Source organism: Pseudomonas grandcourensis, assembly GCF_039909015.1.
In the GTDB taxonomy this organism is placed as follows: Bacteria; Pseudomonadota; Gammaproteobacteria; order Pseudomonadales; family Pseudomonadaceae; genus Aquipseudomonas; species Aquipseudomonas grandcourensis.
Genome location: NZ_CP150919.1, coordinates 1,081,298 through 1,138,968 on the forward strand (window position 1 = coordinate 1,081,298; position 57,671 = coordinate 1,138,968).

A 57,671-nucleotide genomic window follows, 5' to 3' on the forward strand; every position below is an offset into this window, starting at 1 on the left:
CGAATTTCTCAAGTCCCTGGAACGCAGTGAACCAGAACTGCGTGAGTGGCTGGATGACACGCCGGTAGAATTTGTCGCCACCGCCAAACCGGGTGAGCCGGGACAGCGGCGGGTCAAGGAATACATCCTCACGCCTACGGAAGACGGGGATATTTTCCGCTTCAGCTACAACCAGTTTCACTACGGCGACGTGAACCCGTCCAAGGACGCGTTGCAGCAATCACTGGTGACCAACAGCACCTTGCCGCTGGCCAGGTTTGCCGTGCTCGGCGAAGCGTACTTCGTCGAGCACAACGTTCCGGTGCTGATTCCCGACGGATGCCTGCTGATTTGGGACAACTGGCGAATGATCCACGCCCGCAGTCGTTACACTGACCCGGCGCGCAACCTGACCCGCTATTGGCTGGCCTGATTTTTCCGGCGCCCTTCATTCTTTTGGCGTACCCCTTGGCGGGTACGCGTCTTACAGGTATCGCGTCATGCAGACAGCAATCGAGATCGCCCAGGTCGATCATCAACTGATCGTGCGGCTCAACCAGGCGTGGACCAAACGGGCCACCGTGTGTTCGCCGGAGAGAGGCGTCGTCAACGAGGCATTCGACCCGGCGCGCCCGGATTATCCGGAGTGCATGGTGCCGTTTTTCCACCACCCGAAATTCCAGGCCTTGAGCGACGAGCTCAAGAGCAGCGTGGTGACCTGGGGCTGGATCGGCTACAACCTGCGCACCGTCACCGCCGAGGAGCATGTGGTCAATCCGGCGCTGAGCGTCATCGCCAATCAGTACCTGGGCAAGGATGACTGGCATTTTCGCGAGGCCATGCAACAGACCCTGATCGACGAGCACTACCACACGCTGATGCACCTGCGCGCCATCGAGCGGACCAAGCTGGATCGGGCGCTGGATCAGGACCTGGACTTGCCACCCTCCGTCACCTACCTGCGCCTGAAAGCCCTGCGTGAAGCACTGCCTGAGCAATGGCAGCGGGATCTGGCGGCGATCACCTTTGCAGTGGTGGCCGAGATCAGCGTCAACGCCTATCTGGACCTGCTGGCGGACGACCAGACCATCCAGCCGCAGAACCGCCGAGTGGCCGAGCTGCACAACCGTGACGAATACGCCCACAGCAAGGTGCTGGCCGAAGTGTCCAAGGTCATGTACGCGAACATGCAGCCCATCCAGCGGGAATTTTTCGCACGCAACCTGTCGGTGGCGCTAAGTGCTTTTATCGCTCAGGACTACTCAATGTGGGAGGCGATTCTGACGCAGCTTGGGGTCGAGGAGGCGGCGCTGATTATTGCCGACACCCGCGAGAGCAACAAGAACGCGACCATCATGCGCGACTACAGCGGCCTGCATAAGCTGGCCCAGGACCTGGGCATCAGCGACCAGATCGATTTCGATTTCCGTCCGACCCTCAAAACCACGGCAGTCGCCTGAACCCGGAGGTGTCCATGTCTGCTCCTGTGTACGAAGTGTTCGCTATTCGTGTCGGCGCAAATGCCCAGCGCACCGCCAGGGAGAATTTTCTCTACGACGCCTGCTGCGGTGATCCGAATGCGCCGATGCCGCTGGACTACTACTTCTGGGTCATCCGCAACGAGCAACAGGTGATCGTGGTCGACACCTGTTTTCAGCCGGCCACGGCGGACCGGCGCAATCGTCAGATGTATCGCCTGCCGGAAGAATCCCTGCGGCAACTGGACATCGATCCGGCGCAGGTCGAGCACCTGATCCTTACCCACTTGCACTGGGATCATGCCGGCAACCTCGGGCTGTTCCCGAAGGCGACCGTGCATCTGCAGGAAGCGGAACTGCGTTTCTGCACCGGGCCGAAAATGGCCCATCGCACGGTGAATAAAACCTACGAGGTCGAGGACGTGATGTCGGCGCTGCCACCGCTGTTCGAAGGGCGGATGCGTTTGCACAATGGTGTTGTCGAGGTGCTTCCCGGCGTGACCCTTCACCCGGTGGGCGGGCATACGCCGGGCAGCCAGGTGGTGCGGGTAGCGACCGAGCGCGGCTGGATTGTGCTGGCCTCGGACGCCGCGCACCTGTGGGTCAACATTCGTGAGCGCAGCCCGTTTCCGATTCTCGATGACCTGGCGCAAACCCTCGAAGCGTTCACCGAGATCGACCGCCTGGCCGACAGCGAAGACCACGTCATCCCTGGCCACGACCCGCTGATCGCCGAGCGCTTCCCGCACTGGAATGACGACCCGCATATCATTTGCCTGCACCAGAACCCGCTCTGAAGATCACCTTCAACCCTGATGTTGGAGCAGGCGGCCCAAGGTCTGCACTGCTTCATCAATCCGCGGCGAATACGGCGCCCCACAGCCAATACGCACAAAGTGATCGAAGCGCCTGGCATTGGAAAAGATATCCCCAGGCGAAATCTGGATGCCGGCCTTCAGCGCGTCGTGAAAAAACGTCATCGATGAATGCCGGCGAGGCAGTTCCACCCATAACAGCGTGCCGCCCTGGGGGTTGGTCACGTGGGTGCCGAGGGGGAAGTGGCGAATAATCGCCTCGCTCATCTGTTGACGTTGTTGGGTCAGGGTTTTCCTCAACCGCCGCAGGTAACGCTCGTAGGACGGTGTACGCATGAATTCACTGGCTGCCAGTTGCGATAGCACCTCGCACCCCCGCGACTGCGCATGCTTGAGCATCTCCACGCGGTCGTGCCATTTGCCGGCGCTGATCCAGCCCAGGCGCATGCCCGGTGCCAGGGTTTTGTTCAGCGAGGCGCAATAGATCACGTTGTCAGTGCGGTCCCAATGCTTGAGCGTGGACAGCGGTTGCTCGCTGTCCACCAGGTCACCGTAGGTGTCGTCCTCGATCAGTACGGTGTCATGCTCGGCGCACAGTTTCACCAGCCGCGCCTTGTTGGCGTCGGGCATGATGCTGCCCAGCGGGTTTTGCAGGTTGGGAATGACGATCAGTGCCTTGACCCGTTCGGTGCCTTGCAGCAGTCGTTGCAGGGCCTGCAGATTGAGCCCGGTGTGGGCCGAGGCCGGCACCTCCAGCACGCGCAGGTTCAGGCTTTCGAGAATCTGCAGCAGACCGTAGAAGGTCGGCGACTCCACGGCCACGGTGTCGCCGGGGCGGGTGACTGCGCGCAAGGCCAGGTTGATCGCTTCGGTGGCGCCGTTGGTGATCACGATCCGCTCGGGGGCCAGGTGAGTCTTGCTGGCCAGAGCCCGTCGGGCCAGGAGGTTGCGCAAATCGCTGTTGCCACAGGTGCCGCCCGCGGTGCCAAACAGGCAGGCGTCGTAGCGCAGCGCCTTGATCATGTGGTCTTGCAAGGTCTTGAGCGGATAAAGCTGCGGCGCGCAGTAGGCGCTGGCGAAGTTGACCTTGATCGTCGCGCGCTGACTGGCCTTGAGCACCGCGCAGACCTGTTCATGAATGCCGACATACGCGCGGGTATCCAGCGCTGGCGCCAGGGCAATCGGGGCGGGCCTGGGCAGGGTGTCGGGCTGGCGAATGTAGTTGCCGGAACGCGGCCGGGCTTCCAGCACACCGCAGTCTTCCAGTTCCCGGCACACCTGCACGGCGGTCGACAGGCTGACGGCGTGTTTTTCCATCATCAACCGGATCGAGGGCAGGCGTTCACCGGTTTTCAGGGTGCCGCTGCGGATAGCGTCCAGGTAGTGGTTGGCCAGCTGGCGATACAAGGGGGGCGTGTTCATGATGACCTCGGCAGTTGCACCACTGAGGTCTGGGCTGGAAAGTGAGTTGACGCTCCCCGCAGGCGGACCCGTGGTGCTCATGGGTGAAGGGAAGTGGTGTTCTGCGTCGATACTGGAAGAGTAATCGCGGTTTTGCCCGAATCACGGGCAATAAAAAGCCCCGCACTGATGGCGGGGCTTTTTAGTCAGTCGCTGAAGACCTTGTGGCGAGGGGGCCTTACTGTGCGGCGATGGAATAACCATCGAACGCAGTCTGCTGCTGCAGGGCGGTGATGATGTTCTTGCGGTTGACCGCTTGCTCGGCGCCGCTGTTGTCCAGGAACGTCTCGCTTTCCAGTTCCGCCTCTTCGCCTTCGCCAACGAAGGTGAAACCGAGGAACTCCAGGGCTTCACGGTCGACGTTCAGACGTGAGCGCGGAGTGCGCAACGGCAAGGTGACGCTCATGCCGTCCTTGCTGATGGTGAACACTTCGACTTCTTTCTTGGCCTTGGCGGCTTTGCTCTTGCCGCCGCTCGGGTTGCTGATGGCCTGGTGGGTCTGGTTCAGCACTTTCAGGGCCAGGCCGTAGACGATTTCCTGGAACGCCGGGTCGTCCTTGAAGCTGGACAGGATGCGGCTGATCGGGAATTTGCTGCTCAGGTCTTCCAGGGCGGCGATGTCGGCGGCCTCGGCGTCCTTGAGCTGCTTGAGCTGGCCCATCAGTTCGTAGGCTTTGTCATCGTCGAAGCTGTCGTGGGCCTGACGGATGGCGGCACGCAGTTCGCGGATCTGGTCGCTTTCGCGGGTGGACTGGAAAGCGTCCAGCACCATCTCGCTGATGGTTTTTGCCTGGGACACGTGTTGTGAAAGATTGATGGAGTTTTCGTATTCCGCTTTGGACGACAAGGTGACTAGGGTTTCAGCGGTATTGGAATCGGACATTGAAATTTCACTACTTCTATAACTTGAATAGGGGTGAGAAAGCCCGGGGGCTTTTTCAGGTCGCCTAATCTATTGGACCGGGGCGCGGTTGTCACGGCCCAACGGACGGGTTGGCGAAATCTTCCTGAAAAGGGATACATGCAGGGCAGGGAAAACCTGAAAAATTCGATACATCGTCTGCTAAGTACACGGATTGAGGAACACCAACGACAGTGGCGCCGATTGCTACGTATTCACTGCTGTGTAATCGGGGGCTTAATGAATCTAAAAGACATGGCCTTGGGAAGGTCATGTCCTGCACAATTTACCGAGAAGCCTTATTGCTCGGTTTTGACTCATTTGCTGCAGAATTAATGGCCTTGACAAAATACATGGATCTTCCGGAAGAGTCCGCGGCTGTATATGTCAAGCTCACGGTCTCGGCGATTTTTTGGGGCTGAGGTTGTGCAGGCGTTTCACGATACACATCATACCGAACAGCATCATTAGATTGATCCCAGCCAAAAGTTATTTTTGTTATGGTAGACCCTGTCTTTCTGAAATTGGTGGCGGGGCTGGCGGTGTATGTCGAAAGTCGCATGGCGTTTTCGCGAAAAGCTCTCGCCATATCAGCTGTAAGAGCATCCCCTCGAGGCTGTCCATTTTCATCACGAACTAACGGTGTCGAATAGTAAGGCCCGTACCATGCTCCACACATTATTGAAGTGTTGTAACCAAATCCGTAACCACTTGCTGGGTCACTAGGCGAACAGTGAAAACCGCTGGCGTTGTGTCCAATTTCATGACGAAAGACAAAGCTACCTGCATTGACAGAAGTACGTCCCGGCATATTGCCGTATCCAACAGCAGGACTACCCTCACCATTAAAGAACCCAGCTACGACATCCGGAGCGTATTGGTCAATTCCTGAAGAAAAAATAGTAAGAAGCTGATGTAAAGTTTCTTTCGAAGCTAGATAGTTTGGTTCAACTATTTGAATGCCCGCAAGTTTCATGGATACATTAGTGACTAATGAGTTACGAAGAGCTAGATTTACAGTCTCCATCTCAGCTAAAGAAAATGCATGAGGGTCTACGACCACATTAGCGTAAGCGCGAGAAAAACCTGCAAGCACCTCAATCACTCGCGGTTCATTGTCCGCTGTCGTTTTCGAGGAGGAGGGTGCCATTAACAAGTTGTCGGTGCTAATGACGCTATCTTCTACTGACGAGTCAGGATACTTCTCACGAGTAAATATACTTTTGCCATCGGCATTGACCCGTAAAATGCCCTGTTTGCCTGGAACCTCGATTATCGCTGTCAGACTCCCGTCTTTGGCGCGAACAGTAATGAGTGATCCCATGGATTTATCCGGCATTCGAAGATTTCCGCTTTCAACGGTATAACCATCAATGACCTTCGAGCCTGAGCGCTCAAATACAGCGGGCGCTATCAAGTCCGCATACAATTCTGCGGTGGTCTTGGCAGCCACATTCTCAATCACCCAACTCTTTGGTTCGATGGAATCAGGCGGCGTTGGATGTGCACATGCACCGAGTAGCACCACCACCGAAGCAGCACACAACGCGGAGGAAGCACGCCGAATAAAACGCACATCTACAGTGTCATGCATGGCCCTTCTCCCTTGAAGAACGCGATCAATGTCGTTGACTGACCTTGTTCAGGGCCACTGCAGTCACGGAGCATTGAACGCGCATTTTCGGGAGAGCGATACTGTCAATGTTGACAGGTCGACGATCTATTTTTACTTGAACATCAGGTTCCTACTTAGGGATGCAACAACTTCTGCGCGCGTTTGTCGGCCAGATGCTGAACCACCAGCCGGCCGATCAGCACCAGCAAGGTCAGGCTGATCAGCAACACCGAAATCGCCGCGACGCTCGGGTCGACGTTATCGCGCAAGCCGCTCCAGATGCGTTTGGGCAAGGTATCGACGTTGACGCTGGTAATGAACAGCGTCACCGCCACCTCTTCCCAGGACAGGGCGAAACCCAGCAGGGCGGTGGAGGCCAGGCCCAGTTTCAGGTTCGGCAAAATCACCATGAACGTGGTCTGCATCAGGCTGGCGCCGAGGTTGCGCGAGGCCAGTTCGATGCGTCGGTCGATCTGGCTCAAGGCCACCAGCATGGTCACCACGCCGTACGGCACCACCATGATCACGTGGGCAATCACCACGCCGGTCAGGGTGTCGTAGCCCATGCCCGGTGCGAAGCGGCCGAGCTTGGTCTCCATGAAGTACAGCACCAGCGCGGAAATCACCGGCGGAATCGCCATCGGCAACAGCACCAGGCCCATCAGCGCCGTGGCCCATTTGGAGCGCATGTACCAGATGCCGAGGCTGAAGCTGGCCGCCAGCAACGTGGCGATAATGCTGGTGGCAAAAGCGATGGTCAGGCTCTGGCTGATGGCGTGGAACCAGTCCGGGTTGCTCACCAGCGCCTCGTAGTGGCGCAGCGACCAGTTGCCTTCGGGCATCGACAGGAAGCGTTTGCTGGTGAACGACACGGGAATGACCGTCAGCAGCGGGAACAGCATGAAGGCCATGGCGACCACGGCCAACAGCCGGGTACTCAGGCTTGTGCGATGGGTATTCATAGTGATCTCAGCCTGCCAGTCGATTCACGCGGGTCATTTTCAACAGCACCCAGATCAGCGCGCTGACCAGGGCCAGCAACACCACACTGAGTGCAGCCCCCAGGCCCCAGTTGCTGGTCTGGAACATTTGCAGGAACACGTATTCGGCGATCATCACCGTTTGCCCACCACCCAACAGCACCGGGGTGATGAAGAAGCCCAGGCAGAACACGAAGACCATGATGAACGCGCCCAGGATCCCCGGCAGGGTCTGCGGCAGCAGCACTTGCCAGAAGGTGCGCAAGGCACCGGCACCCAGGCCCCGCGAGGCCATGAGCACACGCTGGTCCAGTTGACGCATGGTCGACAGCAGCGGGAACACCGCATAAGGGATCATCACGTGGAGCATGCCGATGACCACGCCGATTTCATTGCGGCTCAGTTGCAACGGTTGATCGATCAACCCCATGCCCATCAGCCCGTTGTTGAGCACGCCGTTGCTGCGCAGCGCGATCAACCAGCCGAAGGCCCGCACCAGCACGGAAATCCAGAACGGGATGAAGATGCAGATCTCCACCACGCGCTGCCAGAACGGCGGGCTGAACACCCAGCAGTACGCCAGCAGATAACCGATCACCAACGCCAGGCAGCTGACGGTCAGGCACAGGCGCAAGGTGCGCCAGAGCATTTCGTGGATCGCAGGGTCGGTGGCGATGCGCTGGTACTGCTCGATGCCCGGTGTCGGCAGCGAGAAGCTCCAGCCGACCACGCCGAGAAACGGCAGCACGTAGAAGACCAGCAGCAACACCGGCAGCGGAAACAGCAGCAGGCTGCGCTCCAGGCCCGGCGAGCTGAACCGGGGCTTGGGGTGGGGCAGGGTTGAGGCCAGGGTGGTAGTCATGGTCACAGGCTCACTTGGACAACCGCGTCAGATACTCTTCCAGGGCTTTGGAGTAGTTGTCGGCGTACCACTGGGCGTTGAGGGCGATCTGTTTTTTCAGGTTTTCTTCGGAGGCGCAGTTGGCTTCCAGTTGCTTGGCCGACATCAACTTTTCCGTGGCGCTGTTGGAAGGCCCGTTGCCCAGCAGTTCGAACAGCTTGAGCTGGCCTTCGGGTTGCAACGCCTGCTGGATGAACTGCATGGTCGGTTGCGTGCCGCCGGGGTTGCCGTTCAATACCGCCCAACTGCTGGAGTTGATGAAACCGTTGTCGAAGCTCCAGCGCACGCGGTTGTCGGTGTCTTCGCTGAGCAGCTTGGCGCGGGTGTGCCAGATCGCACCCACCGACACTTCGCCTTCGACCATCAGTTGCTGGCTCTCGGCCCCCGAGCTCCAGAACGACAGGACGTGAGGCTTGATCTCGTCGATCTTCTTCATCGCCCGTGGCACGTCCAGCGGGTACAGCTGATCAGGCGGAACGCCGTCGGCCAGCAGTGCCGCTTCGAGCATGCCGTTCATCCACTTGTACAGCGTGCGTTTACCGGGGAATTTCTTCACGTCCCAGAAATCGGCCCAGGTCTTGGGCCCGTTTTCGCCAAACTTTTCGCTGTCCCAGGCCATGACGTAGCTGAACTGGTAGCTGGCGATACCGAATTCGGACGACAGCGCCGGGGCCACCTGATCGCGCTTGATGGTGTTGTAGTCCAGCGGTTGCAGGATCTTTTCCCGGCCCAGCACGAGGGCGCTGTAGCTCTCGACATCGACCACGTCCCAGCTTGGTTGACCGCTGGCCAGTTGCGAGCGGATTGCGCCTTCGGTCGGGCCGGCGCCGTCGATGCGCACCTGGATGCCGGTGTTCTTGGTGAAAGTGTCCGTCCACGCCGAACGGAACGCGTTCAGGGCATCGCCACCCCAGTTGACCACCACCAGCGGCTTGTCCGCCGACCAGCTGATGCCGCTGCGCAGTGCCAAAGGCACCGCCGCCAGCAGGCCCATGGCCTGGATAAAGGTGCGACGGTTGATCTGACCGTCACGGGTCTTTTCGATAAGCACTTCAATGCAGTCTTGTTGGTGATCCTGGCGCATGGGCAAGTCCTCAAGCGGCGGGTATGGCAGCGCACACCGGCCTTTTTGTTGTCGTTGGAAGAGAGCTTTGTGACGCAGTTTTCTGGGGTCAGGCCTGCAGCAGGAAGCTTTGCTGCACCGGCCAGCTCAGCCACACCGGCGCGCCGCTGGACATCAGTGCGCCCGGGTGATTGCCGGGCACAGACAAATTGATGGGCAATGTGTCACCGCCGACCTTGAGCGCCAGATGGGTACTGGAGCCTTGGTAGACCTTATCGGTGAGTTGCGCGGGCATCACGTTGTAGCCATCACGGGTCGGGCACTCGCTGTGCAGTTCCATGTGCTCCGGGCGCACGGCCAGCACGATCGGTTCCGCGCTCAGTGCGTTCGGCGCCTGGGCGTGCAATACGCTGGTGCCGCAGCGGCCGCTGGCGGTCTGGCCGTTGCGGGCCAGGTTGTCCAGCGGGAACAGGTTCATCTTGCCCAGGAACTCGGCGACGAAACGGCTCTCGGGGCGGTTGTAGATGTTTTCCGGGGTGTCGACCTGGGTCAGCTTGCCGTGGTTGAAGATCGCGATGCGCGAGGACAGGGCCAGGGCTTCGTTCTGGTCGTGGGTGACGAACACGAAGCTGGTGCCGACCTGACGGTGGATGCGTTGCAACTCGGTTTGCAGCTGTTCGCGCAGGTTCTTGTCCAGCGCCGACAGCGGCTCGTCGAGCAGCAGCAGTTCCGGCTCGAACACCAGCGCCCGGGCAATCGCCACGCGCTGCTGCTGGCCACCGGACATCTCGGCGGGCTTCTTGTGCATGTGCGCACCGAGGCCGACCACTTCTAGGATGTGCTTGACCCGGCGATTGCGCTCTTCGGCGGGGACTTTGCGGATGCGCAGCGGGTAGGCCACGTTGTCGGCCACACTCATGTGCGGGAACAGCGCATAACCCTGGAACACCATGCCGTAGTTCCGCTTCTCGGCGGAGCGCCTGATGATGTCGACGCCTTGCTCCATCAGCTTGCCCGAAGTCGGGCTGAGGAAGCCGGCCAGTATCATCAGCAAGGTGGTCTTGCCCGAGCCGGACGGACCCAACAGGGTCAGAAATTCGCCTTGGCGAACGTCGAGGTCGACGTTATCCAGCGCCGCGAAACGGCCGTAATACTGGCTGATACCTTGAGCGCTGAGCTGGATCGCTGAACGGCTGGACACAATGAGGTTCCTCTTTTTATTGCCCATATGACGTACGAGGACGGATGTGAATCCGAAATGGGCTTTGGGCTCATTATTGTTAAAAGTATCGCTACATCAATGGAAATATTTTGCCCATATTGGTTAGTTTTATTGAACAAATCCACGGCGTGTTCTGCCCTGACCCAATGTCGCGGAATAGGGCTCTACCCTGTAGGAGCGAGCCTGCTCGCGATTGGGCCATCACATTCAACAATGATGTTGCCTGACACACCGCCATCGCGAGCAGGCTCGCTCCTACAGAGGATTTGCTGTGGGTTTTAGAGGGTGTCCTGCCAGGTCTGGCGAGACGATTGCAGCTGCGTCTTGACCCAGTTGCTGAAGGCCTGGACCACCGCGCGGTCAGCCTTTTGCGGGTCGGTGGCCAGGTAATAACCGCGGTGCAGATCGATGCCGATGTCGAACGGCCGCACCAGCAACCCCTTGGACAAGGCATCGCCGCTGATCAGGTTGTCGCCGATGGCGATGCCCTGGCCGGCAATGCAGGCGGACTGTGCGCAGTGGGCATCGGAGAACAGGATGCCGCTCAGCGCATTGACCCCCGAAGCGCCGGCGGCGGTCAGCCAGATGCGCCAGTCCGAGTAGTCGGTCATGTGCAGCAAGGGGTAAGTGCTGAGCTCCTGCGGGTTTTTCAGTCCGCCCAGGGCGTTGATCAGGCGTGGGCTGCACACCGGGAAGAAGCGCAAAGCCACAATCTCTTCAACATTCATTTCCGGCCAGTCGCCAATCCCGTAGGCGATGAACAGGTCGACGTTGGGGTTGTTGGTGTCGTCCGGCGTGCGCGGGGAAATCAGCTGCAACTGCACTTGCGGGTACTGCCGCAAAAACGCACCGATGTGGTGGCACAGCCAATAGGTGGCGAACCCCGGCGCGCAGCTGACGCACAGCCGGCCGGAGATTTCCTGATCGTCGATCAACTGCCCGGCATCGAGCAGATTCAGCAGAATCCCGTGCACCTCCCGTGCATAACGCTCGCCCTGGTACGTCAGGCCAATGCCACGGCCGATCCGTTCGGTCAGGGCGAAGCCGACACATTCCTCCAGCTTGCTGATCTGGTGGCTGATGGCGCTGCGGGTCAGGTTCAGTTCACGGGCCGCGACCGACACGCTGCCTGTGCGGGCAACCGCATCCAGCGCACGAAGGGCTGTCATCGAAGGAAATCGCATAAATCATCCCGTTCAAAGGTGGAAGAAAGGCCTGCAGACACCGATCACCGGTGGCTTCCCATATGGTGAGGTAAATCGAACAGTCAGGCCAAAAAAAATCGATTGTTGTATCGGTTGATTCAACAATACTAGCGCTAATTGTCATCGGAGAGGGCCGGCCCACCACCAAAAGGCGCTGCCTGCGACATTGCCGATTGACTAGAACAACAACAGTTTTCAGGTTCCCGACCCGCCTGGCGCCCGGTGGACCTTTCAATCTCCTGAACTCAAAGGTGGCTTACATGGCTGAGTCCGATAACTTTTCCTCTACCCATTCCGTGCAGGGGACCTATGCCGACCTGATCCTCGCCAATGGGCGTATCTACACCCAGGACCCGGCCAACCCGTGGGCCGAGGCCGTGGCCATCCGCGACGGCAAGTTGATCGGTGTCGCCAGCCTCGGCCAGATCGAGATGTTCAAGGGCCCGAACACCCGCGTGCATGACCTGCAAGGCGCGTTCTGCATGCCCGGCCTGCACGACATGCACACCCACCCCGACCTCGCACTGGCGCCGCGCTACAGCGACGACCTCGACGTCGGCATCGAAGACCCGACCCCGGAACAACTGCGCGAAAGCATCCTCGCCTATGCCGACAGCCATCCCGGCGACGGCTGGATCTACGGTCAATACTGGGTGCGCTACACCTTCCGCGAGGCGGGTTTGACCCCGGGTCGAGCCTGGCTCGACAGCGTCATGCCGGACCGTCCCGTGGCGCTGCTCGACCGCATGTGGGGCACCATGATGGTCAATTCCAAGGCGCTGGAACTGGCCGGGATCGATGGCAACACCTCTGACCCGCGCAATGGCTATTTCGAGCGTGACGAACTGACCGGCGAACCCACCGGCCTGATGATCGACGGCGCCTACGCGATGATCCACGCCGCCATGCCGCCGACCCCGGTCAGCGTGCTGCGCCGCGCCTATCGCGATGGCGTGCATTTCCAGAGTTCGCGCGGCGTTACGGCGAGCAAATACGTGCACGTCTGCGAGCAGCGTTTGCAGGCCCTCAAGGAACTGGACGACAGCGGCGAACTGACGGTACGCATCGAAGCGGCGATCAGTTGGCAGGACGACATTTTCCCGGTGCGTCGTCGCTGGGAACTGCTGGCCGGCGAGCGTCACTACTACCGCAGCGCACGCCTGAGTGCCAACGCGGTGAAGTTCCACTTCGATGGCACCGTCGAGCCGAAGTCTTCGTACCTGCTGACCCCATGGCCGCAGGAAAAGAGCTGGCGCGGCAAGCTCAACCTGACCCCGGAGCACATCACCGACATGGTGGTGGACATGGACCGCAAGGGCATCCGCGTGATTGCCCACTGCACCGGCGACGGCGCGTCGGACGTGTTCCTCGATGCCGTGGCTGAGGCCCGTCGTCGCAACGGTTTCAGCGGCGTGCGTCACCAGTGCGCCCACAGCACCTTGCTGCACCCGGGCAACCTGCCGCGCTTCAAGGAACTGAATGTCATCGCCGAGTTTTCCCCGGCCGCCTGGTACCCGACGCCGTTCGCCAGCGGTGCGCGTTCCGGCTACGGCCAGGAGCGACTCAAGCGCATCTACGATTTCAAAGGCGTGCTCGCCGCCGGTGGCACTGCGGTGATGGGCACCGACTGGCCGGTGGCGTCCATCGACCCGTGGCTGGCGCTGGAAACCATGATCACCCGGCAGAACCCGTGGAACGACGACCCGGCCTGCTTCGGCGACCCGATCAGCCTCGAACAGGCGCTGACCGTGATCACCAGCAACGGCGCCGTGGCCATGGGCCTGGAACACAGCACCGGCAGTCTGCAAACGGGCAAGGCGGCGGACCTGATCGTCATCGACCGCGACCTGTTCGCGCAACCTGCACGCAACTACATCCACAAGACCCAGGTGCTGCTGACCTTCGTTGAAGGGCAACTGGTGTATGACCGCCATTCGACGCTGGAAGCCGTCGGCCTCAAGGCAGTGTGGCAGGGCGAACCACCGGTTCTGGAGGGCAAGGCAGAATGACTTCCCCACGCATCGCCGTGACCGTTGTCTCGGGGTTTCTCGGCGCCGGCAAAACCACGCTACTCAACCGCATGGTGCGCCGTGCCGAAGGCAGTCGGCTGGCGGTGATCGTCAACGATTTCGGTGAGCTGAACATCGATGCAGCCATCGTCTCGGAAGTCACCGACGCGGTGTACAGCCTGCAAAACGGCTGCATCTGCTGCACGGTGCAGGAAGACCTGCTGGCGCAACTGGGCAGCCTTGCTCAATTAGAACCACGGCTGGAGCGCATCGTCATCGAGTGCAGCGGCGTGTCCGACCCGCAGCGCATCGTGCAGACGTTGGCCTACCCGCAACTACGCAGCCAGATGCAACTGGACATGGTGATTACCGTGGTCGACGCCACCCGTCATCTGCAACTCGACGGCGAGTACGCGCGGCTGGCCCGGGCGCAGGTGGCGGCTGCCGACTTGCTGTTGTTGAACAAGACCGATCTGGTTGATGAACCGCAGTTGCAGGCGTTGCGCGAGGCGTTGGGCCTCAGGACGCGAGTGCATGAAAGCGTGCAGGCGCAGTTGCCGGATGCGCTGTGGCTCGACACCGATCTGGAGCTTGAGCCGCGCAAAGTGAAGCCGCTGACACGGGTGTCCGACGGCGATCACGGCGAGATGTTCAGCAGTTGGCTGTGGCAGAGCGACTCGGCGCTTGACGCTGAAGGTTTGCGCGGCTGGTTGCAGGCGCTGCCCAGCGATGTGTTCCGGGTCAAGGGGCTGGTGAAGCTGGCGCAGGGCAACAAGGCCCACTGGTTGCAACACGTCGGCACCCGCAGTCAGTTTCTGCCGGCCACGGATGAAGCCCAGGCCAAGACCACACGCCTGGTGTTTATCGCCCGCCGTGGTTTCGACGGCTGGGAAGCGTTGGGGCAGGGACTTGAGGCCTGCACCGTGATGGTGAGCGCATGACTGCGACCGAACAACGTTTGCGTGAAGAACTGGCCGCCTGTTATCGACTGGTGGCGCACTTTCGCATGACCGATTTGATCTTCACCCACATCTCGGTGCGCATTCCGGGGCCGGAGCATCACTTTCTGATCAACCCTTACGGGCTGATGTTCGATGAGATCACTGCGTCTAACCTGGTGAAGATCGACCTCGATGGTCACGCCGTGGAGCCGTCGCCGTACCCGGTGAATCCGGCCGGTTTCGTGATTCACAGCGCGATCCACGGCGCCCGTGAAGATGCGCAATGCGTGTTGCACACTCACACCAAGTCCGGGTGCGCGGTGGCGGCTTTGAAGTGCGGGCTATTGCCGGTGAACCAGATTTCCATGGAGTTCTACGGGCGGGTCGCTTACCACGACTACGAGGGCGTGGCGCTGGACTTGAGCGAGCAGCAACGGCTGGTGGCGGACCTGGGTGACAAATCGGTACTGATGCTGCGCAACCATGGTTTGCTGACCGTCGGCGAGACCGTGAGCCAGGCGTTCTTGCGCATGTACTACCTGGAAAAAGCCTGTGAGATTCAGTTGGCCGCGCAGGCCGCCGGTGAAGTTGTTCTGCCGTCGCACGAGGTTTGCGTGCACACCGAACGGCAGTTCAATGATCCGGGGCGGCCGTTGGAGGAGGGGGAGCTGAGTGATCCGGATGCCATGCAGCTGGCCTGGGCGGCGTTGTTGAGAATGCTGGATCGAGTGGCTCCCGGGTATCGGGACTGATCCAGGCTCTCGGTTGTTGGGGCTACCGTCATCGCGAGCAGGCGCCTCGGACTGTCAGGCCTGTCGCGGTGTATTCAGGTTCATCGACCGCACCGCCAACGCAGACGCTGTCTCTTCATCAATCGGCAACGAAAACCGGAATGTCGCCCCGCGCCCCGGCACATCGATCAACTGAATCTCGCGCCCATGCAATTGCAGGATGCGATGCACAATCCGTAGCCCCAACCCGCCATCACGCCGTGCGCCGCCGATATTGAACGGGCGCAGGAACAACCCTTCGCGCAGTTCCGGGGCGATGCCGGGGCCGGTATCGCTGACCGTGACTTCGATGAAGGAGCCTTGCGGGCGCAGGCCCAGTTCGACCTCACCCCCCGGTGGGCTATGGCGCAGGGCGTTGTCGAACAGGTTGGTCAGCACTCGCTCGATCAACCCGAGGTCCGCGCAGGCCGCCGAGGCATTGGGCGCGAAGGTGGCCTTGAGTTCGACCTTGCGCGCTTCGGCGGTGAGTTCGAATTTCTGGAAGATGTCCTGGGCCAGGTCGGTCAGGGAAAAGCGTTCCAGCACCGGCTGCACAAAACCATGTTCCAGCCGCACCAGTTCCAGCAGCGACTGCGCCAGACCACCCACCTTGCGGCTCTGGTCCAGCGCAATGCCCAGATAACGACGGCGGTCGGCAGGGGACAGCGTGGCGTCCTTGAGCGACAGGGTTTCCAGATAACCGTGCAACGAGGCCAGCGGGGTGCGCAAGTCGTGGGAGATGTTCGCCACCAGTTCGCGGCGCTCCTGATCCTGGCGGGTCAACGAACGCCATTGTTCGCCCAGGCGTGCCTGCATCTGCCGGAACGCGGCATCGAGCACAGCGATTTCATCGTGGCTGGCGGCTTTTTCCACCGCGACGGGCAGGGCCGGTGTGACCGGAGCGCCATCGATGTCGAACTGGCTGACGGTTTCAGTCAGGCGGCGCAACGGCCGGGTAATCAGGGCAAACGCCGTGAGACCGGCAATCAGGCACAGCAGCGCCACCAGGCCGATGGACAACAACGCTGTGTTGAGCGCCGCGCTGGTCGCACCGCGTTCGGCCAGGCGGTCGTGATCCTCGCCGAGCAACACCACGTAGAGATAACCGGCCGGCTTGCCATCGACCTTCAGAGGTGCCGCGCTGAACACCTTGCGCGCATCGACGCTGCGCGGGTCGTCGCCGAGAATCGGCAGGGCATCGCCCCGCAACAGGCGCTGGATCGGCGCCAGGTCGATCCGCTCACGACGGATCCGGCCCTCGGGCGCGGCGCTGCCGACAATCTTGCCGGTGGAATCGAGCAGGTACACCTCGACGCTCGGGTTGACCTGCATCAGTTTGCTGAACAGGTCACGTACGGCATTGGGCATCAGGCCCTGGGTGTCCATCAGCACCGTGTCACTGGCGATGTGCTGCGCCAGGTCCCGGGACAAACCTTGCACCACTTCCTGTTCATGCATCTGGTTGGAGCGCACCTGCAACCACGCCGACGTGCCGCAGCACACCAGCAGCAGCACGGCGAACACCAGGGACAGGCGTTGCGTCAGGGTCAGCCTCATGGCTGCGGCTCCTCGCCTGTGGCGAATTTGTAGCCGCGGCCCCAGACCGTGAGGATGCGCACCGGTTGCGCCGGGTCGGCCTCGATCTTGGCGCGCAGGCGGTTGATGTGGGTGTTGACCGTGTGCTCGTAGCCTTCGTGGCTGTAGCCCCACACGGCATTGAGCAGGTCCATGCGTGAAAACACCTTGCCGGGCTGGCGGGCGAAGAAATACAGCAAGTCGAATTCCCGGGGCGTGAGATCCAGGCGCCGTCCGTCGAGGGACACTTCGCGGGTGATCGGGTCGATGGCCAGACCGTCGGTGAGCAGGCTGCCGGCGTCCATCTTCAGGTTGCGCGCCATGGCATCGACCCGGCGCAGCAACGCCTTGACCCGGGCCACCAGTTCTAGCATGGAAAAGGGCTTGGCCAGATAGTCGTCGGCACCCAGCTCCAGGCCGAGAATCCGGTGCACTTCGCTGGAGCGTGCGCTGGTGATGATGATCGGCGTATAGCGGGCCATGGCCCGGGCGCGACGGCAGATTTCCAGGCCGTCGACACCGGGCAGCATCAGGTCGAGGACCAGTGCGTCCCAGTTGCCCTGTTGCAGCAGGCGCATGCCCTCATCGCCATCGGCGCTGTGTACCACCTCGAACTGCTCATCGCGAAGATGCAGGCAGATCAGGTCGGCGATATGCATATCGTCCTCGACCACCAGGACGCGTTTGGTCTGTTCCATACAGCTCAATCCTTCGGCGCAATGGGCGCATTGTGCGGGTTTTTCGGGGTCTGAGTTATCACGAATTGTTTAACTTCCCGTGAGGATTTGGCGATCACCCAAAGCCTAGGCTGTGTTCCATGAAACACCCCTGGATTTTTTGGAGACGAGCATGTTTTCACGACGGCAATTTCTTCTAGTGAGCGGCGGACTGGGGGTGGCAACCCTGGCGATCGGCCTGTTGCCGAAGTTTTCCACAGGCAGCGCATTAATCAGCGAGGCCAGCGCAGCGGAGGCATTTGAAGTGACCCACAGTGACAAAGAATGGCACGCCATCCTCAGTGACGAGCAGTACGACATCCTGCGCGAAGAGGGCACCGAACGGGCCTATAGCAGCCCGCTGAACAACGAGCACCGCGATGGCACCTTCGCCTGTGCCGGTTGCGACCTGCCGCTGTTTTCCTCGGCGACCAAGTTCGACAGCCGCACCGGTTGGCCGAGTTTCTGGGCGCCGCTGGACAAGGCCGTGGCCACCCGCCAGGACCGTGCGTTCGGCATGGTCCGCGAAGAGGTTCACTGCCGGCGTTGCGGCGGGCATCTGGGGCATGTTTTCGACGACGGCCCGAAACCCACCGGCCTGCGTTACTGCATGAACGGCCTGGCGATGAAATTCGTGCCCAAGACGGTGTGATTCCCTTCCACTCACTTTTTGCAGGTAATCGCCATGTGGCTGCTGGTCCTCGCTTATCTCGGTGGTGTGCTGACGATTGTCAGCCCGTGCATTCTGCCGGTGTTGCCGTTTGTCTTCGCCCGCACCGGGCAACCCTTCGTCAAAAGCGGATTGCCGCTGCTGGTGGGCATGGCGCTGACGTTCGCGCTGGTTGCCACGTTGGCGGCGGTGGGCGGTGGCTGGGTGGTGCAGCTCAACCAGTACGGGCGCTGGCTGGCGCTGGTGTTCGTGGCGTTGTTCGGTCTGACGTTGTTGCTGCCGCAATTGGCTGAACGCCTGACCCGGCCGCTGGTGGCGGCGGGCAGTCGTTTGACGGAGGCGGCGGGCGCCGACGCGCGGCCACGTCCTGGAGCTTCGTTCCTGATTGGCGTGGCCACCGGCCTGTTGTGGGCGCCCTGCGCCGGGCCGATCCTGGGCCTGCTGTTGACTGGTGCAGCATTGCAAGGCGCCAGCATTCAAACCACCTTTTTGCTGTTGGCCTATGCCGCCGGTGCTGCCACGTCCCTCGCGCTGGCCTTGTTGCTGGGCGGCAAAGTCTTCAGCGCGATGAAGCGCTCGATTGGTGCCGGCGAATGGGTACGTCGCGGTCTCGGCGCGGCGATGCTGGCCGGCGTGGCGGCGATTGCCCTGGGGCTGGATACCGGCGTTCTGGCTCGGTTTTCCACGGCGTCGACCGGCGGAATCGAGCAAGCGTTGGTGGAGAAACTAAGCGGCAAGTCGCCGCGTAACAGCGCGGCGCCGAATACGATCGCCGAGGGTGCGGTGCAAGTGGCTGACAAAACCCCCGGCACCTTGCCGGTCGAAGACAACCTGCCGCCCCTCGACGGCGCCGTGCAATGGCTCAACTCGCCACCCCTCGATGCGCAGGCCTTGAAAGGCAAGGTGGTGCTGGTGGATTTCTGGACCTACTCCTGCATCAACTGCCTGCGTTCGCTGCCCTATGTGAAGGCCTGGGCCGAAAAGTATCGTGATCAGGGCCTGGTGGTGATCGGCGTGCATGCGCCGGAGTTTGCCTTCGAGCGTAACGTCAACAACGTCACCAAGGCCATGAAAGACCTGGGCATCACCTACCCGGTGGCCATCGACAACGAGTTCAAGATCTGGCGCGCCTTCAACAACGAGTACTGGCCGGCGCATTACTTTGCCGATGCCCAGGGACGCATTCGTTATCACCACTTCGGCGAAGGCGCGTACGACGAGTCGGAGCGGGTCATCCAGCAATTGCTGCGCGAGGCGGGGGCGGCCAAGGTCGCCGATGGACTGATCAGTGCGCAGGCCGACGGCGTGCAAATGGCTCCGGACAGCGACGCCGTGCAGTCGCCGGAAACCTATGTCGGCTACCAGCGCGCGGAACACTTCGTGCCGGAAACCGCGCTGGTGCCGGACAAGGTCGCGGCCTACAACCCACCGGCGCAACTGGCCCTCAACGACTGGAGCCTGGGCGGCCAGTGGCATGTCGGCTCGGAGCGGGCCACCGCCAGCGCACCGGCCAGTCGCATCGTCTATCGCTTCCACGCCCGTGATCTGCATTTGGTGCTCGGCCCTGGCGCCGATGGCAAGCCGGTGCGCTTCAAGGTGCTGATCGACGGCAAGGCCCCCGGTGATGCCCACGGTATGGACGTGGCACCCGATGGCAGCGGCACCGTGACCGACCAGCGCTTATATCAACTGGTGCGCCAGAGCGACGGCGTGACCGACCGGACTTTCAGTATCGAGTTTCTTGATCCGGGTGCGTCGGCTTACGCCTTCACCTTCGGCTGATTACTTTCCAACGCTTCAGGAGTTCGCCCCATGAAAACCCTCTTTACCTGGCGTCGTACCCTGCTGGGGCTGGCGGCTGCCGGCATCATCAGCCAATGCTCGGCCTTCTCCTTCGGTGGTGCCGAAGAGGGGGTAGTCCTTCCACCGCCGGCCATCGACGAAACCACCCAGGCCCGCAGCGAAACCGCGGTGTTCGCTGGTGGCTGCTTCTGGGGTGTGCAAGGGGTGTTCCAGCATGTCAAAGGCGTGAAGAACGCCGTCTCCGGCTACGCGGGCGGGGCGGCCAATACCGCGCAATACGAGCGTGTCAGCAACGGCAATACCGGCCATGCGGAATCGGTCGAAGTCACGTTCGATCCCGCTCAGGTCAGCTACGGCACCTTGCTGCAGATCTACTTTTCAGTGGCCCACAACCCGACCGAACTCAACCGACAGGGGCCGGACAGCGGCACCCAGTATCGCTCGGCGATCTTTACCAAAAGTACCGAGCAGCAGCGGGTCGCACAGGCCTACATCACCCAGCTCGACGCTGCCCATGCCTTCGACAAGCCGATCGTGACCAAGCTGGAAACCTTCAACGGTTTCTACCCGGCGGAGGAGGAGCATCAGGACTTCCTGACCGAGCATCCGACCTATCCCTACATCGTGATCAACGATTTGCCAAAGGTCGCGCAGTTGAAACAGCTGTACCCGAATCGTTATCAGGAACAGCCGGTGCTGGTGAAGGCGGGGATGTAAATGCATGGCCTATTCGGCCGACGGGTGTTTGCCCCACCGCTGTACGGCGAATTCGACGAAACGCCGCAGCTTCGGCAAACGGTGGCGATCCTGGGCATAGACCAGGTGCATCGGCCGGCTGGGCGGGCAGTAATCGGGCATCAAGGCCAACAGCTTTCCGTCCTTGAGATCCTGCTCGACCAGGGCGTCGGGCATCATCACGATGCCCATGCCGGTGCGCGCAGCCTGATGCAAACCCGCCGAACTGTTGATCAGCATCGGTCCGCTGACCCCTACGCTGACTTCGCCATCGGGACCGGCCAGGCGCCATTCCTTTTGCACCGATTGCCAGTCATCCCCGGCCGGATAGGCAAAGGACAGGCAGTCATGGTGTCGCAGGTCTTCGGGTGTCTGCGGTGTGCCGCGCCGGGCCAGGTACTCCGGTGACGCGCACATGGTCAGGGTGTAGTCGATCAGCGGGCGGGCGATCAGGTTGGAGGGCTCAAGCGCCCCGAGGCGAAACGCTACATCGAGGCCGTTTTCCAGCAGATCCGGGCGCCGGTTGGTCAGGACCACGTCGAGTTTCACCCGCGGGTTTTGCCGGCTGAACTCACTCAGTGCCGGCGCCAGGCGTTCGGTACCGAAGGTCAGGGGCGCGGTGATGCGCAAGATGCCGCTCGGTTCGTCCAGCGCCTGCTCGGCCAGCCGCTCGGAGTCGGCCACCAACCCCAACACTTCCAGGCAGCGCTGGTAATACGCGGTGCCGAACTCGGTCAGCCGCTGGCGCCGCGTCGTGCGGTTGAGCAGGCGCACACCCAGCCGTTGTTCCAGGGCCTTGAGGTGGTTGCCGACCATGGTCGTGGACATTTCACACTGCAAGGCGGCGGCGGTCATGCTGCCGGTCTCCACCACTTTCACGTAGACGGTCATTGCCTGGAACAGGTCCATTATCAAGCTCTGCTTTTAAATGATTGAAGCTTTACGCTGTTTATCCAGCTCTGGTGGCTAACCATACTGCAAAAACACCGACCCTTGCTGGAGCTTGATGTCATGACCGCCGCCTGCCTGATGAGCACTTACCAACCCTTGGCCTTGAGTTTCAACAAGGGCCTGGGCACTCGCCTGTGGGATCAGGGCGGTCGCGAATACCTGGATGCGGTCGCCGGTGTGGCGGTGACCAATGTCGGCCACTCCCACCCGAAAATCGTTGCCGCCATTACCGAGCAAGCCGGGTTGCTGCTGCACACCTCGAACCTCTACAGCATCGACTGGCAACAACGGCTGGCGCAGAAACTGACGCGGCTGGCGGGCATGGACCGGGCGTTCTTCAACAACTCCGGGGCCGAAGCCAACGAAACCGCACTGAAAATCGCCCGGCTGCATGGCTGGCAAAAGGGCATCGAGCAGCCGCTGGTGGTGGTCATGGAGAACGCGTTCCATGGCCGCACCCTCGGCACGTTGTCGGCCAGCGATGGCCCGGCGGTGCGCCTGGGTTTCAACAAGCTGCCGGGGGATTTCGTCAAAGTGCCGTTCGGCGACCTCGACGCACTGGACAAGGTGCAACAGGCATTTGGCTCGCGGATCGTGGCGATCCTGATGGAGCCGATCCAGGGCGAAAGCGGCGTGCAACTGGCGCCACCGGGCTATCTCAAGGCCGTGCGCGAACTGTGCAACCGGCGCTCATGGCTGTTGATGCTCGATGAAATCCAGACCGGCATCGGCCGCACCGGCCAGTGGTTCGCGTTCCAGCACGAAGGCATCGTCCCGGACGTCATGACCCTGGCCAAGGGCCTGGGCAACGGCGTGCCGATTGGCGCGTGCCTGGCCCGCGGCAAGGCAGCCGAACTCTTCACGCCGGGCAGCCACGGCAGCACCTTCGGCGGTAATCCGTTGGCCTGCCGGGTCGGTTGCACCGTGCTGGATATCGTTGAAGAGCAAGGCCTGCTGGAAAACGCCCGGCTTCAAGGGGAGCGCCTGCTCGAAAGGTTGCGCACAGAACTGGCGGGCAACCCGAACGTCTCGCAAATCCGCGGCCAGGGCCTGATGATCGGCATCGAACTCAAGCAACCGATCCGCGACCTGAGCCTGATCGCCGCCCGGGATCATGGCTTGCTGATCAACGTCACGCGGGGCAAAACCATTCGCCTGCTACCGCCGCTGACCATTGATGAGCGGGAGGTGGAGATGATTGTCAGAGGGGTGAGTGGGGTGGTGAAAGCGGGCTGAAGTTCTGCTCAGTAATGGTATCTGCACATCACGACGCGTATTTCGCCGTCTTCAACGGCGTAGACCAGACGATGTTCAGCCGTAATCCGGCGTGACCAGAATCCGCTCAAGTTATGCTTGAGCGGTTCGGGTTTTCCAAGACCGTCGAAAGGCTCACGCTGGATAGCTTTGATCAACAGGTTGATACGTTTGAGCCCTGCCTTATCGTTCTGCTGGAACCAGAGATAATCGTCCCAGGCTTCAGGGGTGAACTCGATATTCATTCTTCAATCAGTTGCCTGGTTTTGGTTTTACCCGCTCGCAGGTTACCGATTGATTTGATCAGGCGTTCAGCGTTGGCTGGGGAGCGCAGCAGATAGGCTGTCTCTTCGAGAGCGTTGTATTCGGCCAATGACATCATCACTACCGGCTCGCCTTTCTGACGGGTTACCAGTAGCGGGGCGCGATCTTCATTCACCCGGTCCATGGTTTGCGCCAAGTGTGCCCGAGCGTTGGTGTAGTTGATGGTTTCCATGTGATTGTCCTCGCTTGATGCAGAGAACGTACAGAAATGAGTACATGTTAGCAAGGCGATACCTACGAGTGGTTGTTACGTGGAAAGTGCATCCACGCTTGTATCGAGTATCGCCGAATGTTCCTCAGGACGTTTCCGTGACTGATGTAATCCCATTCGGAGTTACACGCCATCCATCAGGATTGTCCGACCACAGCTGCGAAAATTTACGAGTGATGAACCAGCGCCGCGATTTCCTCCCGATCCAGCAGACGGATTTTCCCACCGCAAAACTCCTCGAACAGTCGCTGATGCGCCGCAAACCCACTGGACCCTTGCCGCTGACGATAACTGCCCGCCCACTCCAGCAAGGCGATCAGCAACCGGTCCTGTTCATCGCGCCCGGCCTCGCGTTGTCGAATGTTGGCCACGCAATCCTCGTCCCCGACGCTCAACCAGATCAGCGCAGTCGCCCGTGGCAGGATTTCGCAGGCGATCCAGCCATACACGCCTTCGATCACCCAGCGCTCCTGATCGGCCGCAATCCGCGCCATGGCCAATGCTTCGGTTCGGGGGCGGGCGATGCTGTGTTCGTCGGACAGCCAGTGAATCCGGTCGAGATCGGTCCAGGACACTCGCAATTTCTCGGCCAGCCGCTGCGCCAGCCAGCTTTTGCCCGAGCCGGAATTACCGATGATCATGGTTCGGGTGAGGTCCATGAGCGACTCCGATCAATTGTGGGAGCAAGCTCGCTCCCACAGTTTTTTGTGATCACTCGTCGCTTTCGGGCGCCACCATCCGCGTCTTCGGCGAGCCATTGGAGTTGTGCTGAAAAATGTCCTGCGGTTGACCTTTTTCATTAAAGAACACCTGCCCGATCCCCGCCGAATTCCAAAGCCGCTCACCCGCTTCAGCATGCTCCGGAACATGCGGCACGATGCGCATGCGTCGGCGCTTGGTCAGCCAGTTCAGCGGTGAGCGTGGCGAGTACAGCCAGCGGTTGAGGCGGTCGAACCACTCGAGCAGGGTGGCGGGGAACTCATTCTTGATGCCGCTGCTGGTGATCTGCCAGATGCGCGGCCCGGCCTTGCGATGGCGGATCAGCACTTCGTAGACGAAGGAATAGTGCACATCGCCCGACAGCACCACGTAGTTACCCGGCGTGCGCGAGTGGCGGAAAATGTTCAGGATCACCTGCGCCGCGCCGCGATGGGCCATCCAGTTTTCCGCGTCCACCAGCAGTGGATAACCGCACCAGCTGAATACCCGCTGCACGGTCTCAATCAGTTTGACGCCGAAGATCGGTGCTGGCGAAACGATGATCGCACTCGGGTGGTCCAGCAGTTCCTGTTGCAGTTCGCTCAGGGCTTCCCAGTCGAGCAAGCCGGAAGGCTGCTTGAGGTTCATCTCGCTGCGCCAGCGGCGGGTGCGGGTGTCGATCACCACCACGGCCGGGGTGGTGGGCAGCACGTAATGCCAGTGCTGAAATTTCAGCAAATCACTGATCAAGTCATCCTGAACCGTACTGTCGAGGTGACGGTCGCGTGCGCTGTCGCTCAACGCGCCGGCCTTATCCAGCACAGCGGCGAAAGCATCCGGATTGTTGCCCCAGCCCTGGCACAACATGTACGCCAGCAGCGCGTTACCGATGATGCGCCGGGAGAACGGATGGCCGTAGGCCGTTTCCTCCCATTGCGCGCTAAGGTTCCAGTCATCGGTGATGTCGTGGTCGTCGAAAATCATCAGCGTCGGCAGATGCGCCAGTGCCCGCGCGACGTTGCCAAGGCCTGCCTTGAAGGCATCGATGTGCGTCTGCTCAAGGGCGTAGCGCTTGAGCCGTTCCGGCGTCAGCGTCGGTGCCTGGGGCGCGATCAGGGTCCAGGGCACTGGCGACCAGACCAACAAGTACATGGCCATGACTTCGGCGAAGGTCACCAGGTGATTGTCGGCACTGCTGCTGGTGAAAATCGGCTTGCGCGCGCCACCGAAAAATCGTTCGCGCAGGGTTTCATTGCTTTGCAGTGCTGGCAGCAGATCCGCGCGGTGGTAGTAACTGGCAGGATGCTCGTAGAGCCTGGCGCTGTCGCTGACCACCGCGCCTTCGAGGTGTTCCCCGAACAGGCCCAGGCGCTCGATCAAGGCGTGAATCGCCCGCAACATCGGCCCCGCGACATCGTCGGCGTAGACCTGATCGCCCGTCATCATCAGCAGTGCCGGGCGGTCCTTTGCCACGTGTTCCTGCGCCAGCAACCGGTCGACGCACAGCAAGCCGTCTGTCGCCGGGTGATGAGGCTTGCGGCAAGAGCCGTGCAGCAACTGGTCGACCCGTGCGCGCAGGACGAAGTTCGGGCAACGGGCAGCGCCATACAGCAGGTGCGGCGCCCAGTCGGCGATGCCTGCCCCCTCGACCAGCACGTCGTACTCGATCAACTCATCGCAGGGCAGGGCGCCATCCAGTTGCACATCGATCAAGTGCACAAAGGCATGAGCCCCCACGGCGATCACCGTGCATTGCCCGGCATCGAGGCGAATGTCACCGACGTCCTGCAAGCGCAAGGTCAGCGCCAGTGCCCGCGAACCCACCAGCCACAGCACCAGCCGCGTGGGCTCAAGACGCCGCAACAGCGGGCCGGCCAGGACCGGCGGCAGGGCTGGGTGATCGTCGGGCAGTGGCAGCGTGTCGGACATCCGGGTTCAAGACTCTAGGGGCGTGGAAGCGGGCGATGATAGCGCAGGTGACGGCGGGACCGGCTAGACGATCCCGGTTCTGCCTGTCACCAAATGAAAAGCCATTGTCGTCTGATGAGAAGCGTCCCGACAGGCCTCGTCCTACAGTCCAATCAGCGCAATTCGATGCAACACGCCCATATTGCAGATTGGAGAATAAGAAAAATGGCCAAAGCCGTACGCTTCTACGAAACCGGTGGTCCTGAAGTTCTACGTTATGAAGACGTCGAAGTCGGCGAACCCGGTCCGGGTCAGGTTCGCCTTCGTCATGTGGCGGTTGGCCTGAACTATGCCGACACCTACTTCCGCAACGGCACCTACCCGATTCCGATGCCCAACGGCATGGGCGTCGAGGCCTCTGGCGTAGTCCAGGCCGTTGGTGAAGGGGTTACCAACGTCGAAGTCGGTGACCGCGTCACCTACACCGGTTTCCTCAACACCCTCGGCGCCTACAGCACCGAGCGCCTGATCCCGGCCGCGCCGCTGATCAAGTTGCCGGAAACCATCAGCTTCGAAACCGCTGCGGCGATGACCATGCGTGGCCTGACGTCTTCGTACCTGATGCGCCGCATCTACGACTTCAAGCCGGGCGACAGCATCCTGTTGCATGCCGCCGCTGGCGGTGTCGGCCTGATCGTTTCGCAGTGGGCCAAGTTGCTGGGCCTGAACGTGATCGGTACGGTTTCGACCGAGCAAAAGGCGGAAATCGCCCGCGCTCACGGTTGCGACCATACGATCAATTACAGCCATGAAGACGTCGCCGCTCGCGTTCGTGAACTGACCGATGGCGTGGGCGTCAACGTTGTGTTCGACAGCGTTGGCAAGAACACCTTCATGGGTTCGCTGGATTCGTTGAAACCCCGTGGCCTGATGGTCTGCGTGGGTACCGCATCCGGACCGATCCCGGCGTTCGACCCGGTGATGCTGGCGATGAAAGGATCGCTGTACCTGACCCGTCCGGCCCTGGCCAACTACATCAGCGACCCGGCCGAAAAAGCCGCGCTGGCCGGTGAGCTGTTCGACCACGTCGGCAGCGGCCGGATCAAGATCGAGATCAACCAGCACTACGCCTTGCAGGATGCCGTGCAGGCCCATCGCGATCTTGAATCGCGCAAGACCACTGGCTCGTCGATCTTCGTCGTTTAAGGAGCGGCCAGCCATGAAAGTCGAACAATTGACCTGCAGCATTGGCGCCGAACTGATTGGCGTCAACCTGGCCGACGCGATACATGACGACGGCCTGTTTGCCGAGATTCGTGCCCAGTTGCTCAAGCACCGCGTGGTGTTCCTGCGTGACCAGGACATCACCCGCGCCGAGCACGTGGCCTTCGCCCGGCGTTTCGGCGAGCTGGAAGATCATCCGGTAGCCGGCAGTGATCCGGATCATCCGGGGCTGGTGCGGATCTACAAGAATCCGGACCAGCCGATGGACCGCTACGAAAACGCCTGGCACACCGACGCCACCTGGCGCGAAGCACCGCCGATGGGTTGCGTGCTGCGTTGCGTGGAATGCCCGCCAGTGGGCGGCGACACCATGTGGACCAACATGGTCCAGGCCTATGCGAACTTGCCGGAAGACGTAAAGGTCAAGATCGCCGACCTGCGTGCCCGCCATAGCATCGAAGCGAGCTTCGGTGCCGCCATGCCGATTGAAAAACGCCTGGCGCTCAAGGCGATGTACCCGGACGCCGAACACCCGGTGGTGCGCACCCATCCGGAAACCGGCGAGAAGGTGCTGTTCGTCAATGCCTTCACCACCCACTTCAGCAACTACCACACCCCTGAGCGGGTGCGCTTCGGCCAGGACGCCAACCCTGGCGCCGGCGAGTTGCTGCGTTACCTGATCAGCCAGGCGTACATCCCTGAGTATCAGGTGCGCTGGCGCTGGAAGCCCAACAGCATCGCCATCTGGGACAACCGCAGTACCCAGCACTACGCGGTCATGGATTACCCGCCGTGCCATCGCAAGATGGAGCGCGCCGGGATCATCGGCGACAAGACGTACTGATCCACCCCTTCTGCATTCGCTCTCGTAAACACGTCTGCCCGGCACGACCCCGGGTGGGCGGGACAATCATAAGAACTGGCATAAGAACTGGAGTAACCATGCAATTCTTCGACGATTCCCTGCACCCGGAAAACATGGAAAAGGTAGTCATTACCGTGGCCCCGTACGGCCCAGAGTGGATGCCTGAAGACTTCCCGGAAGACATCCCGCTGACCATGGATGAGCAAGTCCAGAAAGCGGTCGAATGCTATGAAGCCGGCGCCACCGTGCTGCACCTGCATGTACGCGAACTGGACGGCAAGGGCTCCAAGCGCCTGTCGAAGTTCAACGAGCTGATCGCCGGTGTGCGTGAAGCCGTGCCGGACATGATCATCCAGGTGGGCGGCTCGATTTCCTTCGCCCCTGAAAGCGATGGCGAAGCGGCCAAGTGGCTGTCCGACGACACTCGCCACATGCTGGCCGAGCTGACGCCGAAACCGGATCAGGTCACCGTGGCAATCAACACCACGCAAATGAACATCATGGAGCTGTTGTACCCGGAGTACCTGAAAGGCACCTCCCTGGACAACCCGTTGATCCACGCCGCCTACAGCGAAATGACCGTACCGGCAGGTCCGGGCTGGGTTGCCGAGCACCTCAAGCGCCTGATGGACAACGGCATCCAGCCACACTTCCAGTTGACCGGCATGCACGCCATGGAAACCCTCGAGCGCCTGGTGCGCCGTGGCGTTTACAAAGGCCCGCTGAACCTGACCTGGATCGGCATCGGTGGCGGTTTCGATGGCCCGAACCCGTTCAACTTCTTCAACTTCATCCACCGCGCGCCGGACGGTTGCACCCTGACCTCCGAATCGCTGCTGAAAAACGTCATGCCGTTCAACACCATGTCGATGGCCATGGGCATGCACCCGCGTGTGGGCAACGAAGACACTATCATTGACCACAAGGGCGACCGTTTTGGCTCCGTTGCCCAGATCCAGCAAACCGTGCGCATTGCCCATGAACTGGGCCGTGAAATCGCCACCGGCAAAGAAGCCCGCGAGATCTACCGCATCGGCGTGCAGTACGAAACCATCGAAGAAACCCTGTTGGCCAACGGCATGGCCCCCAACCGCAAGGCTGGGCAGAAAGGTACTCCGCAACGCGGTTGACCGAGGGTCGGGACGAGAGGCCGTGACCTCTCGTCCGCCTGACCGTTACACGCTTGATAACAAAAATAAAACAAAGCTCTTGAGGAGGCTGCATGGCCTTTCACCCAATCGCCGCTGACGATGACGACTCCAGCGGAGTCGGCGTTGCGCGCCAATATGCCTGGATCGTCTTTGCCTTGACGTTCGGTCTGTTGATTTCCGATTACATGTCGCGTCAGGTACTGAACGCGGTATTCCCCCTGCTCAAGACTGAGTGGGCGTTGAGCGACGGACAGCTGGGTTTGCTCAGCGGCATCGTTGCCCTGATGGTCGGCCTGCTGACGTTTCCCCTGTCGTTGATGGCCGACCGTTTCGGCCGGGTCAAGAGCCTGGCGTTGATGGCGTTCCTGTGGAGCTTGGCGACCCTGGGTTGCGCGCTGGCTCAGGACTACCAGCAGATGTTCATTGCGCGATTCATGGTCGGCGTCGGCGAAGCCGCCTACGGCAGCGTGGGCATCGCGGTAGTGATTTCGGTGTTCCCCAAACACATGCGCGCCACCCTGGCCAGTGCCTTCATGGCCGGCGGGATGTTCGGTTCGGTGTTGGGCATGGCTTTGGGCGGTGCGATTGCCGCCAAGCTGGGCTGGCGCTGGTCGTTCGCGGGCATGTCGCTGTTTGGCCTGTTTCTGGCGGTGCTCTATCCGATCATCGTCAAGGAAGCGCGCATTGCGCCACAACGTGCCGCGCAGATTGCGAACAAGACCGCTGCCGCGGTCAAGCGTCCGCTGCGCACGCTGTGGTCCAGCCGTTCGGTGGTGGCGACCTACATCGGCAGCGGCTTGCAGTTGTTCGTCGGCGGTACGGTGATGGTGTGGATTCCCAGCTACCTCAACCGCTACTACGACATGCCTACCGACAAGGCCGGTGGCATGGCGGCGATCATCGTGTTGTGCAGCGGCGCGGGGATGATCCTGTGCGGCATGCTCAGTGATCGGCTGTGTCGCAACTCGCCGGAGCGCAAGGTCAGCCTGGCCATCGGCTTTTGCCTGGGCAGTTGCCTGTTGCTGTCGGCGGCCTTTGCCTTGCAGGCAGGGCCCGTGCAACTGGCGCTGATCTGTCTGGGCATGGCGATTGCCACCGGCACCACTGGCCCCGCCGGTGCGATGGTTGCCAACCTGACCCATTACTCCGTCCACGGTACGGCGTTCGCCACGCTGACCCTGGCCAATAACCTGCTGGGGCTGGCACCCGGGCCGTTTCTGACTGGCCGTGTGTCCGACCTCATCGGCCTGCATGCCGCTTTCCAATTAGTGCCACTGGTCAGCCTCGCGGCGGCAGCGGTGTTCTTTTATGCCAAGTGTCATTACCACAAAGATATTGCCCGCCTTCAGGGTCAGAGCGTGCCTGACCCTATCGGTGAAGCCGGGATAGAGGTGAAGTTGTGAGTCGTCGTTTACGTATTGATGTGTTTTTCGATTTTATCTGCCCCTGGTGTCTGATCGGCAAACGCCAACTGGAGCATGCGCAGGTGCAGTTTCGCAGTCGCCACCCGGATGTGCAGATCACCACGGTGTGGCACGGCGTGCAGTTGCTGCCCCAGATACCGGTGGAAGGTGAACCCTTCGCCGATTTCTACCGCAAGCGCCTGGGCAATGCCGACGCAATGACCATGCGCCAGAACCAGGTACAGCAGGCTGCCGGTGCGGTCGGACTGGCCATCGACCTCAGCCGTATCGAGACGATGCCCAACACCGCCGACGCCCATCGTATGTTCGAGCGTGCCAGCGCACTGGGCAATGCCAGTCAGCGTGAAATGTTGCTCGAACGCCTGTTCGCCGCTTATTTCCTCAGACGCGAAAACCTCGGTTGCCGTGAGACCTTGCTTGCCATTGCCCGCTCCTGCGGCGTCGCCCCGGACGCGCTGCTCGATTGCCTGAAGGGCGATGCCACGCCGTTTGAAGGATCCCCCGGTGCGACCAGTGGCGTGCCGAGCTTCAAGTTCGACAACCGCCTGACGGTGATCGGCGCACAGCCAGCCCAGGCGCTGCTTGGGGCCATGAACGAAGCCCTCAAGGAAAGTGAGTGCGAGCGGCAGCCAGCATGACCCGGCGCATTCCCGTGCCAGCCGGCAAGCATCCACAGGCCGGTGGCCGGGCGCTGTTCGAGTTCGAAGACAAAAGCCTGGCGCTGTTCAACGTCGACGGGCAGTTGTTTGCCATTGACGACAGCTGCCCGCACCAGGGCTCTTCGCTATGCGGAGGGCGTCTTGAAGGCCGGGTGATTCAATGCCTCGCCCATGGTTTGCGTTTCGATTTGCACAGCGGCTACCTGCTCAATTCAAGGCAGGTCAAAGTCACCAACTACCCGGTCGAGATCATCGACGGCCAGGCGTTTATCGTCATTGCAACCGAGGAGTCCGCGCCATGAGCGCCATTGCTCTCACCCGTATCCACAGTCGCACGCGCGAACTGGCACCGGGGTTTATCGTCAGTCTGATTGTCGCGGCCGCCGCGTCGTTTCTGTCCGAGCACTACGGTGCGCCGGTCATGCTGTTTGCCTTGCTGCTGGGCATGGCCCTGAATTTTCTCGCCGATGACGGGCCCTGCAAGGCCGGTATCGAGTTCACCGCCCGCACCGTGCTGCGCATTGGCGTGGCGCTGTTGGGCATGCGCATCACCCTGGAGCAAATGGCGGCGCTGGGCTGGAAGCCGATTGCACTGGTGGTGATCCTGGTGGTGGTGACCATCTCTGTCTCGGTGGTCGCCGCGAAGATCCTGGGTTTCTCGCGGCTGTTCGGCATGCTCACCGGCGGCGCCACGGCCATCTGCGGTGCCTCGGCGGCACTGGCACTGGCGGCGGCGCTGCCTAACCATCCGCAGAAAGAACGCGCCACCCTGTTCACGGTGATCGGCGTCTCGGCGCTGTCCACACTGGCGATGATCGTGTACCCGATGATCGCCAACTGGCTGCATTTATCGCCGCAGGTGGCAGGCGTGTTCCTTGGGGCCACGATCCACGACGTGGCCCAGGTGGTCGGCGCCGGTTACGGCATGTCGACCGAGACCGGCGACACGGCCACGGTGGTCAAGCTGATGCGCGTTGCCATGCTGCTGCCGGTGATCGTCACTGCGGCGATGATCACCCGCATGCAAGGCGCCGACCCGACCGGCAAACGCCCGCCGCTGTTGCCGTGGTTCGCCGTCGGCTTTCTGATTCTGGCGTGCATCAACAGCACCGGATGGATAGCACCTGCGGTGCAAGGATCGGTCAACGAACTGTCGCGCTGGTGCCTGGTGATTTCCATCAGTGCCCTGGGCATGAAGACCCGGCTCAGGGAGCTGGCGGCGGTCGGGATCAAGCCGATTTTGCTGATGGTCGGGGAGACGGTGTTCCTGGTGGTGCTGGTGCTGTTGTTGCTGCGCTGGGGGCTCTGAACGTCAGGTTGATACAGACCTGTGGGAGCGAGCTTGCTCGCGATAGCGGTTTCACATTCAACACTCATGGCGGCTGACACACCGTCATCGCGAGCAAGCTCGCTCCCACAAGGAACGTGTTCCAACCTCGCGCATTCACGGCGACTGTACCAGCAGTCGCCGTTTTTTTTGCCCTGCTGTCAGGACGGTTTCGCCCCAGCCTGTTTCTGCGCACGCCAGGTCGCCGGCGGCATGCCGAACTGGCTGATGAACCAGCGGGTAAACGAACTCGCCATCGAGTAGCCGAGCATGTCGGCAATGCGGCTGAGGGAGTAGTTCGGGTTGTCCAGGTAACGCAGCACCAGGTCGCGGCGCACGTCGTTGATCACGTCGTTGAAGGCGCAGCTGTCGTCCTTGAGGCGGCGTTGCAGGGTGCGCACGTTCATGCCCTGGCTCTGGGCTACCTGCTCGATGGTGGCGCGCCCCATGGGCAACAGCAGGTAGATGGCCTTGCGCACCTCGAACAGCATCGAGGTGCCTTCGTGGTTCTGCAGCGAGTCGAGGTAGCCCTGGGCGTAGCGGGCCATGGCCGGGTCGGCGTTGGGGTTGGTCATGTCCAGGCTGATGTCAGGGCAGACGATGCCGTTGAACTCGCTGCCGAACTCCAGGTTGCAGCCGAACAGACGCCGATGCAGGTGCAGGTTGTCCGGTGGCTGGTGCATGAAGTTGACGCTGTAGGGATGCCAGTGTGTGCCCAGCAGGGCCGAGCACAGACGGAACATCACACCGATGGCCAGCTCCGTGGCCTGGCGGCTGGGCATCGGCGTTTCGGTCACCACCTCTTCGCGAATGATCACCATCTTGCCGGCCTCCTCGATGAAGATGGCCAGCGAGTCATTCATCAGGTGCCGGTAATCCACCACCACCTGCAAGGCATCGCGCAGGGTGCGCTGGTGGCTGAGCAGCAGGCTGACCACGCCGAAGTCCGAGAGCTGGCGCGACTCGGCCATGCTCAGGCCGAAGGTCTGGCAGCCGCTGGCGGTGGCCGAGTCTTCCAGCAAGCGGACGGCGGCATCGATATGGATACGGTGTTCAGGGGCTTGCAGTTGGGCCCTGCTCAAGCCGACAGCGGCCAGCACGTCGCGCGGGTTGAACCCCAGGTACTGGGTGACCTCCAGGTAGTTGGTCAAGACAGCGGCGCGAACAAGCTTGGTCATGCGAAGGTCTTCCCTGGGCCGATGGCGGTTGGCTGAGCGTGGCGACTATATCCAGCGTATCAACAGTTGAACAGTTGTCATGTCGTTGATGGAGGTCATGCCGGCCGGTCACCCATCTTCTACGCTGCATCGACCCATCGGCGCTCATCCGTTGATTACAGTGACCTTGCGCCAACCTGCGGGATTTTTAGACCAGTGGTCGCACTGTCCTGCTGTCCGACAATTTGTCATCAAAAGAAAAGTGCATGACGTCCAATGTAAAGCGCTTCGGGTGGGCGCTCTTTAATGTCGACCCTACAAAAAGCCCCTGGCGAAAACAGCCAGTCGAGTTATCGAGAAAGCGAAGGTGTTGACCGTGGACAAACTGCAAACAGCCGCTACCGTTCTGATCGTCCCGGGTCTGCGCGAGCACGTGGCCGAACATTGGCAAACATTGCTTGCCGCCAGGCTGAGCAACGTGCGCAGTGTCGCGCCGCTGGAGACCGACAAACTCGATTGCATGGCCCGTGTGCGGGCGATTCAACACGAACTCGAACAGATCGACGGGCCCGTGATTCTGGTGGCCCACAGCGCCGGTGTGCTGATGGTTGCGCACTGGGCTGCGCACTACAGCCGTCCGATCAAGGGCGCTTTGCTGGCCGCGCCACCGGACCTCGATGCGGTCTGGCCGGCAAACTATCCATCTTCCGAAACCCTGCGTAACCAGGGCTGGAATCCACTGCCACAGGGCCCGCTGCCGTTTCGCAGCATCGTGGCCGGCAGCACCAACGATCACCTGGCCAGTCTTGCCGCGGTCACCCGCATGGCAGAAGGCTGGGGCGCCGAATTGCTCAATCTGGGCGATGTCGGCCATCTCAATCCGGCCGCAGGATTTGGCCACTGGCAGCAAGCTGAAGCACTCATCCTGGAGCTGGATCGCTAGTACAAGGAGCTGGACTGGCAGTACGCCAACCGGCATTTGCCCTCATTCCTTAAACGCAAACCCGAAGAGGTTTGTGCGAGGGCGGCTGCGCTTAAAACAAAGACAAAAAGGCGGAGACAACGCAATGCACAACAATAAGAGTCACGGCTTCACCGTTCCACGCTACACCTTGCTGGCCTCAGCCATTCTTGCGGCAACCGTACCGATGGCCCATGCGGCCGAGATCGAGACGGGGAATCCGGACTGGAACGTACGCGTGGATAACACCATCAAGTACAACTACGGCGTACGCACCGAAAGCGCCGACAAACGCATGTTGGCAACGCCGAACAACAACGACGGCGACTACAACTTCCGCAAGGCCGGTACCAACATCACCAATCGTATCGACCTGTTGACCGAAATGGACGTGGTCTACAAGAACGCCATGGGCTTTCGCGTCAGCGCCGCCAGCTGGTACGACAAGGCCTATGACAACACCGGCTCCAACTCCAACCCGTTCGTCAACGGCAACGATGCGCGTTCGGGCCTGGTCGCCAACGATCCGCGCCTGGCCGGGGTCACCCATGACAACGTCGGCAACGGCAGCCCGCACCTGAGCAATTATGCCCAGCGCTACTACAGCGGCCCTTCGGGCGAAATCCTCGATGCCTTCGTGTTCTACAGCACCGAAGTGGGCGAAGAGTCGATGTTCAGCGCCAAGGCCGGTCAGCACAACGTGTTCTGGGGCGAGACCATTCTCAACCCGGTGCACTCGGTCAGCTATGGCCAGTCCGGCCTCGACCTGGCCAAGCTTGCCGCGTCGCCGGGTACCGAGGCCAAGGAACTGTTCGTTCCGCGTAACCAGGTGTCGATGTCGTTCACCGTCAATCCCGAGCTGACCGTGGGTGCCCAGTATTTCCTGAACTGGGATGCCGCGCGTCTGCCGGAAGCGGGCACCTACTACGGTGGTTCCGACCTGGTCGGCTTCGGCGCGCAATCGTTCCTGTTGGGCAACACCAACGCCGTGGTACCGGGCAGCCCGCTCGGTTGTGGCCTCGCGCCGTGCAACGCCTTGACCAATGTGCGTCGTGGCAAGGACCTGACGCCGCATGACAGCGGCGACTGGGGCATCATGGCCAAATGGTCGCCGGCCTGGCTCGATGGCACCCTCGGCGTTTACTACCGCGAAACCTCGGAAATCCTGCCGCAAGCTTATCTGGACGCCAGGGGCATTACCTCGGCCAACCCGAACGGCACCCGTCCGGCAGGGCAAGTGCCTGCGGTGGTCAACACCCTCAATTCGCTGGACACCGCCACCTATCAACTGGCCTATGCCGACAACATCAAGATCCTTGGCCTGAGCCTGTCCAAGGACGTGGGTGGAATCAGCGTGGGTTCGGACCTGAACATTCGTCACAACATGCCGCTGGCCAGTATCCCGGCGATCGTCAGTACCCGCAGCCCGCTGGGCCTGGGTCAAGGGCTTGGTCTGCTGCCTGCACGTACGGACGCCACCGGTGTGGTCTATGACACCCCGAGCCGTGGCGACAGCATGAGCGCCACCGGTGACACGCTGCACTGGACGCTCAACGGTCTGATGACCCTGCCGAAAACGCCGGTGTTCGATCAGGCCACCGTGCTTGCCGAGCTGTACTACAGCAACCTGCTCAAGCTCGATGGCAAGAACGAAGCGCTCTACAAGGGCAAGGACAGCTATCACGGCATCGACGCGCCGACCCGTGACAACTGGGGTCTGGCCGTCAACTTCACGCCGACCTGGTACCAGGTGTTTCCCGGTGTCGACCTCAACGCACCAATGTCCGTCAACGTCGGTCTCGACGGTGTGTCGCCGGTCTCCGGTGGCGGTGCCAAGGACACCGGCAACTATGCCGTTGGCGTGGGTGCCATTGTTTACAACAAATACTTTGTCGACCTGAAGTACGTGGACTCCTTTGGTCAAACCGACAAGTGCAACACCAGCGGTGTGAGTACCGGCTCCAAGGCCGGTGACGGCTCCACCCCGAACGCCTTTAGCGGCAACGAAAACTACGCCTGTTTCGCCGGCGGCTACTCGTCCTTCTCCGGAGGTGGTGCCACGACTGAGGACCGTGGCGCCGTGTACCTGACGATGAAAACTACATTCTGATTCACCACTGATTTGCTCAATGCAAGCAGGAGAATAACAACATGAAATTTGTAAAAACCGTGTTGGCCGCGTCCTTGGCCATGGTCTTCGCCGCTCAGGCACAGGCTGCTGTTTCACCTCAGGAAGCTGCCAAGCTGGGCACCAGCCTGACCCAGGCAGGGGCTGAAAAAGCCGGGAACGCTGATGGTTCCATTCCTGCCTACAACGGTGGCTTGACCACGCCGCCGGCCAGCTTCAAGGCCGGCGACAGCATGCGCCCGGATCCGTTTGCCAGTGAAAAACCTGTGCTGGTGATCGACGGCAAGAACGTCGATCAGTACAAGGGCCTGCTCACGGCGACCACGGTAGAACTGGCCAAGCGTTTCCCTACTTTCCGTGTCGACGTGTTCCCGACGCACCGCACCGTTTCGCTGCCTCAAGCGATTCTGGACAACGGCGTGAAAAACGCCAGCGGCGCCAAGTCCCTGGAAGGTGGCCTGGCCATCGACAACGTGCTGCCGGGTATTCCGTTCCCGATTCCGCAGTCGGGCAACGAAGCGATGTGGAACTTCCTGTTGCGCTACCAAGGCGTCAGCATCAGCTCCAAGTACGACTCCTGGAACGTCGACTCGGCGGGCGTTCCTAGCCTGGCGACCACCGGGCAAGCGAACATCTCCTACCCGATCTATGAAAACCTCTCGCAGCCGATCAGCAGCGCCGACGTGTACTACCAGATGAAGCTGGCATACACCGGCCCAGCGCGCCGTGCCGGTGAGGCGATCATGCTCAAGGACGCCGCCAACCCGTTGCAGCAACCGCGTCGCGCCTGGCAGTACTTGCCGGGGCAGCGTCGAGTGAAACTGGCGCCGAGCCTGGCCTACGACACGCCAAACCCGGGTACCGCCGGCGCGGGCACCTACGATGACGTGTTCGTGTTCAACGGTGCGCTGGATCGCTACGACTGGAAACTGGTCGGCAAGCAAGAAATGATCGTGCCTTACAACACCTACAAGCTGACCTACGTGCAGGATCCTAAGTCGCTGACCACCGCCAATCACTTGGCACCGGACTTCGTGCGTTGGGAAAAACACCGTGTATGGGTCGTCGAAGGCAACCTCAAGGCCGGTGCTCGTCACATCTACGCCAAGCGCCGCTTCTACCTCGACGAAGACAGCTGGACCGCTTTGGCCTCAGATCAATATGACGCCCGTGGTCAGCTCTATCGCGGTTCCTTCGCCTTCCTGAGCCAGAGCTATGACAAGCAGGTTCCGGACTCCACGCCGTTCATGATCTACGACCTGGTCGGCGGTTCCTACAACATCAACGGTGTAGTCGGCCCTTACGGCGGCATCAAGTACATCGAGCCGCTCTCCAAGGCCCAGTGGTCTTCGGAATCCCTGGCCGGCGCCGGTATTCGCTAAGCCAACCGCGTTGTAGGAGCGAGCTCGCTCCTACAACGGCATGACCTGCAGGTCGCCAGGTTTGAACGTCAGGCACACGGATGTGTGTCCGGGCGCGGTTTTCCGAAGAGGACGCAGTATGTGTTCGTATAAAAATAATATGTTGCAGCTGGCGTTTGGCGTTGTGCTTGGCCTGTCGCAGGGCATCGCCCAGGCGGCCGATTATGTCGATGTGCTGGACCTGCCCGCCAAGGCAAGTGCCTTGGCCGTCAACAGCCCGTTGTCCGGCATGACCCGCGCCGGTGGGCGCGTGATTACCGTCGGCCAGCGTGGCCATATTCTGTTTTCCGATGATTCGGGAAACCACTGGCAACAGGCCGCCGTACCGGCCAGTGCCGACCTCACTGCGGTGAATTTTCCGACCACCACCCAAGGCTGGGCGGTGGGTAATGACGGCGTGGTGCTGCACAGCAGCGACGCCGGCGCGACTTGGCAAAAGCAACTCGACGGTCGTCAGATCGGCGCCATGCTGGTCAAGCATTACACGGCGCTGGCCAGCGCCGAGCCGGGCAATGAGCAATGGCCGCTGCTGGTCACCGAGGGCCAGAAGCTAGTCGATCAGGGCGCGGACAAGCCGCTGCTCGACGTCTGGTTCGCCAACGACAAAACGGGCTATGTGATCGGTGTATTCAACCTGATCCTGCGCACCGACGACGGTGGCCAGACCTGGACACCATTCCAGGACCGCACCGACAACCCGCAGGGTTTCCACCTCAACGCCATCGCCTCTACCGGCGACGGTCTGTACATCGCTGGCGAGCAAGGCCTGCTGCTCAAATGGGACGACAGCGCCCAACGCTTCAATGTCGTGCCGACGCCTTATCAAGGCAGCTTCTTCGGCGTGCTCGGCAAGCCTGGCGAAGTGCTGATCTACGGCCTGCGCGGCAACGTATTGCGCAGCGCCGACGGCGGCCAGAGCTGGACTGCGCTGGACAGCGGCCTGCACGTCAGCATCACCGCGGGCCTGATCGATGCCCGTGGCAATTATCGCTTGTTCACCCAGGGCGGGCAGATGCTGGTCAGCCAAGGGACGGGCGCGCAGTTGCATCTGAAGCAGCAACCGGCACCGACCCCGGTCGCTGGCGCCACCCAGTCCGCCGATGGCGCCTTGGTGCTGGCCGGCAGCCGTGGTGCCCGGACGCTGTCCGCCGATCCAGCCCTCGAACCCTAAGAGCGAGAACCCAGACATGGGCAATATCAAACAAGACGCCATGCCGGTGATCCGCGACCTGCGGGATTTCGATCAGCGCTCCGGCAACCTCCTCGAGCGGCTGGTGTTCAACTACCGCCCGCTGTTCATGCTGCTGATGGCGCTCGCCACCGTAGTGCTGGGCTTCATGGCGGTGACTCGCCTGGAGTTGCGCCCAAGCTTCGAAAAAATGATTCCCCAGAGCCAGCCCTACATCCAGAACTTCCTGGAAAACCGCGCTTCGCTGCGCGGCCTGGGCAACTCGGTGCGGGTGGTGGTCGAGAACACCCAGGGCGATATTTTCGACCCCGAATACCTCGACGTGCTGAAGCAGGTCAACGATCAGCTGTTCCTCACCGAAGGCGTCGACCGCGCCTGGATGAAGTCGCTGTGGAGCCCGGCCGTGCGCTGGACCGAAGTCACCGAGGACGGTTTCCAGGGTGGCCCGGTGATGCCCGACACCTATTCGGGGCAGCCTGAGCAGATCGAACAGTTGCGCCAGAACATCTCCCGCGCCGGTGTGGTGGGCAGCCTGGTGGCCAGCGATTTCAAGTCGACCATGCTGATCGTGCCGCTGATGGACAAAGCCGCCGCCGGTGGCCAGCGCATCAACTACCACGCTTTTTCGCAGATGCTCGAAGAGCAGTTGCGCGACAAGATCGAATACGCCGGCGACAGCGCTGCGCGTAAATCCGGGGTCGAAGGCATCGGCCACTACAAGGTGCGGGTGATCGGCTTCGCCAAACTCATGGGCGACCTGATCGACGGCCTGATCCAGGTGATGATGTTCTTCGGCCTGGCCGTCGTCACTTCGCTGATCATCATTTATGCCTACACCCGTTGCGTGCGCAGCACCCTGCTGGTGGTCGGCTGCTCGCTGATCGCGGTGGTCTGGCAACTGGGCATCGTCGCCTGGCTCGGCTACGCCATCGATCCGTATTCGGTGCTGGTGCCGTTTCTGATCTTCGCCATCGGCGTGTCCCATGCCGCGCAGAAGATGAACGGCATCATGCAGGACATCGCCCGTGGCACCCACAAACTGATCGCCGCGCGCTACACCTTCCGCCGTCTGTTCATCGCCGGTGTCACCGCGCTGCTGGCCGACGCCGTGGGCTTCGCCGTGTTGATGTTGATCGACATCCCGGTGATCCAGGACCTGGCGATCACCGCCAGCATCGGTGTCGCGGTGCTGATCTTCACCTCGCTGTTGCTGATGCCGGTGGCACTGTCCTATGTCGGTGTCGGCGCGAAAGCCGCCGAGCGTGCGCTGAAAATCGACAACCGCGCAGAGAAGCACAAAGGCTTCGGCAGACTGTGGGACGCGCTCGATCGCTTCACCACCGCCAAGTGGGCCACGGGTGCCGTACTGGTAGCGGTGTTGATGGGCATTGGCGGTTACGTGGTCAGCCTGAACCTGAAGATCGGCGACCTGGAAAGCGGGGCGCCGGAGCTGCGCGCCGACTCGCGCTACAACCGCGACAACGCCTACATCACCCAGCATTACGCGCTGTCCAGCGACCTGTTCGCGGTGATGATCAAGACCGCGCCGGAAGGCTGCCTGAACTACAAGACCCTGGTCCTCGCCGACCGTTTGGCCTGGGAGCTGCAACAGTATCCGGGCGTGCAGGCGACCGCGTCCTTGGTCAACGCGGTACGCCAGATCACCGCCGGAACCTATGAGGGCAACCCCAAGCTCAACAGCATCCAGCGCAACCAGGACGTGCTCAACTACGCCGCCCAGCAAGCCTCGGTCAACTCGCCGGAGCTGTTCAACACCGACTGCTCGCTGATGCCGGTGATCACCTTCCTCAAGGATCACAAGGCCGAAACCCTGGACGCCGTGGTGGCGATTGCCGACAAGTTCGCCAAGGAAAACAGCACCCCTGATCGCCAGTTCCTGCTCGCCGCCGGCAGCGCCGGGATCGAGGCGGCGACCAACATCGTGGTGCGCGAAGCCAACCGCACCATGCTGCTGTACGTGTATGCGGCGGTGACGCTGTTCTGCCTGATCACCTTCCGCAGCTGGCGCGCCACGCTGGTGGCGCTGCTGCCGCTGGTGCTGACCTCGATCCTCTGCGAAGCCTTGATGGTGGCCATGGGCATCGGCGTGAAAGTCGCGACCCTGCCGGTGATCGCCCTCGGCGTGGGCATCGGCGTGGACTACGCCTTGTACCTGCTCAGCGTGCAATTGCACTTCCAGCGCCAGGGCCTGCCTTTGTCCCAGGCCTACCGCAACGCCGTGTCCTTCACCGGCCGGGTGGTCGGGCTGGTGGGCATCACCCTCGCAGCGGGCGTGGTGTGCTGGGTCTGGTCGCCGATCAAGTTCCAGGCCGACATGGGCATCCTGCTGACCTTCATGTTCCTGTGGAACATGCTCGGCGCGCTGATCCTGATTCCGGCCCTGTCCTACTTCCTGCTGCGCGAACGGGCCCCTCAGCCCGGTTCTGTCGCGGCAACCGAAACCGCTGAATCCACTGAACGTCCTGGCATGCCGCATGCCGTGACCACTTCCGAGTAAGCCAAGATGTCTGATTACAAAGCTCCCCTGCGCGACATGCGCTTCGTACTCAACGAGGTTTTCCAGGTGTCCCGGCTCTGGGCACAATTGCCCGGCCTGGCCGACGTGATCGATGAAGAGACCGCCGCCGCCATCCTCGAAGAGGCCGGCAAGATCAGCGGCGAAGTGATCGCGCCACTGAACCGCGCCAGCGACGAACAGGGTTGCACCTGGAACGACGGCGCGGTCAGCGCCCCGGACGGTTTTGCCCAGGCCTATCAAGCCTTCGCCGAAGGCGGCTGGGTGGGTGTCGGCGGTGATCCGCAATACGGCGGCATGGGCATGCCCAAGGCCATTTCCGCGCAGGTCGAAGAGATGGTCAACTCGGCCAGCCTGTCGTTCGGCCTGTACCCGATGCTGACCGCCGGTGCCTGCCTGTCGATCAAGGCCCACGCCAGCGAAGAACTGAAAGCCACCTATTTGCCGAGCATGTACGCCGGCACCTGGACCGGTTCGATGTGCCTGACCGAAGCCCATTCCGGTACCGACCTGGGCCTGATCCGCACCAAGGCCGAACCCCAGGCCGATGGCAGCTACAAGGTCAGCGGCAGCAAGATTTTCATCACCGGCGGCGAGCACGACCTGACCGAGAACATCATCCATCTGGTGCTGGCGCGCCTGCCCGATGCACCGGCCGGGCCGAAAGGCATCTCGCTGTTCCTGGTGCCGAAAGTGCTGGTCAACGCCGACGGTTCGCTGGGCGAAAACAACGCGCTGTCCTGCGGCTCCATCGAACACAAGATGGGCATCAAGGCCTCCGCCACCTGCGTGATGAACTTCGACGGCGCCACCGGCTGGATCGTCGACGCACCGAACAAAGGCCTGGCGGCGATGTTCACCATGATGAACTACGAGCGTCTGGGCGTGGGCATCCAGGGCCTGGCACAGGGTGAGCGTTCGTACCAGAACGCCGTCGCCTATGCCCGTGACCGCCTGCAAAGCCGCGCACCGACCGGCGCGCAGCACAAGGACAAAGCGGCCGACCCGATCATCGTGCACCCGGACGTGCGCCGCATGCTGTTGACCATGAAAGCCTTGAACGAAGGCGGCCGTGCGTTCTCCAGCTACGTGGCCCTGCAACTGGACATCGCCAAGTACAGCGAAGACGCCCCGACACGCCAGCGCGCGCAGGACCTGGTATCGCTGCTGACCCCGGTGGCGAAAGCCTTCCTCACCGACATGGGTCTGGAAACCACTATCCACGGTCAGCAGGTCTTCGGCGGCCACGGCTACATCCGTGAGTGGGGCCAGGAGCAACTGGTGCGCGACGTGCGCATCACCCAGATCTACGAAGGCACCAACGGCATCCAGTCCCTGGACCTGGCCGGGCGCAAGATCGTCGGCAGCGGCGGGGCGCTCTACCGTTTGTTCTCCTCGGAAATCCGCGAATTCACCGCCAGCGCTGGCGCGGACCTCGGTGAGTTCACCCAGCCGTTGAACGCCGCCGTCGACACCCTCGACGACCTGACCGCGTGGCTGCTGGACCGGGCACAAAACAACCCGAACGAAATCGGCGCGGCCTCGGTCGAGTACCTGCACGTGTTCGGCTACACCGCGTACGCCTACATGTGGGCACGCATGGCCAAGGCCGTGATGAGCGGCGATGCCGAGGACGATTTCTACACCAGCAAACTGGCCACCGCGCGTTTCTACTTCGCCCGGTTGCTGCCGCGTATCCACTCGTTGAGCGCATCGGCCAAGGCCGGCAGCGACTGCCTCTACGAGCTGCAAGCCGATCAGTTCTGATCGAAAGGACAAGGAACCTTAAACATGATGGCGACAAAAATAATCCCGCCCGCCGACGGCGCCTATGCCTATCCCTTGCTGATCAAGCAATTGTTGCTGTCCGGCGTGCGCTACCAGCCGGGCCGGGAAATCGTCTACGCCGACAAGCTGCGCTACAGCTATCAGACCCTCAACAAGCGTATTCGCCGCCTGGCCAATGCGCTGACGGCGGCCGGGGTCAAGGCCGGTGACACCGTGGCCCTGCTCGACTGGGACAGCCACCGCTATCTGGAATGCTTCTTTGCCGTGCCGATGATCGGCGCGGTGCTGCACACGGTGAACATTCGCCTGTCACCGGAGCAGGTGCTGTTCACCATGAACCACGCCGAGGATGACCTGGTGCTGGTGCATGACGATTTCCTGCCCCTGGTCGAGCAGATCCACGGACGGCTGGAAACCGTAAAAGGCTACCTGCAGCTCACCGATGACGAGGCGACCACGACCTCGTTGCCGGTGCTGGGCGAGTACGAGCACCTGCTGTCCCTGGCCCCGGACCAGTACGACTTCCCTGATTTCGACGAGAACTCGGTCGCCACGCTGTTCTACACCACCGGCACCACCGGCGATCCGAAGGGCGTGTACTTCAGCCACCGGCAACTGGTGCTGCACACCCTGAATGCCGTCGGCACCCTGGGCGCCTATCAGGGCCAGCCGCTGCTGCGTTCCGACGACGTGTACATGCCGATCACGCCGATGTTCCATGTGCATGCCTGGGGCGTGCCGTATGTCGCGACCCTGATGGGCATCAAGCAGGTCTACCCCGGCCGCTACGAGCCCAACAGCCTGGTCAAGCTGTACCGCGAAGAGAAGGTGACCTTCTCCCACTGTGTGCCGACCATTTTGCAGATGATCCTCAACTGCGAAGAAGGCAAGGCGACCCGATTCGACGGCTGGAAAATGCTCTTGGGCGGCAGCGCGCTGACCCTGGGCGTGGCCAGCGAAGCCAATGCCAAAGGCATGGTGGTGCACGCCGGCTACGGCATGTCCGAAACCTGCCCGTTGCTGTGCCTGACCTACCTGCGCGATGAAGACCGCCAACTGTCCGCCGAAGCGCAACTGCCGATCCGCATCAAGACCGGCACGCCGGTGCCGATGGTCGACCTGAAGATCATCGACGCCGAAGGTAATGACGTGGCCCATGACGGCGAGTCCCTGGGCGAGATCGTGGTGCGCGCGCCGTGGCTGACCCAGGGCTATCTGAAAGCCCCGAACAAAGGCGCGGAGCTGTGGCACAACGGCTGGCTGCACACCGGCGACATGGCCTCGATCGACCCATTGGGCGGCGTGGAAATCAAGGACCGCATCAAGGACGTGATCAAGACCGGCGGCGAGTGGATCAGCTCACTGGAACTGGAAAGCCTGATCAGCGAACACCCGGGTGTGATGTCCGTCGCCGTCGTGGGCATTGCCGATGAACAGTGGGGCGAACGCCCGATGGCCATGGTCGTCTGCGAGCCGGGGCAATACCTCGACCGCAAGATTCTGGAGGTGCATTTGCAAACCTTCGTCGACGGCGGGCGCATCAACAAATGGGCGATCCCCAAGCAGTTCAAGTTCGTGACCGAAATCCCCAAGACCAGCGTTGGCAAGATCAACAAGAAGCTGATTCGGGAAACTGAAGCGAACTGAGGGATAAACCTGCCACTGATGTTGTAGGAGCGAGCCTGCTCGCGATGGACTCGAGAGCGCCGTGGGCTATCAGGTTTACAGCGTTATCGTTAACGACCATCGCGAGCAAGCTCGCTCCTACAGAAATCCACCGGTGTCAGGCGGTTTCTGGATAGTTTGCGGGGCGTCATCTTTGTCATAGTCCTCGCCAAAGAAAACGCCCCGTTGGTCGCGGTTTTCAGCGCTTGTGCCAAGCTGAACGGGGTATTGAACCGCCGTGCATTCAATTGCCGGTCAGGCAAACCCCACGGAAGCCCACGACATGACCTTCAACCGTGCATCAAACGTCCGCCAAGAGTTCTACAAAGCCGTCTGGTTCTACTTCAAAGTGGTGTGGCCGATCTTCTCGATCCTGCTGTTGGTGATCATCGGAATCGGCCTCATCATCGCCCAGCTGGAAGGATGGAGCCCGGATGACGGTGTCTACTTCGCCTTCGTGACCGGCCTGACCATCGGTTATGGAGAGTTGGTGCCAAAACTGGGTGTGTCGCGAGTGCTGGCGATCCTGCTGGGTTTCAACGGCGTGCTGATGACCGCGACGTTCGCGGCGATCAGTGTCCGGGCCATTGAAGTGACCGTGACGGCGTCGCGGCAAAAGGACGTCGAGTAGGGCGGTGATGGCTACGGCCGGTTTAAATGGCCGCAGCCTCCGGGGCTCAGTGCGAGTGCCGGTGATGGATGTCGGGAAAGTGCGGGTGACTGTGGACGATCGGTGAGTGTTGGTGCACATGGCTATGGGGTTGCACACCATCCCACTCAAAGTCATGTTCATGCTGATGATGCTCATCGTGGACATGCTTGTGGTCGTGGATTTGCGGTTCGTGCTGATGCTCGTGTGAGTGACTCTCGGTCAGATGAATCCAGACCCCAAGCCCCATCAGGCCGGCAGCGATCCAGAACACCCACGTCACGGCTTCACCGAAAAACAGGATCGCTATCGCGGCTCCCAGGAACGGCGCCGTGGAAAAGTACGCACCGGTCCGCGCCGTACCAAGCCCGCGCAACGCCAGGACGAACAGCACCAGACTGACGCCATACCCCAAAAAGCCCACCAGCAGGGTTGGCCCAAGAAGCGACCATGCTGGCAGGTGCATACCCAGCGCGATCCCCAGCGCGCAATTGACGGCCCCGGCCACCAGCCCTTTGGTGCCGGCAATAAACAACGCATCCGACGCAGACACCTTGCGGGTGAGGTTGTTATCAATGGCCCAACAAAAACACGCCACCGCCACCGTGACAGGCCCCAACCAGCCATGAACCTCTGCCGAAGTGCGAGGCCATGCCAACAACACGCCCCCGGCAACAATGGCCACCATCCCCGCAACAATGCGCCGGTCAGCGTTCTCCCGGAACACCACCCACGCCATCAGTGCGGTCAACACGGCTTCCAGGTTCAGCAACAGTGATGCGGTGGTGCCAGAGGTGAGGGTGAGTCCAAACATCAATGAAACCGGACCCAGTACGCCACCGAACACAATAGCCCCGATGAACCACGGCCATTCAGGGGCGGTCAGGCCGGTCGGCTGCCAGCCACGATCACGGATCAGGCGGGTTAGCGTCAGCCCGACGCCGCTGCCCAGGTAAAGCAGGCCGGCGAGGAGGATGGGGGATACGTTCAAGCCTAGCCACTTGGCCAAGGGCGTGCTGGCGCCGAACAAGGCAGCAGCGCCTAGTGCGTAGAGAATGCTTTTGGTCATTGTGGTTCCGGGGCTCAGGGGAGGCAGTCGTGAACAGGATACGCTTAGTGCCGCAAATGAGCGCCTGTGGCTTGTCCACACAACACAACCCCCTGTGGGAGCGGGCTTGCTCGCGAAGAGGCCAGCACATTCAACATCAATGTCGCCTGAACTGACGCCTTCGCGAGCAAGCCCGCTCCCACAGTTATTCAGCCCGAACTTCCAGGCCTAAGCCTCCCAACCCGCCCCAGTCACCGCCGCCTGCACCAGTGGGTGCAAATCCGCCCCCTGATGCTCCGTCTGCCAGGCCAGCAACTCCTTGCGCATGCTCGGCGCCCAGTACATCTGCATATGATTGCGCACGCTGAGCACCGCCTGTTGCTGGTCCGGCTGGCTGGCGAAGTACTGGGCGATCTGGTTGGCCATCTTGATCAGGTTGTCAGTACTCATTTGCGCACCTCGGCTTTCTCGGGGTGCCGACGTTCTTTCAGCAGGCGATGTTGTTCGTCGCTGAATTCCTGAAAGCGCTTTTGCCACTCCGAAGGGTGATAAACGCGGCTGACTTCCACGGCTGTGACCTTGTATTCCGGACAGTTGGTGGCCCAGTCTGAGTTGTCGGTGGTAATGACGTTAGCGCCCGATTCCGGGAAGTGGAAGGTGGTGTACACCACGCCCGGGGCGACCCGTTCGGTGATTCGCGCACGCAGTACGGTCTGCCCGGCGCGGCTGCCGATGCCGACCCAGTCACCTTCGTTGATTCCACGGCTCTCGGCGTCGGTCGGGTGGATTTCCAGGCGGTCTTCGTGGTGCCAGGCGACGTTTTCGGTACGTCGTGTCTGGGCGCCGACGTTGTACTGGCTGAGGATGCGCCCGGTGGTCAGCAGCAGCGGGTAGCGACTGTTGACCTTCTCCTCGGTAGGCACGTAGCCGGTAAGCATGAAGCGCCCCTTGCCGCGCACAAACTCTTCGATGTGCATGGTCGGCGTGCCGTCCGGTGCCTCGGCGTTGCACGGCCATTGCAGGCTGCCGTGACGATCCAGTTCGGCGTAGCTGACGTTGGTGAAGGTCGGCGTCAGGCTGGCGATCTCATCCATGATTTGCGATGGATGTTGGTAGTTCATTGGGTAGCCCAAGGCATTGGCCAGCGCCACGGTGCCTTCCCAGTCGGCCTTGCCGCCCAGCGGGTCCATGACCTTGCGCACCCGGGAGATGCGTCGCTCGGCGTTGGTGAAGGTGCCGTCTTTTTCCAGGAACGAGCAGCCCGGCAGGAACACGTGGGCGAACTTGGCGGTTTCGTTGAGGAAAATGTCCTGCACCACTATGCATTCCATGGCCGACAGAGCCGCGGTGACATGCTGGGTATTGGGGTCGCTCTGGGCGATGTCTTCGCCCTGGCAATACAGGCCCTTGAAGCTGCCGCCCAAGGCTGCCTCGAACATGTTGGGGATACGCAGACCCGGGTCGGGTTGCAGGGTGACGTTCCAGGCCTGTTCAAACTGCGCCCGTACCACCTCGTTGGAGATGTGCCGGTAACCGGGCAACTCGTGGGGGAAGGAGCCCATGTCACAGGAGCCCTGCACGTTGTTCTGCCCCCGCAACGGGTTCACGCCCACGCCTTCGCGGCCAATGTTGCCGGTGGCCATGGCGAGGTTGGCAATGCCCATCACCGAGGTGCTGCCCTGGCTGTGCTCGGTGACACCCAGGCCGTAATAGATCGCTGCATTGCCACCGGTGGCATACAGGCGCGCTGCGGCACGGATGTCGGCAGCGGGAACACCGCAAACAGGGCCGAGGGCTTCCGGTGAGTTCTCCGCACGGCTGACGAACTCGCTCCAGACCGCGAAATCACTGCCCTCGCAACGGGCGTCGATAAAGGCCTGGTTGAGCAGTCCTTCAGTGACAATCACATGAGCCAAGGCGTTGAGCATGGCGACGTTGGTACCGGGGCGCAGGGCCAAGTGATACTCGGCGCGGGCATGCACCGTGTCCACCAGATCGATGCGACGCGGGTCGATGACGATCAGCCGCGCGCCTTCACGCAGGCGGCGTTTGAGTTGGGAGGCGAACACCGGGTGGGCGTCGCTGGGGTTGGCACCCATCACCAGGATCACGTCGGCCTGCATCACCGAGTCGAAACTCTGGGTGCCGGCGGACTCGCCCAGGGTTTGCTTCAAGCCATAGCCTGTGGGCGAGTGGCAGACCCGCGCACAGGTGTCGACGTTGTTGTTGCCGAAGGCGGCGCGCACCAGTTTCTGCACCAGATAGGTTTCTTCGTTGGTGCAGCGGCTGGAGGTGATGCCACCAATGGAATCGCGGCCATATTTTTGCTGCAGCCGACGGAATTCGCTGGCGGCATAGGTCACCGCCTCATCCCAGCTGACTTCCTGCCAAGGGTCGCTGATGTTTTTGCGGATCATTGGCTTGGTGATGCGATCCGGGTGGGTCGCATAGCCCCAGGCGAAGCGCCCCTTGACGCAGGAGTGGCCGTGGTTGGCTTGGCCGTTCTTGTCCGGAACCATGCGCACCAACTGGTCGCCTTTCATCTCGGCACGGAACGAGCAACCCACACCGCAATAGGCACAGGTAGTGATCACGCTGCGTTCCGGTTGACCCAGTTCGACCACGCTTTTTTCCATCAGCGTCGCAGTAGGGCAGGCTTGCACACAGGCGCCGCAGGACACGCATTCCGAATCGAGGAAGTTATCGCCACCGGCAGCGGCCACACGGGATTCAAAACCACGCCCGGTAATGGTCAGGGCGAAGGTGCCCTGGGTTTCTTCGCAGGCGCGCACGCAGCGGTTGCAGACGATGCACTTGCTCGGGTCGTAGTCGAAGTAAGGATTGGAGGTGTCTTTCACGTCCTCCAAATGGTTCTCGCCTTCATAGCCATAACGCACTTCCCGCAGGCCAACCTGGCCGGCGACGGTTTGCAGCTCGCAGTTGCCGTTGGCCGAGCAGGTCAGGCAGTCCAGCGGGTGATCGGAAATGTACAACTCCATCACGTTGCGGCGCAGGGTCGCGAGCTTGGGCGTCTGGGTGTGCACACTCATGCCTTCGCTGACCGGCGTGGTGCAGGACGCCGGATAACCGCGCATGCCGTCGATCTCCACCAGGCACATGCGGCAGGAGCCGAAGGCTTCCAGGCTGTCGGTGGCACAGAGTTTGGGAATGGTGGTGCCCAACAGCGCGGCGGCGCGCATCACCGAGGTGCCTTCGGGCACGCTGATGCTGCGGCCGTCGATGTTCAGGGTGACTTGCACCTGGCTGTCGCGGGCCGGTGTACCCAGGTCGATATCGGTTTTCGGGTCGAAGAGAGTAATCATTGTTCGGCCTCCGAGGCTTGCAGACCGAAGTCAGCGGGGAAGTGCTTGAGGGCGCTGGCCACGGGATAAGACGTCATGCCGCCCAACGCGCACAGCGAACCGTATTGCAGGGTGTCGCACAGGTCCTTGAGGATGATCACCTGCTCATCGCGACTGTTCTGGTCAGGTGCGGCCAGCAGACGGTCGATCACCTCTACGCCCCGGGTCGAGCCGATACGGCAAGGCGTGCATTTTCCACAGGATTCCTCGGCGCAGAACTGCATGGCGAAACTCGCCATGTGGGCCATGTCCAGGGTGTCGTCAGCCACTACCACACCACCGTGACCGAGCATCGCACCAATGGCCATAAAGGCTTCGTAATCCAGCGGTGTGTCGAATTGCGAAGGCGGCACCCAGGCGCCGAGCGGACCACCCACCTGCGCAGCCTTCAGCGGTCGGCCACTGGCGGTACCGCCGCCGTAGTCTTCCACCAGTTCCCGCAGGGTCAGGCCAAAGGCCCGTTCCACCAGCCCGCCGTGACGAATATTGCCCGCCAGCTGGAAGGGCATGGTGCCCAAAGAACGGCCCATGCCGTAGTCGCGATAGAACTGCGCGCCCTTGGCCAGAATCAGCGGCACCGAGGCCAACGTCAGCACGTTGTGCACCAGCGTCGGCAAGCCGAACAGCCCCTGCAACGCGGGAATCGGCGGCTTGGCGCGGACGATCCCGCGCTTGCCTTCGAGGGAGTCCAGCAGCGCGGTTTCTTCACCGCAGATATAAGCACCGGCCCCGACCCGCACTTCCATATCGAAGGCCAGGCCACTGCCGCCGACATCGGCGCCCAGGTAACCGGCTTCTCGGGCGATGTTCAACGCGGCCCGCAACGTGGCCACGGCATCCGGATATTCCGAGCGCACATAGATGTAGCCGAAAGTGGCGCCGACGGTAATGCCGGCAATCGCCATGCCTTCGATCAGCAGGAAGGGGTCGCCTTCCATCAACATGCGGTCGGCAAAGGTGCCGGAGTCGCCTTCGTCGGCGTTGCATACAATGTACTTTTGCGCCGCCTGAGTGCCACGCACCGTGCGCCACTTGATCCCGGCCGGGAAGGCCGCGCCGCCACGGCCACGCAGGCCCGAATCGAACACCGCCGTCGCGGTCTGCTCGCCGCCAATAGCGATGGCCTGGGTCAATCCCTCGAAACCACCGTGGGCCCGGTAGTCCTCCAGGGACAGCGGCCGGGTAATACCGGCGCGGGCGAACAGCAGGCGTTGTTGAGACTTGAGATAAGGCAGTTCTTCCACCAGTCCCAAGGCCAGCGGATGAGCGGATGGGTTGTTCAGCGCTTCAAGCACCGAGGGTACATCGTCAGCCGTCAGCGGACCGAAGCCGATACGGCCCTGCGGCGTGTCCACTTCCAGCAGCGGCTCGAGCCAATACAGACCGCGAGAACTGGTGCGCTGCAACTCCAGCGGAAGATTGCGCTCCCGGGCCTGAGTGATCAGCGCCACCGAAACCTCATCGGCACCCACGGCACGGGCAAGGGAATCACAAGGCAGATAAAGAGTCGGCATCACGCGTCCTCCCGGCAAGCGTCAAGCAGGGCATCCAGACGCTCGGCACTGAGCCGCGCATGCACCCGGCCATCCAGCTCCAGGGCGGGCGAACAGGCGCAGGCCCCAAGGCAATACACCGGGCGCAAACTGATGCTGCCGTCGGCACTGCTACCGTGATCGTCCAGTTGCAGACGCTCGCGCAACTGCGCGGCAAGCTGCTCGGCGCCACGGCTCTGGCACGACTCGGCCCGGCACAGCCGCAGGATATGCCGCGCGGGCGGCGCGGTACGAAAGTCATGGTAAAAACTGATCACCCCACGAACCTCGGCCTGGCTCAGGTTGAGGGCATGGGCAATCTCGGGGACGGCGACATCGGGGATGTAACCGATGCGCTCCTGAATATCATGAAGAATGGGCAACAGCGCACCCGGGGTGCCCTTATGGCGCTCCAGCAGACTGTTGACCACAGGCAGGTGCAACATCTCATCAGGCATTCAGCAATCCTCACGGTCACGGACAAACCAGAAGGTCGTCGGTCGTCCGAAAGTGTCGGCTGCGGCATTCACACCACGTCACGGTATCGTGGCATCTGCAGGCCGTCGGCCAGGGCACCCTGAGCGGGCATCTTGTTGCGCCCGGCACGGTCTTCGCCGCACCTCAATAGGGGCATAAAAGCCAGATTGCCACGCGGCCTTTGATTCGGCTGCACCAGAGCGACGTGTTTGGTTCTGTCTACGACCTTGTATTGAGTCTAGAAGAATGCGGCATCAGGCGCCGTGCCAGAGGGGAGGTTGCCGGAGTTATGCACAGCGGATTGCCTGTGGAGAAGGTGACGATCAAGCCCGCTGGAAGGACTCGGAGGCTGGAAAAGCTGAGGCAGCCACCGTTCCTGCTGGCGACGTTGACATTGCCATTAGGCTACGACAGCATTAATCCCAATCGCGCCCGATCCTCTGGTGCTGGCTCAGTCCGGCATTACGTTCGGGCCTTCTTGTTTATGGAACATGGAAGTTGCCTAAACCAGCCCCTCCGAAGCTTTCCTTACGAAACCATCGGGGCTAATCCCAAATACCACTAAACACACAAAACCCCTGTGGGAGCGAGCCTGCTCGCGAAAGCGCCAGCCCAACCACCACAAAAATCAGAACTGAAAGCCAACCCCCTGTAGGAGCGAGCCTGCTCGCGAAAAACGCATGGCAATCAACATCTGCTGTTGAATGACCACCGTCATAATGCGCGCAGCCTTGGGGATATTCCCCGCTCCCACGCTATGCATGGAAGCGGGGAAAACCCTTAGCTAAGCTCACCGCAGAAAATATCGGGATTGCCATCGGCCGGGCTTGTCCGCAGCACCAGCGCATAACCGCCGGACCGCAGCGAGTCATAAGCCACGGGCACGCTCTTCCAGAGTTGGATGCCCGCCTGCTCGTTGAAGTTGTCAGTCACGATGCGATTGAGGGAATAGGCCGGCTTAAGCTCGTGCCTGGCGCAGCTTCCCGAGTAGATATAGGTATACAAGTGCGCCGGAATTGCAGTGCCATTGGGTACACCACCCACGAACAATGCGATCGCCGTCTCACTACTGCTCAAGGGGGTCAGAATGGCCTGAGCGATATGCCCGGCATTGTGAGTAGTTGCATTCAAGGGAACGGCAACGATTTGCTTCGGGGCTGCACCAACCACGCAGATCCATCCTGCCGCTACCAGCAACGCCAGCGAAGTTACGACTTTCATCGTAAAACCTCCCGCCTTGTAAGGGCTCGTTGAAGAGATCCCCCACTGAATTTTAGTCAGCTGTACAAATCCTGAGGTTATTCGGATGGCCGGTCCAATAGCCGTTGGGTTGTAGCAAACCCACTGTAGGAGCGAGCTCGCTCGCGAAAAACGCAAGACATCCACATATCCCGCTGAATACCCCGGCCCCCGCAACCCAGCCCGTTCCCACAAGCGTCATGCCTGACTTCTGAAATCTGAAGCTATTTCAGCGTTTCAATCACTACCCCTCAGCCTTTACCCCCCCCCCCGCTTGCTTGGAGGCCGGCGTGCAAGTCCGATCCCGCGTCAGCACCTTCACCGCATCATCCACCAATGCCTTGCTCAGCGAGGTCAGATAATGCGCGGCCCAAGCGTGACGGTCAGTGTCTCTGGCATAAGCAGCATCTTCAGTGAGCGTCTTGGCCAGGAACAGAAAATCGGAGGCCATTGACAACGCATCACCAAGAGGAACCCCGCGAGTGACATGAAACAGCGCTTGATCCGCGCAGTAGATGGCCGGCGTCAGGCCAATGGTTTTGAGTTCGGGTTGTTCGGTCATTTGCCACCTCCGAGGATGGAGAGGCAATGGGGGAGGGGGTTACGCGATTGGGGGATGCGTAGAGGGGAAAGCCAAATTTCAAACGGATTGATACTGCGCATTATCCAACTCCTTGATATGAGGAGCTGCCACGTTCGTTACCACACGAATGGGTGACAGCTGTGCGCAGGGTGGTAAACCGGGTATCAAGGAAACCGGCACGCCCGAGGGCGTCCCACGCACAGCCGCCATAACTCACGCCGCAGGCATAAAAAAAGCGCCTGATGACGTGATTGGGGGCGCTGTTGCGCCTTGAATAACTCGGGTTACCACACCCGGTCGCTGAATTGGCAGCGACGCGAGAAGGTTATCGCGTAGACCCCGTACCTGCAACCCTCGTTAGCGTTGGCCCTGACTCACCAGAGTTGAAATGTGACCTATCCCATTTTTAGCCGAATTCACAAAGATACAAGGTTGTGGAGTCGGTTGGAGGCATGAGAAAGTTAAGCCGTCTGGAAGCGAATCTTTAGAGATGTATCTACAATCAACACAGAGTGTTAAATGCTCGAGTAGTATGAGTAGTCAGATCGGTATCCAAGAAGGCTAATAGAAACAAGGAAGTACTGAAGATGAACCGCATCAGGAAAGTGTTTATAAACGCTAAGGGATGGATTCAGTCGCAGTCTAAATTTTTTCTAAGGTTCAAGGGAAAATCTTCAGCAGTTATCAGGGCGTTTCATAAAAAATGTGAACGTGCCCGTGATTTGGGGAAAATCCCTTGGTCTGTGCAGAGAGTAGTTCTCCGCGAAGAAGCTAGTTGGAGTAGATTGAATCGCCACCGGAAAGCGTTTGCGCTCTCCCGCTTTCAACGAGAATTACTTTTTGCTGGCGAACACCCTGTTCGCTTTTCAGTAACATTGTTGCTGCTTGTCGTCTTAATTTGGGCGCTAATTAAGATTCAGTCGCTCAGTTGGTTTTTAGTCAGCTGGGGAACATGGCAAGTGGCTGAACAACTGGCCTATTTTTCGACGTTGTGGACTGTACAAGCAACTTTGGCTGCGTTGGTGTATCCGATAGTTATTGCTTTCGTGACAGTTTTTCTTCAGCGACGACCAGCCGCCGAAGCTTTTGTTCATCTATACATTCTTGATTCTGGAGCACTGGCAGCAGGGCTATCTTCTTTATCACTCGTTTTGGTTATGACTATTCAATACTTATCGATACCGGTATACGGTGCGGTATCGTTGCCATTGTGGGTGTCGCTGGATACAGTTTGGTTTTTGTTAAATGCAATTTTGACAACGTATTTTTTGTTCAGGACTATCGAGTTTTTACGTCCTGAAGTACAGATGCATGTTATTCAGCGTTACGCTGTAAGTGTGGCTTTGCCTCGCGATGTAATGAGGTTAAATTCCTTTCAGGTGCTCGCTAAATCTCAGAGATTTGGATGGATTCCATCTCCTGATTTGGATAATGATCTGCAGCCAGTTGGTCCCGATATTCTTTTTAGTCGTTATGGGTTTCGTGAAGGAAAAGCTCAAGGTACGCTGACGTTAAAATCTCCTTCCCGGCTTGTAAATGTTCGTCTACTTCCGTTGCACTTGGTTACTGCAAGTTGGATGCGTGCGGCCCGAAAGTACCCTATGCCACAAGGCGAGCAATTTGCTAGGAAAAGTAGTTATCCACTCCTAACTGTTCCTATAATGCCAGGAAGTGTGTATGAGAAATCTATTCCTTTGGCGACTGTCGATTCGGGCCCGCCCTTGGCTTGGTGGCAGTTGAGACTATTGCGTCTTGCATACGTGTTCAGGTCTGTAAGAAGTGAGCGTCTCGGAATTCAGGTTAAATCGATACTTAAAGAGTTGGAGGCCGATACAAGGGGGGCAGCTGCACACTCTGATGTGGAGGCTTTTGAGCGTGCCTACGAATCACTCGTGAGCTTACATGAACTTCTTCTTGGGGCCTCTTTAGCAAATAGTAACGAAGATACTCAGGGTAGTTGGGCTTTGTTACCTGACATACATACGTTTCCTGAGAGGGCGCTTTATCATGGGTGGGCTGATATCTATCGATCTATTTTTTTTGCAGCCATTGGATCGATGGTGACAGATACGAGACCGGTTCGTCGCCTTTGTCACCTCGTGCAACATCTAGATGGAGAGGTTTTGAACTCATCTCCTGAGGAGGTTCGCGAGAGCATTCTGCTGCTTCCACCATTAATGATGTATCAACTTGGCGGTTGGTGGGTCCAACGGGTAGAAGAACAAGGGGTTATGGAGCATGGCTCGAATCAAATGGTAGTACTTCGTGCGCCTCTGCATAGAGTATACGAAGAAGTCGTTTCGACTTTCGCCGGCGGTTGGGAGAATGCAAAAGCCACTTTAGCAAAAGTGCCAGAAGTGTCGAAAGATTTTGAATGGGCATCGATGGAGGTGTCAGCTCGCTTGAATTCCATTCATATACAGGAGACGGCATGGATGCTCTTAGACGCTGTTGACCGAGGTGACCGCACGGCATCAGAGTGGCTAGCTGATGTACTTGGTAAATGGTGGGGGACCTTCTCTTTCGAGCAGGAACCAATTGGGCTTTTAGGCAAAACAACGTATTTAACGCTTGAGCACTTAAAACTAGAATGGCCCACTCTGTGCCAAACCTTAGGGATTACCGACCAAGATCTACACTGGAGCGGTGGTGAGGTAGAAGTGCTGCAGCGTGGGGTGCTCATGGCTGCAATCAAAAACTTTTGGACAGATATTCAACTCCTTGTACTTGAGCTTCTACTTGATTGGGCGCAGAAAGATGAAAATATGAAGCCCGAAGAGTCACTAGCAATAGAAGTTGCAGTGGGGATGTTGGGTGGGAAGCAGTGGCGAAGCGGAGGGACACTTTCAGATCCGCTTACTGATTTTACAGCAATAACGTATCTTGAGGCGAAGGTAAGGCAGTATGCGGCAGATGGTAAGGGGCGAAGTGGTTACTTAGGGCGCCTTGGTTGGTTTGTGGAGCGTGTTAAGCGTATGCAAAGACCGGACATGGTTAGCTCGCGCGTATATTCATTTTCAGGTGCTGATGATGTTAGATCACTAGAGGAACAACAACTAGTTTTACTGGCGGTACTTTCATCAAAAGAGTGGGAGGCAAA

At 60.7% G+C, this 57,671-nt stretch carries 49 protein-coding genes (2 of these 49 running past the window's edge); 26 read left to right on the forward strand and 23 right to left on the reverse strand.

Features of this window, described 5'->3' with window-relative positions; all coding sequences use genetic code 11:
- The 3 genes from AABM52_RS04720 to AABM52_RS04730 all read left to right on the forward strand — a co-directional run.
- Positions 1-412, forward strand: the 3' portion of a protein-coding gene (locus AABM52_RS04720) for a TauD/TfdA family dioxygenase (RefSeq protein ID WP_347910732.1). Its footprint begins 347 nt before the window's first position; only the last 412 of its 759 coding nucleotides appear in the window; the start codon falls outside the window, past its left edge; it ends in the stop codon at positions 410-412.
- Positions 413-479: 67 nt separating this feature from the next.
- Positions 480-1,439: a diiron oxygenase gene (locus AABM52_RS04725; protein ID WP_347910733.1), complete on the forward strand. Its 960-nt coding sequence runs from the start codon at positions 480-482 to the stop codon at positions 1,437-1,439.
- Between the two features lie 14 nt (positions 1,440-1,453).
- Positions 1,454-2,254: an N-acyl homoserine lactonase family protein gene (locus AABM52_RS04730; RefSeq protein WP_347910734.1), complete on the forward strand. Its 801-nt coding sequence runs from the start codon at positions 1,454-1,456 to the stop codon at positions 2,252-2,254.
- A 9-nt stretch (positions 2,255-2,263) separates the two neighbouring features.
- On the opposite strand, the gene AABM52_RS04735 is transcribed toward AABM52_RS04730, so the two are convergent.
- The 8 genes from AABM52_RS04735 to AABM52_RS04770 form a co-directional block, all read right to left on the reverse strand.
- Positions 2,264-3,694 (reverse strand): PLP-dependent aminotransferase family protein, encoded by a 1,431-nt coding sequence (locus AABM52_RS04735; RefSeq protein WP_347910735.1) that lies wholly within the window; start codon positions 3,692-3,694, stop codon positions 2,264-2,266.
- A gap of 217 nt (positions 3,695-3,911) precedes the next feature.
- Complete coding sequence (locus AABM52_RS04740) at positions 3,912-4,616, reverse strand: hypothetical protein (protein WP_347910736.1); 705 nt, start codon at positions 4,614-4,616, stop codon at positions 3,912-3,914.
- 304 nt (positions 4,617-4,920) lie between these two features.
- Positions 4,921-6,228, reverse strand: coding sequence for a hypothetical protein (locus AABM52_RS04745; protein WP_347910737.1), 1,308 nt, complete (start codon positions 6,226-6,228; stop codon positions 4,921-4,923).
- Positions 6,229-6,383: 155 nt separating this feature from the next.
- Entirely contained in the window at positions 6,384-7,211 is an 828-nt protein-coding gene (locus tag AABM52_RS04750; protein WP_347910738.1) for an ABC transporter permease, read from the reverse strand.
- Positions 7,212-7,218: 7 nt separating this feature from the next.
- Complete coding sequence (locus tag AABM52_RS04755) at positions 7,219-8,091, reverse strand: ABC transporter permease (RefSeq protein ID WP_347910739.1); 873 nt, start codon at positions 8,089-8,091, stop codon at positions 7,219-7,221.
- A gap of 10 nt (positions 8,092-8,101) precedes the next feature.
- On the reverse strand, positions 8,102-9,214 hold the full coding sequence (locus AABM52_RS04760; protein WP_347910740.1) for an ABC transporter substrate-binding protein: 1,113 nt from the start codon (positions 9,212-9,214) through the stop codon (positions 8,102-8,104).
- Between the two features lie 88 nt (positions 9,215-9,302).
- Positions 9,303-10,394 carry an ABC transporter ATP-binding protein gene (locus AABM52_RS04765; protein ID WP_347910741.1) on the reverse strand — a complete coding sequence of 364 codons (1,092 nt, stop codon included), beginning with the start codon at positions 10,392-10,394 and terminating at the stop codon, positions 9,303-9,305.
- Between the two features lie 299 nt (positions 10,395-10,693).
- Positions 10,694-11,599, reverse strand: coding sequence for a LysR substrate-binding domain-containing protein (locus AABM52_RS04770; protein WP_046040217.1), 906 nt, complete (start codon positions 11,597-11,599; stop codon positions 10,694-10,696).
- Positions 11,600-11,880: 281 nt separating this feature from the next.
- Between AABM52_RS04770 and AABM52_RS04775 the strand changes: the two genes are divergently transcribed.
- The 3 genes from AABM52_RS04775 to AABM52_RS04785 are packed head-to-tail and all read left to right on the forward strand — an operon-like array spanning position 11,881 to position 15,322.
- The gene (locus AABM52_RS04775) at positions 11,881-13,629 is read left to right on the forward strand and encodes an amidohydrolase (protein ID WP_347910742.1); all 1,749 of its coding nucleotides are present in this window, start codon (positions 11,881-11,883) and stop codon (positions 13,627-13,629) included.
- Positions 13,626-14,570: a GTP-binding protein gene (locus tag AABM52_RS04780; RefSeq protein WP_347910743.1), complete on the forward strand. Its 945-nt coding sequence runs from the start codon at positions 13,626-13,628 to the stop codon at positions 14,568-14,570. The genes AABM52_RS04775 and AABM52_RS04780 overlap by 4 nt, the downstream gene beginning before the upstream one ends.
- On the forward strand, positions 14,567-15,322 hold the full coding sequence (locus AABM52_RS04785) for a class II aldolase/adducin family protein (RefSeq protein ID WP_347910744.1): 756 nt from the start codon (positions 14,567-14,569) through the stop codon (positions 15,320-15,322). Before AABM52_RS04780 ends, AABM52_RS04785 begins: the two co-directional genes overlap by 4 nt.
- A gap of 54 nt (positions 15,323-15,376) precedes the next feature.
- Here AABM52_RS04785 and AABM52_RS04790 read toward each other — a convergent pair whose 3' ends face one another.
- Complete coding sequence (locus AABM52_RS04790) at positions 15,377-16,897, reverse strand: HAMP domain-containing sensor histidine kinase (RefSeq protein WP_347910745.1); 1,521 nt, start codon at positions 16,895-16,897, stop codon at positions 15,377-15,379.
- The gene (locus AABM52_RS04795; protein ID WP_008000098.1) at positions 16,894-17,613 is read right to left on the reverse strand and encodes a response regulator transcription factor; all 720 of its coding nucleotides are present in this window, start codon (positions 17,611-17,613) and stop codon (positions 16,894-16,896) included. Before AABM52_RS04795 ends, AABM52_RS04790 begins: the two co-directional genes overlap by 4 nt.
- A gap of 151 nt (positions 17,614-17,764) precedes the next feature.
- Here AABM52_RS04795 and msrB point away from each other — a divergent pair, with 151 nt between their 5' ends.
- The 3 genes from msrB to msrA are packed head-to-tail and all read left to right on the forward strand — an operon-like array spanning position 17,765 to position 20,821.
- Positions 17,765-18,283: a peptide-methionine (R)-S-oxide reductase MsrB gene (gene msrB, locus AABM52_RS04800; protein WP_046040228.1), complete on the forward strand. Its 519-nt coding sequence runs from the start codon at positions 17,765-17,767 to the stop codon at positions 18,281-18,283.
- Positions 18,284-18,316: 33 nt separating this feature from the next.
- Positions 18,317-20,083, forward strand: a complete 1,767-nt coding sequence (locus AABM52_RS04805; RefSeq protein WP_347910746.1) for a cytochrome c biogenesis protein DipZ — start codon at positions 18,317-18,319, stop codon at positions 20,081-20,083.
- A gap of 30 nt (positions 20,084-20,113) precedes the next feature.
- Positions 20,114-20,821, forward strand: coding sequence for a peptide-methionine (S)-S-oxide reductase MsrA (gene msrA / locus AABM52_RS04810; protein ID WP_223467415.1), 708 nt, complete (start codon positions 20,114-20,116; stop codon positions 20,819-20,821).
- A 9-nt stretch (positions 20,822-20,830) separates the two neighbouring features.
- On the opposite strand, the gene AABM52_RS04815 is transcribed toward msrA, so the two are convergent.
- Positions 20,831-21,748: a LysR family transcriptional regulator gene (locus tag AABM52_RS04815; protein ID WP_347910747.1), complete on the reverse strand. Its 918-nt coding sequence runs from the start codon at positions 21,746-21,748 to the stop codon at positions 20,831-20,833.
- 102 nt (positions 21,749-21,850) lie between these two features.
- On the opposite strand from AABM52_RS04815, the gene AABM52_RS04820 reads away from it, so the two are divergent.
- Positions 21,851-23,026 carry an aspartate aminotransferase family protein gene (locus AABM52_RS04820; RefSeq protein WP_347910748.1) on the forward strand — a complete coding sequence of 392 codons (1,176 nt, stop codon included), beginning with the start codon at positions 21,851-21,853 and terminating at the stop codon, positions 23,024-23,026.
- Positions 23,027-23,034: 8 nt separating this feature from the next.
- On the opposite strand, the gene AABM52_RS04825 is transcribed toward AABM52_RS04820, so the two are convergent.
- From AABM52_RS04825 to AABM52_RS04840, 4 genes are all read right to left on the reverse strand, one after another.
- Positions 23,035-23,289 (reverse strand): Txe/YoeB family addiction module toxin, encoded by a 255-nt coding sequence (locus AABM52_RS04825; RefSeq protein WP_015093589.1) that lies wholly within the window; start codon positions 23,287-23,289, stop codon positions 23,035-23,037.
- Positions 23,286-23,540, reverse strand: a complete 255-nt coding sequence (locus AABM52_RS04830; RefSeq protein WP_056728535.1) for a type II toxin-antitoxin system prevent-host-death family antitoxin — start codon at positions 23,538-23,540, stop codon at positions 23,286-23,288. The genes AABM52_RS04825 and AABM52_RS04830 overlap by 4 nt, the downstream gene beginning before the upstream one ends.
- A 206-nt stretch (positions 23,541-23,746) precedes the next feature.
- Positions 23,747-24,238 (reverse strand): adenylate kinase, encoded by a 492-nt coding sequence (locus AABM52_RS04835; protein ID WP_347910749.1) that lies wholly within the window; start codon positions 24,236-24,238, stop codon positions 23,747-23,749.
- 52 nt (positions 24,239-24,290) lie between these two features.
- Positions 24,291-26,207 (reverse strand): alkaline phosphatase D family protein, encoded by a 1,917-nt coding sequence (locus AABM52_RS04840; protein ID WP_347910750.1) that lies wholly within the window; start codon positions 26,205-26,207, stop codon positions 24,291-24,293.
- A gap of 204 nt (positions 26,208-26,411) precedes the next feature.
- On the opposite strand from AABM52_RS04840, the gene AABM52_RS04845 reads away from it, so the two are divergent.
- The 7 genes from AABM52_RS04845 to AABM52_RS04875 all read left to right on the forward strand — a co-directional run bounded on the left by AABM52_RS04845 (position 26,412) and on the right by AABM52_RS04875 (position 32,818).
- Entirely contained in the window at positions 26,412-27,392 is a 981-nt protein-coding gene (locus tag AABM52_RS04845; protein ID WP_008050013.1) for a quinone oxidoreductase, read from the forward strand.
- Between the two features lie 13 nt (positions 27,393-27,405).
- Positions 27,406-28,254: a TauD/TfdA family dioxygenase gene (locus tag AABM52_RS04850; RefSeq protein WP_347910751.1), complete on the forward strand. Its 849-nt coding sequence runs from the start codon at positions 27,406-27,408 to the stop codon at positions 28,252-28,254.
- A gap of 98 nt (positions 28,255-28,352) precedes the next feature.
- Positions 28,353-29,405 carry a 3-keto-5-aminohexanoate cleavage protein gene (locus tag AABM52_RS04855; RefSeq protein ID WP_046040235.1) on the forward strand — a complete coding sequence of 351 codons (1,053 nt, stop codon included), beginning with the start codon at positions 28,353-28,355 and terminating at the stop codon, positions 29,403-29,405.
- Between the two features lie 92 nt (positions 29,406-29,497).
- Positions 29,498-30,829, forward strand: a complete 1,332-nt coding sequence (locus AABM52_RS04860) for an MFS transporter (RefSeq protein WP_347910752.1) — start codon at positions 29,498-29,500, stop codon at positions 30,827-30,829.
- Complete coding sequence (locus AABM52_RS04865) at positions 30,826-31,488, forward strand: DsbA family oxidoreductase (RefSeq protein WP_347910753.1); 663 nt, start codon at positions 30,826-30,828, stop codon at positions 31,486-31,488. The genes AABM52_RS04860 and AABM52_RS04865 overlap by 4 nt, the downstream gene beginning before the upstream one ends.
- Complete coding sequence (locus AABM52_RS04870) at positions 31,485-31,811, forward strand: Rieske 2Fe-2S domain-containing protein (RefSeq protein ID WP_347910754.1); 327 nt, start codon at positions 31,485-31,487, stop codon at positions 31,809-31,811. Before AABM52_RS04865 ends, AABM52_RS04870 begins: the two co-directional genes overlap by 4 nt.
- Positions 31,808-32,818, forward strand: coding sequence for a putative sulfate exporter family transporter (locus tag AABM52_RS04875; protein WP_347910755.1), 1,011 nt, complete (start codon positions 31,808-31,810; stop codon positions 32,816-32,818). The genes AABM52_RS04870 and AABM52_RS04875 overlap by 4 nt, the downstream gene beginning before the upstream one ends.
- A 179-nt stretch (positions 32,819-32,997) precedes the next feature.
- Here AABM52_RS04875 and AABM52_RS04880 read toward each other — a convergent pair whose 3' ends face one another.
- Complete coding sequence (locus tag AABM52_RS04880; protein ID WP_347910756.1) at positions 32,998-34,014, reverse strand: AraC family transcriptional regulator; 1,017 nt, start codon at positions 34,012-34,014, stop codon at positions 32,998-33,000.
- Positions 34,015-34,369: 355 nt separating this feature from the next.
- On the opposite strand from AABM52_RS04880, the gene AABM52_RS04885 reads away from it, so the two are divergent.
- The 8 genes from AABM52_RS04885 (at position 34,370) to AABM52_RS04920 (ending at position 46,312) form a co-directional block, all read left to right on the forward strand.
- Entirely contained in the window at positions 34,370-34,936 is a 567-nt protein-coding gene (locus AABM52_RS04885) for an alpha/beta hydrolase (RefSeq protein ID WP_347910757.1), read from the forward strand.
- A gap of 124 nt (positions 34,937-35,060) precedes the next feature.
- Positions 35,061-37,064: a DUF1302 domain-containing protein gene (locus tag AABM52_RS04890; protein WP_347910758.1), complete on the forward strand. Its 2,004-nt coding sequence runs from the start codon at positions 35,061-35,063 to the stop codon at positions 37,062-37,064.
- A 41-nt stretch (positions 37,065-37,105) separates the two neighbouring features.
- The gene (locus tag AABM52_RS04895; RefSeq protein WP_347910759.1) at positions 37,106-38,464 is read left to right on the forward strand and encodes a DUF1329 domain-containing protein; all 1,359 of its coding nucleotides are present in this window, start codon (positions 37,106-37,108) and stop codon (positions 38,462-38,464) included.
- Positions 38,465-38,582: 118 nt separating this feature from the next.
- Positions 38,583-39,674 (forward strand): YCF48-related protein, encoded by a 1,092-nt coding sequence (locus AABM52_RS04900; RefSeq protein ID WP_347910760.1) that lies wholly within the window; start codon positions 38,583-38,585, stop codon positions 39,672-39,674.
- Between the two features lie 16 nt (positions 39,675-39,690).
- Positions 39,691-42,210 carry an MMPL family transporter gene (locus tag AABM52_RS04905; RefSeq protein ID WP_347910761.1) on the forward strand — a complete coding sequence of 840 codons (2,520 nt, stop codon included), beginning with the start codon at positions 39,691-39,693 and terminating at the stop codon, positions 42,208-42,210.
- A 6-nt stretch (positions 42,211-42,216) separates the two neighbouring features.
- Entirely contained in the window at positions 42,217-43,995 is a 1,779-nt protein-coding gene (locus tag AABM52_RS04910) for an acyl-CoA dehydrogenase C-terminal domain-containing protein (protein WP_347910762.1), read from the forward strand.
- A gap of 24 nt (positions 43,996-44,019) precedes the next feature.
- Positions 44,020-45,663 (forward strand): fatty acid--CoA ligase, encoded by a 1,644-nt coding sequence (locus AABM52_RS04915; protein ID WP_347910763.1) that lies wholly within the window; start codon positions 44,020-44,022, stop codon positions 45,661-45,663.
- 301 nt (positions 45,664-45,964) lie between these two features.
- On the forward strand, positions 45,965-46,312 hold the full coding sequence (locus tag AABM52_RS04920; RefSeq protein ID WP_347910764.1) for a potassium channel family protein: 348 nt from the start codon (positions 45,965-45,967) through the stop codon (positions 46,310-46,312).
- 46 nt (positions 46,313-46,358) lie between these two features.
- Here AABM52_RS04920 and AABM52_RS04925 read toward each other — a convergent pair whose 3' ends face one another.
- The 7 genes from AABM52_RS04925 to AABM52_RS04955 all read right to left on the reverse strand — a co-directional run bounded on the left by AABM52_RS04925 (position 46,359) and on the right by AABM52_RS04955 (position 54,550).
- On the reverse strand, positions 46,359-47,399 hold the full coding sequence (locus AABM52_RS04925; RefSeq protein WP_347910765.1) for a DMT family transporter: 1,041 nt from the start codon (positions 47,397-47,399) through the stop codon (positions 46,359-46,361).
- Positions 47,400-47,606: 207 nt separating this feature from the next.
- Positions 47,607-47,828: a formate dehydrogenase subunit delta gene (locus AABM52_RS04930; protein ID WP_046040259.1), complete on the reverse strand. Its 222-nt coding sequence runs from the start codon at positions 47,826-47,828 to the stop codon at positions 47,607-47,609.
- A complete protein-coding gene (gene fdhF, locus AABM52_RS04935; protein ID WP_347910766.1) occupies positions 47,825-50,701 on the reverse strand; it encodes a formate dehydrogenase subunit alpha in 2,877 nt (958 codons plus the stop codon). Before fdhF ends, AABM52_RS04930 begins: the two co-directional genes overlap by 4 nt.
- The gene (locus AABM52_RS04940) at positions 50,698-52,254 is read right to left on the reverse strand and encodes an NADH-ubiquinone oxidoreductase-F iron-sulfur binding region domain-containing protein (protein WP_347910767.1); all 1,557 of its coding nucleotides are present in this window, start codon (positions 52,252-52,254) and stop codon (positions 50,698-50,700) included. Before AABM52_RS04940 ends, fdhF begins: the two co-directional genes overlap by 4 nt.
- Positions 52,254-52,730 (reverse strand): formate dehydrogenase subunit gamma, encoded by a 477-nt coding sequence (locus AABM52_RS04945; protein WP_046040265.1) that lies wholly within the window; start codon positions 52,728-52,730, stop codon positions 52,254-52,256. The genes AABM52_RS04940 and AABM52_RS04945 overlap by 1 nt, the downstream gene beginning before the upstream one ends.
- A 799-nt stretch (positions 52,731-53,529) precedes the next feature.
- Positions 53,530-53,970, reverse strand: coding sequence for a hypothetical protein (locus AABM52_RS04950; protein ID WP_347910768.1), 441 nt, complete (start codon positions 53,968-53,970; stop codon positions 53,530-53,532).
- Between the two features lie 262 nt (positions 53,971-54,232).
- Entirely contained in the window at positions 54,233-54,550 is a 318-nt protein-coding gene (locus AABM52_RS04955; protein ID WP_347910769.1) for a DUF3077 domain-containing protein, read from the reverse strand.
- A 608-nt stretch (positions 54,551-55,158) separates the two neighbouring features.
- Between AABM52_RS04955 and AABM52_RS04960 the strand changes: the two genes are divergently transcribed.
- Positions 55,159-57,671 carry the 5' portion of a hypothetical protein gene (locus tag AABM52_RS04960; RefSeq protein ID WP_347910770.1) on the forward strand. Its footprint extends 1,012 nt past the window's final position, so only the first 2,513 of its 3,525 coding nucleotides appear in the window; the start codon lies at positions 55,159-55,161; the stop codon falls past the right edge of the window.

Coding starts and splice junctions, on each gene's coding strand:
- AABM52_RS04750 (WP_347910738.1), bottom strand. CDS start 7,211: ATGAATACCCATCGCACAAGCCTGAGTACCCGGCTGTTGGCCGTGGTC.
- fdhF (WP_347910766.1), bottom strand. CDS start 50,701: ATGATTACTCTCTTCGACCCGAAAACCGATATCGACCTGGGTACACCG.
- AABM52_RS04940 (WP_347910767.1), bottom strand. CDS start 52,254: ATGCCGACTCTTTATCTGCCTTGTGATTCCCTTGCCCGTGCCGTGGGT.
- AABM52_RS04845 (WP_008050013.1), top strand. CDS start 26,412: ATGGCCAAAGCCGTACGCTTCTACGAAACCGGTGGTCCTGAAGTTCTA.
- AABM52_RS04755 (WP_347910739.1), bottom strand. CDS start 8,091: ATGACTACCACCCTGGCCTCAACCCTGCCCCACCCCAAGCCCCGGTTC.
- AABM52_RS04740 (WP_347910736.1), bottom strand. CDS start 4,616: ATGTCCGATTCCAATACCGCTGAAACCCTAGTCACCTTGTCGTCCAAA.
- AABM52_RS04815 (WP_347910747.1), bottom strand. CDS start 21,748: ATGGACCTGTTCCAGGCAATGACCGTCTACGTGAAAGTGGTGGAGACC.
- AABM52_RS04915 (WP_347910763.1), top strand. CDS start 44,020: ATGATGGCGACAAAAATAATCCCGCCCGCCGACGGCGCCTATGCCTAT.
- AABM52_RS04830 (WP_056728535.1), bottom strand. CDS start 23,540: ATGGAAACCATCAACTACACCAACGCTCGGGCACACTTGGCGCAAACC.
- AABM52_RS04850 (WP_347910751.1), top strand. CDS start 27,406: ATGAAAGTCGAACAATTGACCTGCAGCATTGGCGCCGAACTGATTGGC.
- AABM52_RS04840 (WP_347910750.1), bottom strand. CDS start 26,207: ATGTCCGACACGCTGCCACTGCCCGACGATCACCCAGCCCTGCCGCCG.
- AABM52_RS04950 (WP_347910768.1), bottom strand. CDS start 53,970: ATGAAAGTCGTAACTTCGCTGGCGTTGCTGGTAGCGGCAGGATGGATC.
- AABM52_RS04745 (WP_347910737.1), bottom strand. CDS start 6,228: ATGCATGACACTGTAGATGTGCGTTTTATTCGGCGTGCTTCCTCCGCG.
- AABM52_RS04880 (WP_347910756.1), bottom strand. CDS start 34,014: ATGACCAAGCTTGTTCGCGCCGCTGTCTTGACCAACTACCTGGAGGTC.
- AABM52_RS04725 (WP_347910733.1), top strand. CDS start 480: ATGCAGACAGCAATCGAGATCGCCCAGGTCGATCATCAACTGATCGTG.
- AABM52_RS04905 (WP_347910761.1), top strand. CDS start 39,691: ATGGGCAATATCAAACAAGACGCCATGCCGGTGATCCGCGACCTGCGG.
- AABM52_RS04945 (WP_046040265.1), bottom strand. CDS start 52,730: ATGCCTGATGAGATGTTGCACCTGCCTGTGGTCAACAGTCTGCTGGAG.
- AABM52_RS04900 (WP_347910760.1), top strand. CDS start 38,583: ATGTGTTCGTATAAAAATAATATGTTGCAGCTGGCGTTTGGCGTTGTG.
- AABM52_RS04930 (WP_046040259.1), bottom strand. CDS start 47,828: ATGAGTACTGACAACCTGATCAAGATGGCCAACCAGATCGCCCAGTAC.
- AABM52_RS04920 (WP_347910764.1), top strand. CDS start 45,965: ATGACCTTCAACCGTGCATCAAACGTCCGCCAAGAGTTCTACAAAGCC.
- AABM52_RS04780 (WP_347910743.1), top strand. CDS start 13,626: ATGACTTCCCCACGCATCGCCGTGACCGTTGTCTCGGGGTTTCTCGGC.
- AABM52_RS04925 (WP_347910765.1), bottom strand. CDS start 47,399: ATGACCAAAAGCATTCTCTACGCACTAGGCGCTGCTGCCTTGTTCGGC.
- AABM52_RS04775 (WP_347910742.1), top strand. CDS start 11,881: ATGGCTGAGTCCGATAACTTTTCCTCTACCCATTCCGTGCAGGGGACC.
- AABM52_RS04875 (WP_347910755.1), top strand. CDS start 31,808: ATGAGCGCCATTGCTCTCACCCGTATCCACAGTCGCACGCGCGAACTG.
- AABM52_RS04910 (WP_347910762.1), top strand. CDS start 42,217: ATGTCTGATTACAAAGCTCCCCTGCGCGACATGCGCTTCGTACTCAAC.
- AABM52_RS04760 (WP_347910740.1), bottom strand. CDS start 9,214: ATGCGCCAGGATCACCAACAAGACTGCATTGAAGTGCTTATCGAAAAG.
- AABM52_RS04770 (WP_046040217.1), bottom strand. CDS start 11,599: ATGCGATTTCCTTCGATGACAGCCCTTCGTGCGCTGGATGCGGTTGCC.
- AABM52_RS04730 (WP_347910734.1), top strand. CDS start 1,454: ATGTCTGCTCCTGTGTACGAAGTGTTCGCTATTCGTGTCGGCGCAAAT.
- AABM52_RS04895 (WP_347910759.1), top strand. CDS start 37,106: ATGAAATTTGTAAAAACCGTGTTGGCCGCGTCCTTGGCCATGGTCTTC.
- msrA (WP_223467415.1), top strand. CDS start 20,114: ATGAAAACCCTCTTTACCTGGCGTCGTACCCTGCTGGGGCTGGCGGCT.
- AABM52_RS04820 (WP_347910748.1), top strand. CDS start 21,851: ATGACCGCCGCCTGCCTGATGAGCACTTACCAACCCTTGGCCTTGAGT.
- AABM52_RS04860 (WP_347910752.1), top strand. CDS start 29,498: ATGGCCTTTCACCCAATCGCCGCTGACGATGACGACTCCAGCGGAGTC.
- AABM52_RS04870 (WP_347910754.1), top strand. CDS start 31,485: ATGACCCGGCGCATTCCCGTGCCAGCCGGCAAGCATCCACAGGCCGGT.
- AABM52_RS04835 (WP_347910749.1), bottom strand. CDS start 24,238: ATGGACCTCACCCGAACCATGATCATCGGTAATTCCGGCTCGGGCAAA.
- AABM52_RS04855 (WP_046040235.1), top strand. CDS start 28,353: ATGCAATTCTTCGACGATTCCCTGCACCCGGAAAACATGGAAAAGGTA.
- AABM52_RS04955 (WP_347910769.1), bottom strand. CDS start 54,550: ATGACCGAACAACCCGAACTCAAAACCATTGGCCTGACGCCGGCCATC.
- AABM52_RS04790 (WP_347910745.1), bottom strand. CDS start 16,897: ATGAGGCTGACCCTGACGCAACGCCTGTCCCTGGTGTTCGCCGTGCTG.
- AABM52_RS04805 (WP_347910746.1), top strand. CDS start 18,317: ATGTGGCTGCTGGTCCTCGCTTATCTCGGTGGTGTGCTGACGATTGTC.
- msrB (WP_046040228.1), top strand. CDS start 17,765: ATGTTTTCACGACGGCAATTTCTTCTAGTGAGCGGCGGACTGGGGGTG.
- AABM52_RS04735 (WP_347910735.1), bottom strand. CDS start 3,694: ATGAACACGCCCCCCTTGTATCGCCAGCTGGCCAACCACTACCTGGAC.
- AABM52_RS04795 (WP_008000098.1), bottom strand. CDS start 17,613: ATGGAACAGACCAAACGCGTCCTGGTGGTCGAGGACGATATGCATATC.
- AABM52_RS04785 (WP_347910744.1), top strand. CDS start 14,567: ATGACTGCGACCGAACAACGTTTGCGTGAAGAACTGGCCGCCTGTTAT.
- AABM52_RS04890 (WP_347910758.1), top strand. CDS start 35,061: ATGCACAACAATAAGAGTCACGGCTTCACCGTTCCACGCTACACCTTG.
- AABM52_RS04825 (WP_015093589.1), bottom strand. CDS start 23,289: ATGAATATCGAGTTCACCCCTGAAGCCTGGGACGATTATCTCTGGTTC.